Below are 41,970 nucleotides of genomic sequence, written 5' to 3'. Positions count from 1 at the left end.
GGTCCGCACCCCCATGCAGTGGACCCCGGACCGCAACGCCGGCTTCTCCTCCTCCGACCCCGGCCGCCTCTTCCTGCCGACGATCATGGACCCGGTCTACGGCTACCAGGTCACCAACGTGGAAGCCTCCATGGCCTCCCCGTCCAGTCTGCTGCACTGGACCCGCCGCATGATCGAGATCCGCAAGCAGAACAGCGCCTTCGGCCTGGGCACCTACACCGAGCTGCCCTCCTCCAACCCGGCCGTCCTCGCCTTCCTGCGCGAGTACGAGGACGACCTCGTCCTGTGCGTCAACAACTTCTCCCGTTTCGCACAGCCCACCGAGCTCGATCTGAGCGCCTTCGCGGGGCGGCACCCGGTCGAACTGTTCGGCGGGGTGCGCTTCCCCGCCGTCGGGGAACTGCCGTACCTGATGACCCTCGGGGGGCACGGCTTCTACTGGTTCCGGCTCCGCAAGGACGCCTCGTAGAACCGGGGCGGGGCGGTTTCCTCCGCCCCGCCCGGGGCACGCATCAGTAACACCCCGCCCACCGGCGGCGCCCCGAGCGCCCCGCCGACGAGGGGGAAAGGACGCGACGCCATGTCGGAAGCCGTCACCCGCACCGTCAGCGCACCGCCCGGCCTCCTTGCGTCACTCGATCCACTGCTGAGGGAATGGCTGCCCAGACAGCGCTGGTTCGCGGGCAAGGGGCGCCCCGTCACGGGCTTCACCCCGGTCTCGGTCACCGAGCTGCTGCCGCCCACCGCCACGCTGGGCCTGTACCACCTGCTGGTCCGTGCGCGGCAGCCGCTCGCCGCGGGCCACGGCGGGCAGGAGCAGCAGCCCGGTGACTGCTACCAGCTGTTCATAGGCGTGCGCGAGGCGCTGCCGCCCCGGCTGGCGCCCGCGCTGATCGGTCATGTCACCCGGGGCCCGCTGGCCGGACGGACGGTCTACGAGGCCCTGCACGACACCCGGCCCGCCGAACTGCTCCTGGAAGCCCTGCGCACCCAGGCTCGGATCGGCGGGCTCCGTTTCGAGCGGGACCCCCGTCGGGAGATCCGGTCCGGCCTGGTGCCGCGCCTGGTGACCGCCGAGCAGTCGAACTCCTCCGTCGTCTACGGGGACACCTACATCCTGAAGCTGCTGCGCCGGGTCGTGCCCGGCGTCAACCCCGACCTGGAGCTGCCGCTCGCGCTGGCGCGGGAGGGCGGCACCCGGGTGCCGCCGCCCACGGCCTGGCTGCTCGCCGACGCCGGGGCCGGGGCGCCCGGCCCGCCCGCGGCGGAGCCGTACGTGCTCGGCGTGCTCCAGCCGTACGTGCAGGGCGCGACGGACGGCTGGGAGCTGGCGCTGCGGGCGCTGGCCAAGGGCGAGGACTTCCTCGCCGACGCCCGTGCCCTCGGGCGCGCCACGGCCGAGGTGCACACCGCGCTGGCCCGTGCCCTGCCGACGGTGAGCCTGGGCCACCCCCAGCTGCGGTCCCTGGTCGACGGCATGACCGAGCGGCTGCACGCGGCGGTGCGGGCGGTGGCGGCGCTGCGGCCGTACGAGGCGGAGCTGCGGTCGGCGTACACGGCGCTGGAGGACCTGGCCTCCGAGGGGTACGAGTGGACCGCTCAGCGGGTGCACGGCGACCTGCACCTCGGGCAGTGCCTGCGGTCCCCGGCCGGGGAGTGGTCGCTGATCGACTTCGAGGGCGAGCCGGCCCGCCCGCTGGCCGAGCGGCGCATGCCCCAGCCCGCGGTGCGGGACGTGGCGGGCATGCTGCGGTCCTTCGACTACGCGGCCCGCTCCGTGGATCCGCCGCAGGCCGACTGGGCCGCGCGCTGCCGGGCGGCCTACTGCACGGGCTACGCGGAGACCGCCGGACGCGACCCGCGCACCGAACCGGTGCTGCTGCGTGCCTATGAGACCGACAAGGCGGTTTACGAGGTGCTGTACGAGGCGCGGCACCGCCCCGAGTGGCTGCCCGTGCCGATGGCCGCCGTGCGCCGGCTCGCCGGTTCCGGCGCCGCCGACCCGACCTGACCACCCCTTCGTCCAGGAGGCTCCGCCCGTGACCCCCCGCCCCGAGCCCAGCGCTCCGCAGCCCGACCAGCCGGACGGACGGCCGGACGGACGGCAGGCCGTGCCGCCGCCCGCCGTACCGCGGAAGAAGTCCGCGGCGAAGAAGCCCGACGGGACCGGCACCGCGGGGAAGAAGGCCGCCCGGAAGAGGGCCACGGCGGCCGGCCGGGAGGCGGCGGGGCCGGCGGACCGGGCGGCGCGGGAGACGACGGAGAAGGCCGGTGGCGCGCGGGCCGCGGAGACGGTGAAGGCGGCGGGGAAGAAGACCCCGGGGGCGTCGGCCGACGGCCCGGCGGAGAGGACGGCGGCCCGGAAGAAGGCGCAGAAGGCCGGATCGAAGAAGGCGGCGGCGAAGAGGACCGCGGTGAAGAAGGCTCCTGGCAAGAAGACCACGGCGAAAAGCCTCCCGGCGGAGGAGGGCGGCCCGCGGGAGGCCGTCGCGGCCGGCGGTCCGGCGGCGGACGCGGGGGCAGACGCGGGGGCGCGGCCCGGTGCCGGCGCGCCGCGGGAGCCGGCCGGGGACACGGACACCGCCACCCGTCAGCCCGTACCCCCCGACATGGAGATCGCCGTCTCCCCCGCCGTCGGCGACGAGGACCGGGAGCGGCTGCTGAACGGCGCGCATCACGCCCCGCACGACGTGCTCGGCGCCCACCCCGTGCCCGGCGGGGTCGTCTTCCGGGTGTTCAAGCCGTACGCCCACGCGGTGACGATCGTCTCCGGGGGCGTGCGGGTGGACCTGCACGACGACGGCGCGGGGTTCTTCTCCGGGCTGCTGCCGCTGCGGGAGGTCCCGGCGTACCACCTGCTGGTGCGCTACGCGGACACGGTCCACGAGACCGAGGACGCCTACCGGTTCCTGCCCACGCTCGGCGAGCTGGACCTGCACCTGATCGGTGAGGGCCGGCACGAGGAGCTGTGGACGGTGCTGGGCGCGCACCCGATGACACACGAGGGGGTGAGCGGTACCCGCTTCTCGGTGTGGGCGCCCAACGCGCGCGGGGTGCGGGTGGCCGGCACCTTCAACTTCTGGGACGCCACCGCCTTCCCCATGCGTTCCCTGGGGGCGACCGGGGTGTGGGAGCTGTTCGTGCCGGGGATCGGCGAGGGCGAGCTGTACAAGTTCGACATCACCCGGCCCGACGGCTCGCGCACGCTGCGCGCCGACCCGATGGCCCGCCGGACCGAGGTCCCCCCGGCCACCTCGTCCGTCGTCACCTCGTCCGCCTACACGTGGGGCGACGCCGAGTGGCTGGAGCGGCGGGCGCAGGCGCCGGCCCACGAGCAGCCGTTCTCGGTGTACGAGGTGCACCTGCCGTCCTGGCGGCCGGGACAGACCTACCGGCAGCTGGCCGAGCAGCTTCCCGCGTACGTCAAGGACCTGGGCTTCACCCACGTGGAACTGATGCCGGTCGCCGAGCACCCCTTCGGCGGATCCTGGGGCTACCAGGTCACCGGCTTCTACGCGCCGACGGCCCGGCTCGGCTCGCCCGACGACTTCAAGTACCTGGTGGACGCGCTGCACCGGGCCGGCATCGGGGTCCTGATGGACTGGGTGCCCGCCCACTTCCCGCGCGACGAGTGGGCGCTGGCCGAGTTCGACGGGCGCCCGCTGTACGAGCACGCCGATCCGCTGCGGGCCGCGCACCCCGACTGGGGCACCCTGGAGTTCGACTTCGGGCGGCGCGAGGTGCGCAACTTCCTGGTGGCCAACGCCCTGTACTGGTGCGAGGAGTTCCACATCGACGGGCTGCGGGTCGACGCGGTCGCCTCGATGCTCTACCTGGACTACTCGCGCGAGCCCGGCCAGTGGACGCCGAACGAGCACGGCGGGCGGGAGAACCTGGACGCGGTGGCGTTCCTGCAGGAGATGAACGCCACGGTGTACCGCAGGGTGCCGGGCGTGGTGACGATCGCCGAGGAGTCGACCGCCTGGGACGGCGTCACCCGGGCCACCCACCACCAGGGACCGAGCGGCTTCGGCGGCCTGGGCTTCGGGCTGAAGTGGAACATGGGCTGGATGCACGACTCGCTGGCCTACATGAGCCACGACCCGGTGCACCGCCGGCATCACCACCACGAGATGACGTTCTCGATGGTGTACGCCTACAGCGAGAACTACGTGCTGCCGATCTCGCACGACGAGGTGGTGCACGGCAAGCGGTCGCTGGTGTCGAAGATGCCCGGCGACTGGTGGCAGCAGCGCGCCAACCTGCGCGCCTACCTGGGCTTCATGTGGGCCCACCCGGGCAAGCAACTGCTGTTCATGGGGCAGGAGTTCGCCCAGGGCGCCGAGTGGTCGGAGGCGCACGGGCCGGACTGGTGGCTGCTCGACCCGCACTACGGGGCGGAGGCCGACCACCGCGGGGTGCGCGATCTGGTGCGGGAGCTGAACACCGTCTACCGGCACACCCCCGCGCTGTGGCGCCTCGACACCCGTCCCGAGGGCTTCCGCTGGGTGACGGGCGACGCCGCCGAGGACAACGTGCTCGCCTTCCTGCGCCACGACGCCGACGGCACCCCGCTGCTCGCCGTCAGCAACTTCGCCCCGGTCGTCCGTTCCGCGTACCGGCTCGGGGTGCCGGACGACGTGCCCGCCTGGCACGAGGCGGTGAACACCGACGCCGCCCGCTTCGGCGGGAGCGGCGTCGGCAACCCGGACCCGGTGAAGCCGGAGCCGCAGGGCCGGCACGGCCACCCGGCGAGCATCCGGCTGGTCCTGCCGCCCCTGGCGACGGTGTGGCTGCGCCCGGCGTGAACCGGGCGGGCGGCCCCGGGTCCCGCGTCAGGCGGGGTCCGGGGCGAGCGCCTCGGCCAGCGGCCGCGGCAGCGGTGCGGAGTGCAGGACGCCGAGCCGCTGGGTGGCCCGGGTGAGCGCCACGTAGAGGTCGCTGGTGCCGTAGCGGCCGGGCTCGACCACGAGCACCGAGTCGAACTCCAGCCCCTTGGCCTGGCGCGGGTCGAGCAGGACCACGGGGTGCGTCAGGTCCGGCTCGGCGCCGGCGGTGACCCCGTCGAGGCGCGCGGCCAGCGCACGGTGCAGGTCGCGGGGCGCGATGACGGCGAGGCGGCCCTCGGCGGGGGTGAGTTCCCCCACCGCCTTCGCGACGGCGCCGGGCAGGTCGTCACCGGCCCGGGCCCAGGGCCGCACCCCGGTGGAGCGGACCGAGCCGGGCGGTTCGAAGCCGGGGTGCTCGGCGCGGACCACGGCCGCCGCGACCTCCATGATCTCGGCCGGGGTGCGGTAGTTGACGCCGAGGCGGGTGTGTTCCCAGCGGTCCTCCACGTAGGGGGCGAGGATCTCCGACCAGGAGCCGACGCCGCCCGCCTCCGAGGTCTGCGCCGGGTCGCCGACCAGGGTCATCGAGCGGGTGGGGCTGCGCCGCATCAGCAGCCGCCAGGCCATGGGCGACAGCTCCTGCGCCTCGTCGACGATGATGTGCCCGAAGGCCCAGGTGCGGTCGGCGGCGGCGCGTTCGGCGGCGCTGCGGTGGTCCTCCTCCTCGTGGCGTTCGGCGAAGCGTTCCGCGTCGATGATGTCGTGCGCGGAGAGCACCTCGACGGAGTCGGGGTCGTCCTCCTCCTTGTCCTCGAACTCGTAGGTCCGGGAGGCGTAGGAGACGTCCAGGACGCCCTGGGCGTAGGCGACCTGCGCCCGCCGTTCGCGGTCGGCCCGCTCCCGGGCGAGACGGTCGTCCTCGCCGAGCAGTTCGGCGGCCTCGTCCAGGAGCGGCACGTCGGACACCGTCCAGTGCCGGGTCACCGGGCGGCGGACGGCGTCGGCGTCCTCGGCGGGCAGGAAGTCATCCGGGGCCGCGAGGAGGTCGGCGACCAGGCGCTGCGGGGTGAGCCGCGGCCACAGCAGGTCGATGGCGGACCAGACCTCGGGGTTCTGGGCGAGTTCGTCGCGGATCTGGGTGACGTCGCTGGGGTCGAGCAGGTTGGAGCCGTCGTAGGGGTCGGTGCCGATGCGTTCGGCGACCATGTCGGTGAGCGTGTTGAGGATGTGTCCCTCGAAGTGCTCCCGGGCCTCGTTGTGCGGCAGCCTGGCGGCCCGGGTGCGTTCCCGTGCCACGCGCACCAGGTCGTCGTCGAGCATCAGCACGTCGCGGTCGTGCTCGATGGTGACCACCGGGTCGGGCAGCGCCTGCCGGGCGCGGACCGCCTCGGCGAGGACACCGGCCATGTCCGCCCGGCCCTTGACGGCGGCGGCCTCCGGGGTGTCGGTCCGGGTCGTCCGCACGCCGGGGAACAGTTCGCCCACGGTCGCCAGCAGCACGCCGGTCTCGCCGAGGCTGGGCAGCACCTCCCCGATGTAGCCGAGGAACGCCGGGTTGGGGCCGACGATCAGGACGGCGCGACGGGCCAGCAGGTCGCGGTGCTCGTAGAGGAGGTAGGCGGCGCGGTGCAGGGCGACCGCGGTCTTGCCGGTGCCGGGGCCGCCCTCCACGACCATGACCCCGCGGTGCGGGGCGCGGATGATGCGGTCCTGGTCGGCCTGGATGGTGCGGACGATGTCGCCCATGCGGCCGGTGCGGGCGGAGTCGAGGGCGGCGAGCAGCACGGCGTCGCCGGTGGGGTCCTCGTGGCCGGTGCGGGTCTCGTCGCCCAGGTCGAGGATCTCGTCGTGCAGGGCGGTGACCTCACGGCCCTCGGTGGAGATGTGGCGGCGGCGCCGCAGTCCCATCGGGGTGTGGCCGGTGGCGAGGTAGAACGGGCGGGCGACGTCCGCGCGCCAGTCGATCAGGACGGGGGTGCGCTCGGTGTCGTCGGCGCGCAGCCCGATGCGGCCGATGTGGTGGCTGTCGCCCGAACCGAGGTCGATGCGGCCGAAGCAGAGGGAGCCGTCCACCGCGTCGAGCGCGGCGAGCAGGCCGGAGCGCTCGGCGACGAGGATGTCCCGTTCCAGCCGCGCCTGCATGGGCGTGTTCCCCTGGGCGAGGGCGTCCCTCACGGACTCCTCGGCGTCACCGCGGAGGGCGTCGACGCGTGCGTACAGTCCGTCGATGAATTCCTGTTCCTCTCGCAATTCATCGTCCGGAAATTCGGTGTTTGACAATGCAGCTCCCGCCCGGATATGATGCACTCATTGAGTTCCGACTTCGATTCTTCTCTTCGAAGTCGCGAATCATCGAATATACGCCGCGAAAACCCCCGGACGCAATTGCCGGGGGTTTTTTGATGCCCGGACAAGGGCCGGGCGGCCGAATCCGCGGGGGAGGCGGGACCCGGCCGCCCGGCTGGTGGAGGCCCGGTACGGGAGGGGCCTCCGGGGGACCCGGACGGCTGAGCGGCAGGAGGTGGGGGGAACCGCCCGGCCGCCCGGGAGGAGAGGGGGACGCGTGGTCCCGCCGGGGCCGCGGCTTCAGGCCTTGGCCAGTTCCTTCTCGCCGCCCGCCCCGGCCGGCTCCGCGGGCGCGGCGGCCGGGGCCGTGTCGTCGGCGGAGCCGGCGTGGTCGTCCAGCAGGGTCCGCTCGTCGAACGGCGCCCGGCCGGTCAGGACCTCCTGGACCCGTTCCTTGTCGATCTCCTTGGTCCAGGTGCCGATCAGCACCGTGGCGACCGCGTTGCCGGCGAAGTTGGTCAGGGCGCGGGCCTCGCTCATGAAGCGGTCGATGCCGACGATGAGGCCGATGCCGTCCACCAGGGCCGGCTTGTGCGACTGCAGACCGCCGGCCAGCGTCGCCAGGCCCGCGCCGGTCACGCCGGCCGCCCCCTTGGAGGCGACCAGCAGGAACAGCAGCAGCGGGATCTGCTCGCCGACCGACATCGGTGTGCCCATCGCGTCGGCGATGAACAGCGAGGCCATCGTCATGTAGATCATGGTGCCGTCGAGGTTGAAGGAGTAGCCGGTCGGGACGGTGATGCCGACCACCGGCTTGCTGACGCCCAGGTGCTCCATCTTGGCGATGAGCCGCGGCAGCGCCGACTCGGAGGACGAGGTCGACAGGATCAGCAGGAACTCGCGGCCCAGGTAGCGGAAGAGGGTCCAGATGTTCAGGCCCGCCACGATCCGGAGCATGGCGCCCAGCACCAGGAAGATGAACAGCACGCAGGTGACGTAGAAGCCGAGCATCAGCACGGCGAGGCTCTTGAGCGCGTCCAGGCCGGCGGACCCGGTGACCGCGGCCATGGCGCCGAAGGCGCCGACCGGGGCGGCCCACATGATCATGGCGAGCACCCGGAAGACCAGGCGCTGGATGTGCTCGATGCCGCGCAGCACCGGCCGGCCGGCGTCGCCCATGGCCTGCAGCGCGAAGCCGCAGAGCAGGGCGATGAGCAGGGTCTGCAGGACCTCGCCGGAGGTGAACGCGGACACGATGGTGCCCGGGATGATGCCGAGCAGGAACTCGGTGGTGTCCTTGGCCTCCGCGTCGATCTGGGCGTGGCCGGTCTCCTTGACCGCGTCGGTGATGGCGAGGCCGGTACCCGGGTCGAGGATGTTGCCGACAATCAGGCCGATGGCGAGGGCGACGACCGACATCACCATGAAGTAGCCGAGCGCGATGCCGCCGACGGCGCCGACCTTGGCGGCCTTCCGCACGGAACCGATGCCCAGCACGATGGTGCAGAAGATGATCGGGGAGATCATCATCTTGATCAGGTTCACGAAGCCGGTGCCGATCGGCTTCAGCCCGACCGCGAAGTCCGGTGCGAGCAGGCCCACCCCGATGCCGAGGGCGACCGCGATGATCACCGCGATGTAGAGATAGTGCGTGCGGTCCCGCTTGACCTCGGGTGCGGCTGGTGCCGTATCGGCTGTGCTGGTCACGGCGGCCCTCCTTGACGTCGTCGTCGGCCTCACCGGCGTGCGGCTCACGTCCGGGGGATGGAGTTCGGGGGAACGCCGTGACTATGTCCCGCCCTGTGAGCGCGGTCACCCTTCCGTTCATTTAGTTCATCGCGGGACCGGAAGGCACACTGACGGGATGCGTCTGCCCCTCCCCCGGCCCCGCAGCCTCGCGGGCCAGCTGTTCGCCATGCAGGCCGTGCTGATCGCGGTCCTGGTGGTGGGGTACGCGGTGTTCGGCTTCGTCAGCGACCGCAGCCAGGCCGAGGAGGCCGCGGGCGACCAGGCCACGGCGGTGGCCCTGTCGGTCGCCGACTCGCCCTCCGTCCGGGAGGCGATCCGCTCGGCCGACCCCTCCGCGGCGCTCCAGCCGTACGCGCTGGCGGTGGTGCGGGACACCGACATCGACTTCGTGACGATCATGAACCCGCGGGGCATCCGCTGGACCCACCCGGATCCCGGCGAGATCGGTCTGCCCTTCCGCGGCCACACCGCCCCCGCCCTGGAGGGCCGCACCTTCACCGAGACCTACACCGGTACGCTCGGCCCGTCCGTGCGGGCGGTCACCCCCGTCCGGGACGGGGACCGGATCATCGGCCTGGTCAGCGCGGGCATACGGGTGGAGGAGATCAGCCAGCGCGCCCGGGGGCAGCTCACGGCGCTGCTCGTGGTCGCGTCCGGCGCCCTCGGCCTCGGCGCGATCGGCACGTACGTCATCAACGCGCGGCTGCGCCGGCACACCCACGGCATGAACGCGACCGAGCTGAGCCGCATGCACGACTACCATCAGGCCGCGCTGCACGCCGTGCGCGAGGGCCTGCTGATGCTGGACGGGCAGCACCGTGTCGCGCTGATCAACGACGGCGGCCGGGTCCTGCTGGGCGTGGCCGACGAGGAGGACGTGGTGGGCCGACCGGTCGCGGAGCTGGGGCTGCCCGCTCCCCTGACGGGGGCGCTGCTCGCCTCGGAGCCGCGGGTGGACGAGGTGCACCTGACCGAGGAGCGGGTCCTGGTGGTGAACACCTCACCGGTCTCGGGCGGGGAGCGGCGCGGCACGGTGGTGACCCTGCGGGACGTCACCGAACTGCAGTCCCTGATGGGCGAGCTGGACTCGGAGCGGGGCTTCTCGCAGGCGCTGCGGTCCCAGGCGCACGAGGCGGCGAACCGGCTGCACACGGTCGTGTCGCTGATCGAACTGGGCCGGGCCGAGGAGGCGGTGGACTTCGCGACCGCCGAGCTGGAGCTGGCGCAGGCGCTCACCGACCAGGTGGTGGCGGCGGTCGGCGAGCCGGTGCTGGCGGCGCTGCTGCTGGGCAAGACGGCCCAGGCCAACGAGCGGGGCGTGGAGCTGGTGGTGTCCGGCGACAGCCGGCTGGACGACGGGCTGCTGCCGGACTCGCTGCCCGCCCGGGACCTGGTCACCATCCTCGGCAACCTGATCGACAACGCCGTCGACGCGGCCCAGGGCGGCACGCCGCCCCGGGTGACGGTCACGGCGCTGACCCGGCCGGACGCGGAGCCGAACCGGGAGCACGCGGAGCCGGCCCGGCCGGCGGAGGAGCCGCCCCGGCCGGACGCGGAGCTGGTGCTCAGCGTCCGGGACACCGGGCCGGGCGTCGATCCGGAGCACGCCGAGACGCTGTTCCAGCGCGGCTTCAGCACCAAGCCCGCGGGGCCGGGCGGGCGCGGGCTGGGGCTCGCGCTGGTCCGGCAGGCGGTGGCGCGCCACGGCGGATCGCTGGCGGTGACCTCGCCGGACGACGGCGGCGCGGTGTTCGAGGTACGGCTCCCGCTGCGGGCCGCGCCGGCCGCCCGGTCCGGGCGCTCCGGGCGGGGGACGGCCGTGGACGGTGCGGCGCCGGTCGGTGCGGGAGGCGGCGCATGAGCGGCCGGCCCATCCGGGTGCTCGTGGTGGAGGACGATCCGGTCGCCGCCGACGCCCATGTGATGTACGTCGGCCGGGTGCCCGGGTTCACGGCCGTCGGCAAGGTGCACACCGGCGGGGAGGCCCGCCGCGCGCTGGAACGCACCGCCGTCGACCTGCTGCTGCTCGATCTGCACCTGCCGGACGTGCACGGACTCCAGCTGGCCCGCTCGCTGCGGGCGGCCGGGCACCAGGCCGACGTCATCGCGGTGACCTCGGCGCGGGACCTGGCCGTGGTGCGCGAGGGCGTGTCGCTGGGGGTGGTGCAGTACGTGCTGAAACCGTTCACCTTCGCCACCCTGCGGGACCGGCTGGTCCGCTACGCCGAGTTCCACGCGGCGGCGGGCGAGGCCAGCGGACAGGACGAGGTCGACCGCGCCCTGGCCGTCCTACGCGCCCCCGGCCCCGCCGCGCTCCCCAAGGGGTTGAGCGCTCCGACCCTGGAGCGGGTCACGGTGGCGCTGCGCGACGCCGGGGAGGGCATGACCGCGGCGGGCGTCGCGGAGGCGGTGGGCATCTCCCGGATCACCGCCCGCCGGTACCTGGAGCACCTGGTGGAGGCGGGACACGCGGCCCGGCGCCCGCAGTACGGCACCGTGGGCAGGCCGGAGCTCCAGTACCGGTGGGTGAGGCGGCGGCCCTAGGGGCTTCCGACGGATCTCCGCGGCGGCCCCCGGTGTGTCGTTCCGGGACGGGGTGACGCGCCGGCCGTGGAACGGCGGGGTGGGCGCCGGTCGTGAGGCGGGGCCCGGACGGCGCGGTCCTCGCGTCACCCCCGGGGCGCGCGCCGGTTCGCGGGAGGCGCGCACGCCGTCGGCCGCGCGCCGGGTCCGGTTTGCGCCGCCGGGCGGACGCCGTCCCGGAGGTGGGTGGGGGCCGCGGGGCGCACGGGGGTACGAGCCGCGCGACGGCGACCGTACAGCCGCTCGAACCGCCGTGGGAGCCCCGGCGACGCCGAAGACCGCGCATATGCCCGATGAGCTTGCGGTTCTCCTCGGACGGGCTCGGCCCACGGGACCCGCGGCCGGCCGGCGCGGGCGTCCGCCGCACGGGGCGACCCGCCGGTAGTCGTAGCTTCGCACCATGAGTGATCCTGGCCGAACCGACCGTAGTCACCGCCGCCCGCCGGGCCTAGCTTGTGGGCCGTGCCCCGACCTACCGCCCGACCGCACCGCCTCCCGCCCTCCGGCCCCCGGCAGGCCCCGCCGTTCAACGCCGCCGCCGCCCGCCGCCTGCGTTCCGCCCTCGGCATGGACGCGGCCCAGATCGCCCACACCCTGCGTGTCTCCTACGGGCTCCCGCACGTCACGCCGGACCTCGTCCTCGGCTGGGAGCGCGGGCTCGCCGCGCCGTCCGCCACCGAACTCACCGCCCTGGCAGGGGTGTTGTGGTGTTCGCCGGGTGAGCTGATCGGCCGTCCGCGCACCCTGCGCGAGCACCGCATCGCGCGGGGCCTGGCCCCCGAGGACGTGGCCCGTGCCGTCGGGCAGGAGATCCACGCGTACCTGCGGATGGAGGAGACGGGGCAGTGGCGCGGCTCCGAACGGCAGGCCACCGCGCTCGCCGCGGTGCTCTCGCTGTCCCTGGCCGACCACATCGCGGTCACCGGGCGGGAGGCGAGACTCGCCGAGCTGCTGCGGAACGCGGCCACGACCCGCTGGCAGGCGTACGTGCGGCCGGTGGCGCGGATCGTGCCGCTGGAGCGGCGGCTGCTGGAGCGCGTGCTCCAGCGCCTGCACCAGGACTACCAGGGCCACATGGCCGCCACCCTCAGCTGGGGCGGCGGCAGCGGCGACGCGGGCGAGGAGGGCCGCGCGTTCCTGGACCGGATCGTCGAGCACTTCTGGACGGCGGCCGGGTACGGCTGACCGGCGCACGCCTCCCGGCGCTCCCGGCCTCCACGGTGCGACGCCCACCGGGACGGCGAACCCCCGCGCAGCAGCCCCTGCGGGGCCGGCCGTCCGGGGCCGTCCCTCCGGGTCCGCCCCGGGCGGACGTCCGGCCCGTGCTGTCGGGGGGCCCGTCCAGAAGCCCCTAGAAGACCGACTCGGCCTCGTCCATGCGGTCCGTCGGCACCGTCTTCAGCTCGGTGACCGCCTCGGCCAGCGGGACCATCACGATGTCCGTGCCGCGCAGCGCGGTCATCCGCCCGAAGTCGCCCCGGTGCGCGGCCTCCACCGCGTGCCAGCCGAAGCGGGTCGCGAGCACCCGGTCGTACGCCGTCGGCACACCGCCGCGCTGGACGTGACCGAGGATGACCGGCTTGGCCTCCTTGCCCAGGCGCCGCTCCAGCTCGCGGGCCAGGGCCGTGCCGATGCCCTGGAAGCGCTCGTGGCCGAACTGGTCGATCTCGCCCTTGCCGTAGTCCATGGTGCCGTCGGCGGGGTGGGCGCCCTCGGCGACGCAGATGACCGCGAACTTCTTGCCCCGGGCGAAGCGCTCCTCGACCATCTTGACGATCTGCCCGGGGTCGAAGGCCCGCTCGGGCAGGCAGATGCCGTGGGCGCCGGCGGCCATGCCGGACTCCAGGGCGATCCAGCCCGCGTGCCGGCCCATCACCTCGACGACCATCACGCGCTGGTGGGACTCGGCGGTGGTCTTCAGACGGTCCATCGCCTCGGTGGCGACGCCGACGGCGGTGTCGAAGCCGAAGGTGCGGTCCGTGGAGGAGATGTCGTTGTCGATGGTCTTGGGCACGCCGACCACCGGCAGGCCCGCGTCCGACAGCATGCGCGCCGCGGTGAGGGTGCCCTCGCCGCCGATCGGGATCAGGGCGTCGATGCCGAAGTCGCGGATCATGTCCGAGGCGTTCTCGCACGCCTCGCGGAGCCGGTCCCGCTGCAGGCGGGACGAGCCGAGGATGGTGCCGCCGCGGGCCAGGATGCCGCTGACCGCGTTGAGGTCGAGGGTGCGGTAGCGGCCGTCGAGGAGACCGGCGTAGCCGTCCTCGAAGCCGATGACCTCGTCGCCGTAGTTGTCGACGGCCCGGTGCACGACGGACCGGATCACTGCGTTCAGCCCCGGGCAGTCGCCGCCTGCGGTGAGAACTCCGATGCGCATCGTGCTGTGTCTCCTGGTCGCTGTCGATACCGGTGAGCCAACCCCGATTGTTTCATGCCGCGCGGCGGACCGGTCCTCCCCGGGCCGGACGCCCCTCCCGGCCGGGCCGGACGGAGGGGCGTCCGGCCGGGCGGCGAGGGTACGGTCAGGAGGGCTGTCCCGTTCGCCGCCCGGCTGGTTCCGGGCGCTCCGGGGCGGCCCCGGAACCACCGCCGACACCCGACGGAACGGAGAGCGCGCGTGACCCGCAGCGTGTACGTGACCGGCATCGACCGCGGCGACGGCCGCCAGGTCGTCGAACTGGGAGTGATGGAGCTCCTGACCCGGCAGGTCGACCGCGTCGGCGTCTTCCGTCCCCTGGTGCACGACGGTCCGGACCGCCTGTTCGAGCTGCTGCGGGCCCGCTACCGGCTCACCCAGGACCCGGCCACCGTCTACGGCATGGACTACCACGAGGCGTCGACGCTCCAGGCCGAGCGGGGCACCGACGAGCTGGTGTCGACGCTCGTCGACCGCTTCCACCGGGTCGCCCGGGACTACGACGTCGTCCTGGTCCTCGGCACCGACTACGCCGACACCCAGTTCCCGGACGAGCTGTCCCTCAACGCCCGGCTCGCCAACGAGTTCGGCGCCTCGGTGATCCCGGTCGTCGGCGGGCGGCGGCAGACCGCCGAGTCGGTGCGCGCCGAGACCCGCAACGCCTACCGCGCCTACGACACCCTCGGCTGCGACGTGCTCGCCGTGGTGGTCAACCGGGTGGCCCCCGAGGACCGCGACGAGATCGCCGAACGGCTCACCACCCGGCTGCCGGTGCCCTGTTACGTCGTCCCGGACGACCCCGCGCTGGCCGCGCCCACCGTCTCCCAGATCGCGCAGACGCTGGGCGCCCAGGTGGTCCTCGGCGACGACTCCGGGCTGTCCCGGGACGCCCTGCACTTCGTCTTCGGCGGCGCGATGCTGCCCAACCTGCTCGCCGCGCTGCAGCCCGGCAGCCTGGTCATCACCCCCGGCGACCGCGCCGACCTGGTGGTGGGGGCGCTCGCCGCGCACAGCGCCGGGACGCCGCCGATAGCGGGCGTGCTGCTCACCCTCGACGAGGTGCCCGGCGAGGCGATCCTCACCCTCGCCGCCCGCCTCGCGCCCGGCACCCCGGTGCTGTCGGTGCCCGGCAACAGCTTCCCCACCGCCGAGCAGCTGTTCTCCCTGGAGGGCAAGCTCAACGCGGCCACCCCGCGCAAGGCGGAGACCGCGCTCGGCCTGTTCGAGCGGTACGCCGACACCGGGGAGCTGAGCCGCCGCGTCTCCGCGCCCAGCAGCGACCGGGTCACCCCGATGATGTTCGAGCACTCGCTGCTGGAACAGGCCCGCTCCGACCGGCGGCGGGTGGTGCTGCCGGAGGGCACCGAGGAACGGGTGCTGCACGCGGCCGAGGTGCTGATGCGCCGCGGGGTGTGCGACCTGACGCTGCTCGGGCCGGTGGACGGCATCCGCAAGAAGGCCGCCGACCTGGGCATCGACCTCGGTGACGCGCAGCTGATCGACCCGGCCGTCTCCGAGCTGCGGGAGGCGTTCGCCGCCCGGTACGCGGGGCTGCGGGCGCACCGGGGCGTCACCGAGGAGCTGGCGTACGACGTGGTCTCCGACGTGAACTACTTCGGCACCCTGATGGTCCAGGAGGGCCTGGCCGACGGCATGGTGTCCGGGTCGGTGCACTCGACGGCGGCGACCATCCGGCCCGCCTTCGAGATCATCAAGACCCGGCCGGACGCCTCGATCGTCTCCTCGGTCTTCTTCATGTGCCTGGCCGACAAGGTGCTGGTCTACGGCGACTGCGCGGTCAACCCGGACCCGGACGCGGAGCAGCTCGCCGACATCGCCGTGCAGTCGGCGGTCACGGCGGCCCGGTTCGGGGTGGAGCCGCGGATCGCGATGCTGTCGTACTCGACGGGCACGTCCGGCTCCGGCGCGGACGTCGACAAGGTGCGCCGGGCGACCGAGCTGGTGCGCGCCCGCCGGCCCGACCTGAGGATCGAGGGGCCGATCCAGTACGACGCGGCCGTGGAGCCGTCGGTGGCCGCGACCAAGCTGCCGGACTCGGAGGTCGCCGGGCAGGCGAGCGTGCTGATCTTCCCCGACCTGAACACCGGCAACAACACCTACAAGGCGGTGCAGCGCTCGGCCGGGGCGATCGCCGTCGGCCCGGTGCTCCAGGGCCTGCGCAAGCCGGTCAACGACCTGTCCCGGGGGGCCCTGGTGCAGGACATCGTCAACACCGTCGCCATCACGGCGATCCAGGCCCAGTCCCCGTCCGAGAGCCCGTCCGAGAGCCCGGCGAAGCACGCGTCCGACGACGCGTCCGACAACGAAGAGGCGTCCCACCCGTGAGTCCGTCCCGTCCCTCCTCCTCCGTCCCGTCCGGCGGGAGCCGCCCGGCCGGTCCGGCCCGTGTGCTCGTCCTCAACTCCGGCTCGTCGTCGGTGAAGTACCAACTCCTCGACATGGGCGACGGCGCCCGGCTGGCCACCGGTCTGGTCGAGCGCATCGGCGAGCGCACCTCGCTGGTCCGGCACGTGCCGCTGGCGACGGGCGGCGCTCCCCGGGAGCGCACCGGCCGGATCCCCGACCACGAGGCCGCGCTGAAGGCGATGGCCGAGGAGATGGCCGAGGACGGGCTGGGGCTGGACTCACCCGACCTGGCCGCCATCGGGCACCGGGTGGTGCACGGCGGGCTGCGCTTCACCGAGCCGACCCTGATCGACGACGCCGTGTGCGCCGAGATCGAACGGCTCATACCGGTGGCCCCGCTGCACAACCCCGCCAACCTCACCGGCATCCGGACCGCGCGCGCCCTGCGCCCCGACCTGCCGCAGGTGGCCGTCTTCGACACCGCGTTCCACACCACGATGCCGGAGGCGGCGGCCCGCTACGCGATCGACGTGAAGACCGCCGACGAGCACCGGGTGCGCCGCTACGGCTTCCACGGCACCTCGCACGCCTACGTCTCGCGGGAGACGGCGCGGCTGCTCGGGAAGGCGCCCGAGGAGGTGAACGTGATCGTGCTGCACCTGGGCAACGGGGCGTCCGCCTCGGCGGTGCGGGGCGGGAGGTGCGTCGACACCTCCATGGGGCTGACGCCGCTGGAGGGCCTGGTGATGGGTACGCGGTCCGGGGACATGGACCCGGCCGTCATCTTCCACCTGATGCGGGTGGGCGGCATGTCCGCCGACGAGATCGACACGCTCCTGAACAAGCGGAGCGGTCTGGTCGGGCTGTGCGGGGACAACGACATGCGGGAGATCCGGCGCCGGGTCGACGAGGGCGACGAAGAGGCGAAGCTCGCCTTCGACCTCTACATTCACCGACTGAAGAAATACATAGGTGCCTATTGCGCCGTCCTCGGACGGGTGGACGCGGTGGCCTTCACCGCCGGCGTGGGCGAGAACTCGGCCCCGGTGCGGGAGGCTGCCGTTCAGGGCCTGGAAGGGCTCGGCCTGGCGGTCGACGGCGCGCGGAACGCGGCGCGCGGTGACGGGGCGCGGCTGATCTCGCCCGAGGGTGCGCGGGTCGCGGTCGCCGTGGTACCGACGGACGAGGAAAGGGAGATTGCCACGCAGACCTACGCCCTGGTCGGAAAGAACAATTGAGCGTCGCCTTTCTCATTTGTATTTTCCGCCAGACGGAATATTCCGGAGCGAAACAAACGGATAGGATCGCCCCATGCGCCGTTCGAAAATCGTCTGTACCCTCGGCCCCGCGGTCGACTCCCACGAGCAGCTCGTCGCCCTGATCGAAGCCGGCATGAACGTGGCCCGCTTCAACTTCAGCCACGGCACCCACACCGAGCACCAGGGCCGGTACGACCGTGTCCGGGCCGCCGCCAAGGAGACCGGCCGGGCCATCGGTGTGCTCGCCGACCTCCAGGGCCCCAAGATCCGTCTGGAGACCTTCGCGGAGGGTCCCGTCGAGCTGGTGCGCGGTGACGAGTTCACCATCACCACCGAGGACGTCGCGGGCGACCGGACGATCTGCGGAACCACCTACAAGGGCCTGCCGGGCGACGTGAACCGCGGCGACCAGGTACTGATCAACGACGGCAACGTCGAGCTGAAGGTGCTGGACGTCGAGGGCCCCCGGGTGCGGACGATCGTCATCGAGGGCGGTGTCATCTCCGACCACAAGGGCATCAACCTGCCCGGCGCGGCTGTGAACGTGCCGGCGCTGAGCGAGAAGGACATCGAGGACCTGCGGTTCGCGCTGCGGATGGGCTGCGACCTGGTCGCGCTGTCCTTCGTCCGGGACGCCAAGGACGTCGCCGACGTGCACCGCGTCATGGACGAGGAGGGCCGCCGGGTCCCCGTCATCGCCAAGGTCGAGAAGCCGCAGGCGGTGGAGAACATGGAGGACGTCGTGATGGCGTTCGACGGCGTCATGGTCGCCCGTGGCGACCTGGCCGTCGAGTACCCGCTCGAGAAGGTCCCCATGGTGCAGAAGCGCCTGATCGAGCTCTGCCGGCGCAACGCCAAGCCGGTGATCGTGGCGACCCAGATGATGGAGTCGATGATCACCAACTCCCGCCCGACCCGCGCCGAGGCGTCGGACGTGGCCAACGCGATCCTGGACGGCGCGGACGCGGTCATGCTGTCGGCCGAGTCGAGTGTCGGCGCCTACCCGATCGAGACCGTGCGGACCATGTCGAAGATCGTCCAGGCGGCCGAGCAGGAGCTGCTGTCCAAGGGCCTGCAGCCGCTGGTGCCGGGCAAGAAGCCGCGCACCCAGGGCGGTTCGGTGGCCCGCGCGGCCTGCGAGATCGCGGACTTCCTGGGCGGCAAGGGCCTGGTGGCCTTCACCCAGTCCGGCGACACGGCCCGCCGCCTGTGCCGCTACCGGGTCGCGCAGCCGATCCTGGCGTTCACCACCGACGAGTCCACCCGCAACCAGCTCGCGCTCAGCTGGGGCGTGGAGCCGCACGTGGTGCCGTTCGTGAACAGCACCGACGAGATGGTCGACCTGGTGGACCAGGAACTGGTCAAGCTCAACCGCTTCGGCGAGGGCGACGTCGTGATCATCACGGCCGGCTCGCCCCCCGGTGTCCCCGGCACCACCAACATGGTGCGGGTGCACCACCTCGGCGAGGCGACCTCCTGAGCGTGACGCGGCCGTACGACGCCGACGGCGCCCCCGGTGATCGGGGGCGCCGTCGGCGCGTGTGCGGGGTCCGCGGCAGGGGTCGGCGGGCCTGGAAGGGCACGGCCCCGGACACCGTCGTCGGGTGTCCGTCCGCCGCGCGGCGCCCGGCACGCGCTCTCGCCGCACGGCCCGCCCTCCGGGCGGACGACGGGAGGGTGACGGCCGGCCGTCAGTCCACGAACTGGTGCAGCCCGGGGATGTGCAGGGTCCCGCCGAACTGGCCGGCCTGCTGCACCGTGACGTCGGTGAAGTAGATCAGCGGGATGTTCAGCGGCGGCGGGTGCTCCGGGTCGAAGGTGATGGGGATCAGCCCGAGCAGCTTCCCGGAGATGCTCTCCGTGTACATGATGGTGTCGCCGTCGCGGATCGTGGACGTCGAGCCCTTCGCCGCCTGCACGTGGTAGGTCTTGCCGGACTGCTTGTCCTCGACCGTCTGGTGCAGGTCACCGATGTCGGTGCCGCCGGAGACCACGTACTTCAGCACCTTCTTGGTGCTGCCGTCGGCCGTGCGCACCTGGACGATGCCCTTGTAGTCGGCGCCCTTCAGCAGCAGCGAACTGGCGTTGAGGAACCAGGGATCGTCGGGCAGCGGCACCGTGTTGTCGACACCGCCCTCGGCGTCCGTGGCGACCGGGCAGTCCTCCAGGTCCGTGCCGGACGACTCGGACGGGCTCGGCGACGGGGTGGCCTCGGCCTCCGGGGTCCCGGTGGCCTCCTCCTCCGGCTCGCCGGACTCCTCGGCCGCACCGCCGGCGCCCTGGTCCGCCCCGGCCGGATCGCCGGCGGCCTCCTCGGACGCGCCCGGCTTCCCGGCGGACGGGTCCGCCGTCCTCGCGGCGGACTCCTTCGCGGCACCGGCCGGGTCCTCGGCCGGGTCGCCGCTCGCGGACGGGGCCGGACTCTCCTCGGCCTCCTCGTCCTTGTCCTTGGGGGTGAAGGCGTCCTTGAGGGCGTCGCCGATCTTCTCCAGGACGTTGCGGTCGGTCTCCGACGGGGAGGGCTCCGGCTCGGCCGGCGCCCCGGTCTCCTCGGCGTTCGCGGACGGGGCGGGAGCGGGCTCGGCCTTGTCGTCGGAACCTGAATCCGGCGAAGAGGCACCGCCCTTCCGCGCGCCCGTCTCGGCGCCCTTCCCGTCCCCGACGGCGGACGCGGCGGGCTCGCCGGTGTCCTCCGCGGGCGCGTCGGTGGCGCTCGCCGAGGGGGACGGCGTGGGCGAGGCGGAGGCGTCGTCGCCGTCCTTCTCGTCCTGGTCGCCCTCCTTCTCGGCCTCCTCCAGGGCCGCCAGACAGTCCTTGAACTCGTCGGCGGTCAGGCTCCGGGAGGTCGGCTGGTCGTCCGCCTGCGCGAGCGTCGGAGTGAACCCCATGCCCATCAGGACGGCGGTCGGCATCGCCGCGATGGCTATCGCCTTGCCCGCCGGCATGTGGAAGCGGGTGAACAGCGGCTTCCTGGGTGCCGCGTGCCGCGGCCCGGTTCTCGCGCGGGACTTCTCCGCGTCGGACCCGCGGGTCGCCTCGTCAGCCGGCACTGTGCCTCCCGTTCGCCCCGTTCCCCGGGCTCGTTCCTGACAGATCGTTCGGCTCGCCCACCGCCGCGGGGCCCTCGGCCGGCGGCAGGGCCGTGGTCTCGTCCGCCGCGGCCTCCGGGGCGGACTCCGTGACCCCGCGGTCCGCCGGCGGCTGCTCCGCGGGCGGCACGCCGGGCGCCCAGGCCACGGCCATCGCTCCGCCGATCAGGGCGAGCAGGAAGCCGATGAGGAAGCCGCCGAAGTTGGACACGGGGATGGACACGAGCCCGAGGAGGATCGCCGCGACTCCCGCGAAGACCCGGACGTGCTTCTGGAACCAGAGGCTGACGCCGAGGACGACGAGCAGCACGCCGATGATCAGCGACCCGGCGCCCGCCGTGGTCGCCATGGCGAGCGTCAGGTGTCCGATCTGGAGGTTGGCGTACGGGAAGTAGGCGATGGGGAGTCCGGCGAGCAGGACGAACAACCCGGCCCAGAACGGCCGTTCGCCCCGCCAGGCGCGGAACTGCAGCCTTCGGCGGGTGAACTGGCCGGTGGCGGCAGGAGTCTCGGCGCTCATGGAAAACAGCTCCCTGGTACGGCATTGCTGTGGTGGTGATGTGCGCCGCGCGTGACCACGCGCGGCGGGAAGGTGGACGGGCGGGGGCGCCACCGGCTCCCCCGCCCGTCAAGGAGTGCTTAGTAGCACTCCTTGACACCCGTCGAGAGCGACATCTTCAGGCCGCTGAGCTTGAAGGTTCCGGCGGTGGTCGCCCACGCCGTCTGCTTCACGTCCTTCAGGACGGCCTTGTCGGCCTGCTGGGCGAACCCGTACGGGTTGGCCTGCTCGCTGCCGCCCTTCATGCCCGGACCCTTGTTGGCGTCCTTGGCGGCCACACCGATGTCGATGTTCGTGAACGTGGCATCGGCGTTGAGGTCGGCGACGTCGATGTACAGGTTCTCGGCCTCGACCGGCTGAGCACCGTCACCGGCGCGCAGGATCAGGCTGACGTTCCCGAGCACCGGGATGTTCGGGGTGACGACCGACTGGCACAGGCTCTTGATGGTCGCCGACTTGAACGCCGAGACCGCGACGGGGTGGACCGTCTTCTTGCCGGTGAGGGTGTACCCCTCGTCAAGGGCGCCGTACTGCGAGAAGCCCGTACCGACGAGCTCCTTCGTGGTGACCTTGAACGACTGGCCGGACACGCTGAACGAAGCGGCGAGAGCACCCTGCGCGAGGGCGACACCTATCGCTGCCGTGGCGGCCACGCTGGGCACCATGACCACAGCGAACCGCTTCCATCTGGTCCCGCCACGCACCTGGGACTCCATATTTCCTCCTTCTCGGACGTACATCTCCTGTCCTGACGCGCCGCCAGTGGGCGGACGGCCGGACAGGGATGGGAGAAGTGCTACGTCCTCGGAAGGGGAGCGCCCGCACTCGGCGGCGCACTTGGCGCCCGAATCACCGGCGATCACCCCCGAGCGACAACCACTGGTCGCGCCTGACACGTATCACGCACAACCTGCTGGACAGGCTTCGCCGGCTGGACGAAGACCCCCCTGTCCAAGAGCCGGTGGCGACGGCCGCCGGCCCTGCTCGGTGGGGACCCAGGATCTCCCTGACCCGACCGGCTGCCGGGGGGAGGGAAGGGACCGAGCGTCGCCGATCGTGGTGCATTCTCGCCGCCCGCACAAGGGGGTTCGTTACTCGCTAGTAACGGCCGGATAACCGCGGGACGACCCAGCGGCCCCGTCCGGCGACGCTGGGTGTCCTGGCGGGGGCGCACAAAACTATTGATCGATGGACAGAAACCGACAGACCGGAGCCCGCGACTTACTCGCAGTAACAGCCGGCACGATTGCCAAGTTTTGGCAAAACGAGGTCGCACGGACACCCGTCGGCCAGTCTTCCCCTCGGGCACCACGGGCCCGGAACCGGACAATTCATCCGTCCGGCCCGGGTGCCCGGTCGATCGGCCCGCCGGGCCCGCTCGGCCCGCCGGGTCCGACCAGTGCGATCAGTCCGATCGAAGCGATCAGTGCGACCGGTCCCGCCGGTCCGACCCGTGCGCTCAGTACCGCACGACCCGATCAGCACGACCCGATCAGCCCCGCTCGACCGATCCGTCCGCTCGTCGCCGCTCAGAACAGGGCGCGGGCCAGCGCCCTGCGGGCCGCGGTCACCCGCGGATCCTCCGCGCCGACGACCTCGAACAGCTCCAGCAGGCGCACGCGCGCCGCCTCCCGCTCGTCGCCCGCCGTCCGGCCGACCGTCTCGATGAGGCGGCCGAAGGCGTCCTCCACGTGACCGCCCACCAGGTCCAGGTCGGCGGCGGTGATCTGCGCCCGGGCGTCGCCCGGCTTCTCGGCCGCCTCGGCGCGCACCTTCTGCGGGTCCAGGCCCTGCACACGCTGGAGCAACTCGGCCTGCGCCAGGCCCAGCTTGGCCTCCGGGTGACCGGGGTCCTCGGCGAGCACGTTCCGGTACGCCTGGACGGCACCGCCCAGGTCACCGGAGTCCAGCGCCTGCACGGCCGCCTCCAGGAGGGCGTCGTACGGCCCCGCCGGCACCTCGGCCGCGGCCGGACCGGAGGCACCGCCCGGCTCGGCCTCGGGGTCGACGGTGAGGCCGGTCAGGCCGAAGCGCTGCTCGGCGACCTGCACCAGCTGGTCGAGGGTCTGACGGATCTGCGCCTCGCCGGCGGCGCCCTGGAAGAGTGGCAGGGCCTGCCCGGCCACCACCGCGAAGACCGCGGGGATGCCCTGGATGCCGAACTGCTGCATCAGCATCTGGTTGGCGTCGACGTCGATCTTGGCGAGGAGGAAACGGCCGTCGTACTCGACGGCGAGCCGCTCCAGGACGGGGCTGAGCTGCTTGCAGGGCTCGCACCACTCGGCCCAGAAGTCGATGACGACCGGGACCTCGGTGGAGCGCTGCAGGACGTCGCGTTCGAACCCGGCCTCGTCGACGTCGATGACGAGGTCGGCCGGGGAGACGGCACCCCCGCCACCCTGCCGGGCCGCTTCGGCGCGCGCCTGCTCCGCCTTCGCCTTGGCCTCCTGGGCCGCCTTCACCGCGGCGAGGTCGACGACCCCGCTCATGGACATGTTCCGTGGCTGCATGGGTCTATCCTCCCCCGTACCGCGCGTGCGTGTGAAAAGCGCCCGGAAAGCCAGGCGTACGTGTGCTGTTGGGCGCCGGGTCCCCACCCCGCGCCCGGTGGGCCCCTCGGGGCCCCGGGTGGTCGTCGCTCGGGCGCGCCGGTCTGCGCGCGCTTTCGCTACGGGTCGTAGCGTAACGGTACGGGGGCGGCGCGGAGTAGCCCCGCGCGGTGATCTCTCTCACGGACGCACGGAACCGGCCGGTGGCTAAGGTCGTGCCATGCAGAGCCGCACCCCCGCCGCCCGCACCGGGCGTCCGCGCAGCGCCGACGCGGACGCCGCGATCCTGGCCGCCACGCGTGCGGCCCTGGTCGAGCTCGGCTGGTCGCGGCTCACCCTGGGGAACGTCGCGGCCCGTGCGGGGGTCGCCAAGACCACCCTCTACCGCCGCTGGGCGGGCAAGAACGAACTGGTCGTGGACGCGGTCGCGGAACTCTTCGACGAGCTGTGCCTGCCCGACCGCGGTTCGCTGGCCGCCGACATCGAGGGCGTGGTGCACCAGTTCGCCGCCATCCTGGCCCGCCCGGAGGCCCGCAGCGGGCTGATGGCGGTGGTCGCCGAGGCCACCCGGGACGAGGCGCTGCGCGAGCGGATCCGCTCCTCGATCGTCGAGCGGCAGAAACGACTGGTGCGCACCGGGCGGGCGCGGGCGCAGGCCCGGGGCGAGCTGCCGCCCGAGACGGACCCGGAGCAGTCCGCCCGCACGGTGGACCTGATCTTCGACATGGTGGCCGGTGCCGTGGTGCACCGGACCCTGGTGAGCGCGGCGCCGGCCGACGGGGAGTGGGTGCGGTCCTTCACCCGGGTCATGCTGTCGGGCCTGGCCGCCGCCCCGGCCGCGTAGGCGGAGCCGACGGACCCCGCGTCCCGCCGGGAGCCGGACGGCGCGGGCGGAGCCGGCGGCGCCCGCCCCGGCCCGTGTCAGGAGGGCTCAGTGGAGACTCCTAGAAACCCGCCGGCTCGGTGTAGACGCCCCACTCGTCCCGCAGCACCCCGCAGATCTCGCCCAGGGTGGCCTCGGCCCGTACCGCGTCCAGCATCGGTTCGATCATGCCTGCACCGGAACGCGCCGCCGCGACCATCGCGTCCAGGGCCGAGCGGACCGCCGCGTCGTCCCGCGCCGCCCGGCGCTCGCCGAGGGCGCGCACCTGCTCGCGCTCCACCTCGTGGCTGACCCGCAGGATCTCCAGGTCCCCGGTGACCGACCCGGTGTGGACGTTGACACCGACGACCCGCTTGTCGCCCTTCTCCAGCGCCTGCTGGTAGCGGAAGGCGGACTCGGCGATCTCGCCGGTGAACCAGCCGTCCTCGATGCCGCGCAGGATGCCGGAGGTGACCGGCCCGACCGGGTGCCGCCCGTCCGGGTGGGCCCGCAGGCCACGCTCCTTGATCTGCTCGAAGATCTTCTCCGCGTCGGCCTCGATGCGGTCGGTGAGCTGCTCGACGTACCAGGAGCCCCCCAGCGGGTCGGCGACGTTGACGACGCCGGTCTCCTCCATGAGCACCTGCTGGGTGCGCAGGGCGATCTCGGCGGCCTGCTCGCTGGGCAGGGCGAGGGTCTCGTCGAGGGCGTTGGTGTGCAGCGAGTTGGTCCCGCCGAGCACGGCGGCCAGCGCCTCCACGGCCGTGCGCACGACGTTGTTGTACGGCTGCTGGGCGGTCAGCGAGACGCCGGCGGTCTGGGTGTGGAACCGCAGCCACTGCGCCTTCTCGCTGCGCGCGCCGTACACGTCCCGCATCCAGCGCGCCCAGATGCGCCGGGCGGCACGGAACTTGGCGATCTCCTCGAAGAAGTCGACGTGCGCGTCGAAGAAGAAGGACAGCCCGGGCGCGAAGACGTCGACGTCCAGCCCGCGGCTGAGCCCCAGCTCCACGTATCCGAAACCGTCGGCGAGCGTGTAGGCGAGCTCCTGCGCGGCCGTCGCCCCGGCCTCGCGGATGTGGTAACCGGAGACGGACAGCGGCTTGTAGGCGGGGATGCCGGCCGCGCAGTACTCCATCAGGTCGCCGATCAGGCGCAGGTGCGGCTCCGGCGGGAACAGCCACTCCTTCTGCGCGATGTACTCCTTGAAGATGTCCGTCTGGAGCGTGCCGTTGAGCACGGCGGGGTCGACGCCCTGCCGCTCGGCGGCGACCAGGTACATGCAGAAGACGGGCACCGCGGGCCCGCTGATGGTCATCGACGTCGTCACGTCACCGAGGGGGATGTCCCGGAACAGGACCTCCATGTCGGCCGCGGAGTCGACCGCCACCCCGCAGTGCCCGACCTCGCCGAGGGACCGCGGGTCGTCGGAGTCGCGGCCCATCAGGGTCGGCATGTCGAAGGCGACGGACAGTCCGCCCCCGCCGTTGCGCAGGATCGTCCGGTACCGCTCGTTGGTCTGCTCGGCGTTGCCGAACCCCGCGAACTGCCGGATGGTCCACGTCCGCCCCCGGTAGCCGGTCGGGTACAGCCCCCGGGTGAAGGGGAACTCCCCGGGCCACCCGATCCGCTCGAACCCCTCGTAGGTGTCGCCCGGCCGGGGCCCGTAGACCGGCTCCACCGGATCCCCGGACAGGGTGGTGAAGTCGGCCTCCCGCTTCCGCGCGCTGTCGTACCGGGCCTGCCAGCGCCGGCGGCCCTCTTCGATGGCGTGAGCGTCCATACCGTCGAATTTACTAGGACGTCCTACTAAAGGACAGCGGTGCACGCCAGGACGGGTGTACGGAGGCCGACACCGCACCGGCTACCCTCGGGGCCATGAAGAAGAGCGTCCTGACCCGCTACCGGGTGATGGCCCACGTCACCGCCGTCCTTCTGGTCCTGCTGACCGTGGGCGTGATCGGCAAGCGCCTGCTGGGCATGAGCAGCTTCGACGGCTTCGTCACCGTGGTCGGGATCGCTCACGGCTGGCTGTACGTGCTGTACCTGATCTTCGCCTTCGACCTCGGCAGCAAGATGAAGATGCCGGTCGGACGCCAGCTGTGGGTGCTGCTCGCCGGCACCGTCCCCACGGCGGCCTTCTTCGTCGAGCGGCGCGTGACCCGCGAGGCGGAGCCGCTGATCGCCAAGGACGCCGACGCCACTCCCGCGACGGCCTGACCTCCGCTTCGGCGACACCACCTCACTTGGTGATGTAGTGGCACTGCGTGGTCCGCAGCGTGCCGTTGATGTGGAGCTTCGCGCACGCCTTTCCGTACGAGGGCAGGGTCCGCGCTCCGGCCCGCCGCAGCGGCGCGCCGTCGCAGTCGGCGTGCGTCGCCCCGCGTGAGGTCCGGTACGTCCTGCCGTGGGTGTCGGCGTAGGCGAAGTCGATCCGCCAGTTGCAGAACCGGGAGAAGGTCGCCGCGACGCCGATGCAGTCGACGCCCGCGAGCTGGCTGGTGATCCGTTTCCCGGAGCCGGAGATGGCGTGGGTCAGGAAGCAGCCGACGGGCACCGTCACCGTGGCCCCCCGCACCTGGTACGAGAACGTGCCGATCGCACTGGACCCGGTGGCGCCCGCATGAGCCGCACCCGCCGTGCCCAGGGTCGCCAGGCCGCAGAGTGCGAGCACGGTGACGGAGGCGGACAGACGACGGACGATACGGCGAACACGCATGCGAGGGCTCCCTGACGATCGGCGTGGAGGCCGGCCTTCCGCTTGAAGGCCGGTTGCCAGGATCCCAGCGCGGGAGAAGTGCCCGAGCGTTTCTGCGGCTCGTGAGCGCCGGAGCCCACCGTCAAGGAGTAGGCGGCACCCCTGGTTGACGTGACGTCAATCCCCCTCGAAGTCCCCCGCCGCCAGTCGCAGGGGGCGCAGGATGGCGAAGAGTTCGGTGCACTCCTCGGCGTCGTAGGCGCTCAGGCCGAAGTCCATGGCCATCAGGTCGCGGGTGGCGGACTCGACGACCTCGCGCCCCTTGTCCGTGATGGCCGCCAGGGTGCCGCGGCCGTCGTTGGGGTTGGGACGCTTGGCGACCAGGCCCGAGCGGACCAGGCGGTCCACCGTGTTCGTCACGGACGTGGGATGCACCATCAGCCGCTCGCCGATCTTGGACATCGGCAGTTCGCCCGACTTGGAGAAGGTGAGCAGCACCAGCGCCTCGTAGCGCGCGAAGGTGAGCCCGTAGGGCTTGACCACCGCGTCGACCTCGGCCAGCAGGATCTGGTGCGCGCGCATGATCGACGTGATCGCGGCCATGGAGGGCACGTTTCCCCAGCGCTGCTTCCAGAGTTCGTCGGCGCGGGCGATGGGATCGAACGAGAGACTGAGCGGCTTCGGCACGGTGCCGACCCTATCGGCCGGTCATATGGCGGTCAGCTCCGTCTCGCGCTTCGGTCGCCCTCGCCTCGCCCCCGGCGTGGAGCGAGCGCCCGGCGACGGCCCGACGGACGCGGCCCCGCCGCTCCGGCGCACGTGGGTGTCCCGGTGGCCGCGCGCGAGGACCTCGGCCCGGTGGTCCAGCGGGTGCTTGCCCGGCACCGTCCGCGACGGGTGGGGCGCCCCAGGGCGCGGGGCGGGGTGTCGGAACGGGCGTCACCCGCTCGTGGGCCGGCCCGTGACCGCGCCCCCGGCGGCCCCGGGCCGGGCCATGTCGGGTCGGGCGGGCCGCCCCGCGGGCCGGGTCAGGCCCGGTCGGCTCCGCCGGGGGCGGTCAGGTGCCGCTCCACGGTCTCGACCTTGGAGGTCAGCCCGTCGCTCACCCCGGGCCGGATGTCCGCCTTGAGGACCAGGGAGACCCGGGGCGCCCGCGCCTCGACGGCGGCCACCGCGCGCCGCACCACGTCCATCACCTCGTCCCACTCGCCCTCGACGGAGGTGAACATCGCGTCGGTGCGGTTCGGCAGCCCGGACTCGCGGACCACCCGCACGGCGTCGGCGACGTACTCCCCCACGTCCTCGCCGACCCCGAGCGGGGTCACGGAGAAGGCGACGATCACGCGCTCACGACTCCCTCGGTGCGGGCGCGGGAGGCGATGACGGCGTCCTCGGCCTCGCGCTTGAGCCGGCGCTCGGCGAAGAAGCCGCCGGTGGGCAGGACCATCATCAGGAAGTAGAAGACGGCCGTCTTCAGCGACCACTTGGCGCGGTTCCAGGCGTCGGCCCAGAAGATCAGGTAGAGCACGACCAGGAGGCCGTGGATCGCGCCCATGACCGGGACCGCGTTGAAGTCGGTGGTCCGCTTCAGGACCGAGCAGACGAGCAGGACGAGGAAGGAGATCGCCTCGGGGCCCGAGACCAGGCGGAGTCGGCGGAGGGCGGCGGCGGTCTTGAGGTCCACGGGTCACCTTCGATGGGAGAGACGTCGGCGTCGACGGTCTGACGATTTGTGAACGCACGCACAAGCGTGCCCCCATTCTGGCAAACGTCCTCCGCGATCGACGGACGGGGTCCACCGGGAGCACACGGACCTGTCCGGAAGGGGAGAAGTCCGGCTACGGTCACCGACGTGGCGATGTTCCGACTTCAGAGCAGCAAGGTGCTCGCCGTCGACATGACCGGGGATGCCGTGAAGGCGAAGAACGGCTCGATGGTCGCGTACGACGGCGAGATGACGTTCAAGAAGCTCACCGGGGGCGGCGAGGGCATCCGGGGCATGGTGACCCGGCGGCTGACCGGTGAGCAGATGACGGTGATGGAGGTGAAGGGCAACGGGACCTGCTGGTTCGCCGACCGGGCCGCCGAGATCACGCTCGTCGGGCTCCAGGGCGACACGCTCCACGTCGAGTCGAGCAACCTGCTCGCGACGGACACCGGGCTGCGCACCGGGACCACCTTCACCGGGCTGCGCGGAGCCTCGCAGGGCAACGGGCTGTTCACCACGACGGTCGAGGGGCACGGCCAGGTGGCGGTCATGTCGGACGGGCCGGCGGTCCTGCTGCAGGTCAGCCCCCAGTACCCGCTGACGGTCGACCCCGGCGCGTACGTGGCGCACCGGGGGAACCTGCGGCAGTCGCTGCAGTCCGGTGTGACCTTCCGCACGCTGCTGGGCGAGGGCGGCGGCGAGGCGTTCCAGATCCGCTTCGAGGGCGACGGTCTGGTCTACGTGCAGCCCAGCGAGCGGAACACGATCGCGGGAGACGTGTGACATGGGTTTCGAGGAGATCAACTCCAAGATGATCCGGGCGACGGTGACGCCCGGCCGGAGACTGTTCAGCCAGCGCGGCGCGATGCTCGCCTACCAGGGGGACGTCTCCTTCACCCCCAACCTGACCGGCGGCCAGGGCGGGGTGCGGTCGATGATCGGACGGCGGGTCACGGGCGAGGCGACGCCGCTGATGACCGTCGAGGGCAGCGGCACCGTGCTGTTCGGGCACGGCGGCCACCACATCCAGGTGATCAACCTCTCCGGCGACACCCTCTACGTCGAGGCGGACCGCCTGCTGGCCTTCGAGGGCACGCTGGAACAGGGCACCGTCTTCCTCGGCTCGCAGGGCGGCGTGATGGGCGTGGTGCGGGGCCAGGTCTCCGGGCAGGGGCTGTTCACCACCACCCTGCGCGGCCACGGCGCCGTCGCCGTCATGGCCCACGGCGGGGTCATCGAGGTCCCGATCACCCCGCAGCGGCCCGTGCACGTGGACCCGCAGGCGTACGTCGCCCACCACGGTGACGTACGCAACAGGCTGTCGACCGCCCTCGGCTGGCGGGACATGATGGGCCGCGGCTCGGGCGAGGCGTTCCAGCTGGAGCTGAGCGGCAGCGGTGCGGTCTACGTCCAGGCCTCGGAGGAGAAGCTGTGAGCACCCACCCCACCCCGGGCGCCGGTCCGACGGTGTTCGACCCGACGACCCTGCCGTCCGACGACAACGTCGACCCCTACACGTTCTGCGTGGAGCTCACCGGGAGCCAGTGGTTCCTGCAGAAGGGGAAGATGATCGCCTACTACGGGTCGATCGATTTCAACGGCATCGGGCACGGCCGGCTCGACCGACTTGTCCGCACCTCGTTCCATTCGCCACTGCACGCGAGCGACTGGGTCGTGGCGGAGGGCTCGGGCAAGATGCTGCTCGCCGACCGGGCCTTCGACGTCAATTCGTACGACCTGGAAGACGGCAACCTGACCATTCGCTCCGGCAACTTGCTCGCTTTTCAGCCAAGTCTGTCGCTGAAGCAATCGATCGTGCCGGGTTTCCTGACCCTGATCGGAACCGGAAAGTTCGTGGCCGCGTCCAACGGTCCGGTGGTGTTCATGGAACCGCCGGTCCGGGTGGACCCGCAGGCGCTGGTCGGCTGGGCCGACTGCCCGTCTCCGTGCCACCACTACGACCACGGCTACCTGACGGGCGTGATGGGCGGTCTACGTGCGATGACGGGCCTCGGCGGAGCGTCCGGCGAGGAGCACCAGTTCGAGTTCGTGGGGGCCGGGACGGTGCTGCTGCAGTCCTCGGAGACCCTGATGCCCGAGCAGGCCACGGGGGCGCCGCCGGCGCAGCCGGGGGTGCCCGGAGGCGGTGGTTCCGGCGGGGCCGGACCCGCGTCGGGCGGACCGCGCCTTCCCGGACAGCTCGGAGACCTCCAGCGTCGCTTCGGACTGTGAGCGGTAGTCTGCGGAGTGTGACATCGAACGCGTGCACGCAGTCACACGGAACCCCTCACTAGTTCGTCTTTCAACTTCTTAGGTAGACTGCATACATGGAGACCGAGACGGCCACGCGCTGGCTGAGCGATGCGGAGCAGTGTGCCTGGCGCACTCATCTGGAAGTCAACAAACTGTTGACCTACCAGCTGGAGAAGGACCTGCAGCCGTTCGGCCTGACGATGAACGACTACGAAATCCTGGTGAACCTCTCCGAGTCGGAGGACCGCCGGATGCGGATGAGCGACCTCGCCTCCGCCACCCTGCAGTCCAAGAGCCGGCTCTCGCACCAGATCACCCGCATGGAGAACGCGAACCTGGTCCGCCGCGAGAACTGCGAGTCGGACCGCCGGGGCCTGTACGCCGTGCTGACCGAGCACGGCATGGAGACCATGCAGAAGGTCGCGCCGCACCACGTGGCGTCCGTGCGGCGGCACTTCATCGACCTGCTCGCCCCCGAATCCCTGACCGAACTCGACAAGGCGCTCAAGCCCATCGCGGAGCACCTGCGCGGGCAGCGCGGGCGCCCCTGACCAGGGTCCTCGGGCAGCGCGGGCGCCCCTGACCAGGGTCCTCGGGCAGCGCGGACGCCCCTGACCAGGGTCCTCGGGCAGCGCGGACGCCCCTGACCAGGGCCCTCGGGCAGCGCGGACGCCCCTGACCAGGGCCCTCGGGCAGCGCGGGCGCCCCTGACCTGGGCCACCCCCGGCCGCTCCCGGACACCCCGGCAGCCGCCGCACGCCGCGCCCCGGCCGGCGGCCCGGCCAGGGCCTGAGGCCCTGGCCGCCCCTTCCCGTCGACCGCCCGCCCGCACGGCAGGCGCGAAGGTGACGCCGGGCCTCAGGCCCCGGCCAACGGCAGGCGGAGCTCGAACAGGGCTCCGCCCGTCGGCGCCTCCCCGACCGTGAGCGTTCCGCCGTGCCGTGCGGCGACGTCCCGGGCGATGGCGAGGCCCAGACCGGCACCGCCGTCGTCGCGGCTGCGGGCGGCGTCCAGGCGGACGAACCGTTCGAAGATCCGCTCACGGTCCGCCTCGGGCACGCCCTCGCCGTCGTCCGCGACGGCCAGCACCGCCCAGCCGTCCTCCCGCCGCACCGTGACGGTCACCGTCTCGCGGGCGTGCCGGCGTCCGTTGTCCAGCAGGTTGGTGAGCACCCGGGCGAGCTGCCCCTGCGAGCCGGCCACCTCGGCGGGCTCCGTCCGCGGCACCACCACACCGGTCCGTCCCGCCGCCTCCTCCCGCACCAGGGCGGCCAGATCGACCCGGGTGTCCGAGGGCCGCTCCCCCGCGTCCAGCCGGGCCAGCAGCAGCAGGTCGGCGGCCAGGTGCTGCAGCCGCACGGTGTCCTCCACCGCGCCGTCCAGATCGAGCAGCTCGGGGTGGGCGGCGGCCACCTCCAGCTGGGTGCGCAGGGACGCGATCGGGCTGCGCAGCTCGTGCGACGCGTCCGCGACGAACCGGCGCTGGCGCTCGACGGCGGCCTCCAGGGCGGCGAGCGTCTCGTTGGTGGTGCGGGCGAGCCGGGCGATCTCGTCGTGCGTGTCCGGCTCCGGCACCCGGCGGGTGAGGTCCTCCGACGCGGTGATCGCGGCCATCTCCCGGCGGATCCCGGCGACCGGCCGCAGCGCCCGCCCGGTGACCAGCCACGTCACCACGGCGACCAGCCCGGACAGCAGCGGGACACCGATCAGCAGCGCCGTGCGCGCCGTCCGCACGGCGCTGTGCTCGGCGGCCAGCGGACCGCCCGCGTGGACGGTGAGGCGCTCCCCCCGCGGGGTCATCACGTCGACGGCCGCGTACCGGTAGTCCTCCGTGTCCCCGTCGATCGTCGCGGAGCCGTTGGTGAAGGTGACCTCCTGGCCGGTCTCGCCGGGCTCCAGGGACTCCGCGGAGTCGCGCCCGCCGTCCGAGTCGTCATCGTCGTCATCGTCATCGTCGTCGTCATCGTCGCCGTCGCCGTCGCCGGGGACGGACTCGGCGGGCCGTGGACGCACCTCGGAGGTCGTCGTGCCGCTGATGCGCTCCAGGTCCTGGGTCCCGGCGACGAGCCGCCCGTCCTCGTCCACGACCTGCACGGGACGGTCGTCGCCGTCCAGCCCCGACAGACCGTCGTACGGCGTCCCGGCGGCCAGCTCGGCCGCCACCGCGCGGGCGGAACGCTCCGCCTGGGTGCCCGCCTCCCCGATCAGGTTGGAGCGCAGCGACAGGACCAGGGCCACGCCGGCGGCGGCGAGGGCCACGGCGACCACCAGGGTGGCGCCGAGCGTCGCCCGGCCCCGGACCGAGCCGAACAGCAGGTTCATGACGAGGTCTCCAGCCGGTACCCGGCCCCGCGCACGGTCCTGATCAGGCCCGGGCGCAGCTTGCGGCGCAGGGCGCTGACGTAGACCTCGACGATGTTCGGGTCGCCCTCGTAGGCGAAGTCCCAGACGTGCTCCAGGATGTCCGCCTTGGACACCACCTCCCCGGCCCGCAGCACCAGCTGCTCCAGCACCGAGAACTCCTTGGCGGTGAGCGTCACCTCGTCCTCGCCCAGGAAGACCCGGCGGGCGGCGGTGTCCACCTTCAGGTCCCCGTGCACGTGCACCGGGGAGGCCCCGGCGGCCTGCCCGCGGCGGCGCAGCAGCGCCTTCACGCGGGCGACGAGGACGACGTAGGAGAACGGCTTGGTCAGATAGTCGTCCGCACCCGTGTCCAGCCCCTCGGCCTCGTCGTACTCGCCGTCCTTGGCCGTGAGCATCAGGATCGGCACGTCGTGGCCGGCGGCGCGCAGCGCGGCGCAGACCCGGTAGCCGTTCAGGCCGGGCAGCATGATGTCGAGGATCACCAGGTCGTGGATGCCCTCGGAGGCCCGGTGCAGCCCCTCGTTGCCGTCGTGGACGACGTCCACCGCGTAGCCCTCGGCCATCAGGCCCCGGGCGAGGGACAGGGCGAGACGCTTCTCGTCCTCCACGATCAGCAGTCGGGTGGGACGGCGCGGAACGCCTCCGGCGAGGGGGTGAGGGACGGCGGGCGGGACGGGTGGGCGCATGCGTACGAGGGTCGCAGAGCGAAGCTGAAGAGATCTTCAGGGGGCTTCAGGTTCCTCTCAGCGTCGATGGGCGACATTGAGGACGTCGAACAGCGCCAAAGCGAGCGACTCGACGTCAAGCATGACCACTGGGGAGGAACCAGCATGAAGCGCAACATCGTGATCGCCGTCGTCACGGCCGCGGCCCTCGTCGGGGGAGGCACCGCGACGGCCATCGCGGTCGCGGGGGACGACGCGCCGGCCACGCGGCAGGCGGACACCCGCGACGACGACCGCACGGACGACCGGGACGACCGCGACGACCGGGACGACGACCGCGACGAGGTCCGGGCGGCCTCCGGGAAGGTGACCGCGGCCGACGCCATCGCCGCCGCCCTGAAGCACCGCCCCGGCACCGCGGTCTCCGCCGAGCTGGACGACGAGGACGGCCGGAACGCGGACCGCCGGACGGTCTGGGAGGTCGACGTGCTGACCGGCTCCGACGCCTGGTACAGCGTGCGGATCGACCCGGCCACCGGCAAGGTGCTGGGCTCGGAGCGGGACGACGACGACTCCGACGACACCGCCGAGGTGCGGGCCGCGCTGAAGGGCGCCTCGGTCTCCGCGCAGGACGCCGCCCGGGCCGCCGCCGCCCAGGGCACGGTGACCTCGGTGGACCTGGAGGACGACGACGAGCGGGGCTGGGAGGTCGAGACCACGAACGCCCGCGGCGCCGAGAAGGACTGGCACGTGGACCGGAAGAACGGCAAGGTCACCGCCGACCGGGACGACGCCTCCGACCGCTCGGACGATGACGACGACGACGCCGACGACTGAACCGGGCCCGACGCGACGACTGAACCGGCCGGACGCACCCTTCCGGACGGACGCACCCTCCGGACGGACGCACCCTCCCGGCCGGACGCGCCACGACCACGTGACTCAGTGATCACGTGGCCCGGTGCCCGCGTGACCGCGTGACCGCGTGGCCCGGTGCCCGTCCGGCCCGGTGACCACGTGACAGGGGCGGTGGCGGGGAGAACCCCGCCACCGCCCCTCACGTGTTCCGTGACCGGCGTCCGCTCAGCCCTCGGTCAGGCCGGCCACCAGCTCGTCCGCCGCGCGGTACGGGTCCAGCTCGCCGGCCGTGATGCGGTCCGCCAGGGCGCCCAGACGGCGGTCGCCGTGCAGGTCGCCGATGCGCTCCCGCAGGGCCGTGACCGCGATGGTCTCGACCTCGCGGGAGGCCCGGGCCCGCCGGCGTTCGGCCAGCACGCCCCGCTCCTCCATCCAGGCGCGGTGCTTCTCCAGGGCCTCGACGACCTCGTCGACGCCCTCCGACCGCGAGGCGACCGTCTTGACGATCGGCGGGCGCCAGTCGCCGGGCTTGCGGGCCTCGCCGAGGCCCAGCATGTGGTTCAGCTCCCGGGCGGTGGCGTCCGCGCCGTCCCGGTCGGCCTTGTTGACCACGTAGACGTCGCCGATCTCCAGGATCCCGGCCTTGGCCGCCTGGATGCCGTCGCCCATGCCCGGTGCCAGCAGCACCACCGAGGTGTCGGCCTGGGAGGCGATCTCCACCTCCGACTGGCCGACGCCCACCGTCTCCACCAGCACCACGTCGCAGCCCGCCGCGTCCAGCACCCGGATGGCCTGCGGCGCGGCCCAGGCGAGGCCGCCCAGGTGGCCGCGGGTGGCCATGGAGCGGATGTAGACGCCCGGGTCGGAGGCGTGCTCCGACATCCGGACCCGGTCACCGAGCAGCGCGCCCCCGGAGAACGGCGAGGAGGGGTCGACGGCCAGGACACCGACCCGCCGGCCCTGCCTGCGGTACGCGCTCACCAGTGCCGACGTGGAGGTCGACTTGCCGACCCCGGGCGAGCCGGTGAGGCCGACGACGTAGGCGTTGCCGGTCAGCGGCGCCAGGGCCGCCATGACCTCCCTCAGCTGCGGGGACGCCCCCTCCACCAGGGAGATCAGCCGGGCCACGGCCCGCGGCCTGCCCTCCCTGGCCTGGGCCACCAGAGTGGAGACGTCCTGCATCACAGCTCCGTTCACGAAAGACGACCTGCCCGACACTTTCCCGGCTCAGGCCCTGGGGACCCGCACGATCAGCGCGTCGCCCTGGCCGCCGCCGCCGCACAGCGCCGCCGCGCCGACACCGCCGCCGCGCCGCTTCAGCTCCAGCGCCAGGTGCAGCACCAGCCGCGCCCCGGACATCCCGATCGGGTGACCGAGAGCAATGGCACCACCGTTGACGTTCACCTTTTCCGTGGACACGCCGAGGTCCTTCATGGACTGCACGGCGACCGCGGCGAACGCCTCGTTGATCTCGATCAGGTCGAGGTCGGAGACCTCCAGGCCCTCCTTCTCCAGCGCGTGGCGGATCGCGTTGGACGGCTGCGACTGCAGCGAGTTGTCCGGGCCGGCCACGTTGCCGTGGGCGCCGATCTCGGCGATCCACTCCAGGCCCAGCTCCTGGGCCTTGGCCTTGCTCATGACGACCACGGCGGCGGCGCCGTCGGAGATCTGCGAGGAGGAGCCGGCGGTGATGGTGCCGTCCTTGGCGAAGGCGGGCCGCAGCTTGCCGAGGGACTCGGCGGTGGTGTCGCCCCGGATGCCCTCGTCCTTGCTGAAGAGGACCGGGTCGCCCTTGCGCTGCGGGATCTCCACCGGGGTGATCTCGGCGTCGAAGACACCGTTCTTCTGGGCGGCGGCGGCACGCTGGTGGGACAGGGCGGCGATCTCGTCCTGCTCGGGGCGGGCGATGCCCAGGCGGGTGTTGTGCTTCTCCGTGGACTCGCCCATGGCGATGTTCTCGAAGGAGTCGGTGAGGCCGTCGTGGGCCATGGCGTCGATCATCTGCACCGCGCCGTACTTGTAGCCCTCGCGGGACTTCGGCAGCAGGTGCGGGGCGTTGGTCATGGACTCCTGGCCGCCGGCGACGACCACGTCGAACTCGCCGGCGCGGATCAGCTGGTCGGCCAGGGCGATGGCGTCGAGGCCGGAGAGGCACACCTTGTTGATGGTGAGCGCGGGGACGTTCATCGGGATGCCGGCCTTCACGGCCGCCTGGCGCGCCGGGATCTGCCCCGCCCCGGCCTGGAGCACCTGGCCCATGATCACGTACTGGACCTGGTCGCCGCCGATCCCCGCACGGTCGAGGGCGGCCTTGATCGCGAAGCCGCCGAGGTCGGCTCCGGAGAACGACTTCAGCGAGCCGAGCAGCCGCCCCATGGGGGTGCGGGCGCCCGCGACGATGACGGACGTCGTGCCGTTCGGTGCGGAAGATGCGGAAGACATGAGCGGCGATCCCCTTACCGGCCTGCACAGCCGAGGAGTGAACGAGGGTTTACTTCGAATGTACTGAGGCGCGGCCGACCGCGTCATCGGGCTTACGGTGTGATCGCGCGCACGTTGCGTAACCACGCGCGGGGCGCTCCACTGAATCCATGCTGACGCGAATCGACCACATCGGGATCGCCTGCTTCGACCTGGACCGGACCGTCGAGTTCTACCGGGCCACCTACGGCTTCGAGGTGTTCCACTCGGAGGTCAACGAGGAGCAGGGCGTGCGCGAGGCCATGCTCAAGATCAACGACACTTCGGACGGCGGCGCCTCCTACCTGCAGCTGCTGGAGCCGACCCGGGAGGACTCCACCGTCGCGAAGTGGCTCGCGAAGAACGGCGAGGGCGTCCACCACATCGCTTTCGGTACGGCGGATGTGGACGCGGACGCGGCCGGCATCAGGGACAAGGGCGTACGCGTTCTGTACGAAGAGCCCCGGCGCGGCTCCATGGGGTCACGCATCACCTTCCTGCACCCCAAGGACTGCCATGGCGTACTGACAGAACTGGTCACTTCGGCGCCAGTTGAGTCACCTGAGCACTGACCCACGTACAGAGGGGCCGGTAGGGTTGGGTGCGGTCGCCGCTCGATACAGGGTGACCAGGTCCTGCCGTCGAGCACGTCAGGACCACCGGGGTCCGGGTTTCGGGGGGCGAGCGCCGGGGCAGCAGCCCATGCTCCCCCAGTGATCTGACACCATTCCCCGGGGGCCCCGTTCGGCGGATGGGCGGGGCTCGGCCAGACTTGCGACCAGGGGACGGATGGGACCGCGCAGTGCGGGGCTACGAGAGCCAGGAGCGAGAGCCGGCGGCTGACGTCGACCACCTCTCTCGGTTCGAAGCCGAGATGAAACGGCTCAAGACCGAGCGGGAAAAGGCGATCCAGCACGCCGATGACCTCGGCTACCAGGTCGAGGTGCTGCGCGCCAAGCTGCACGAGGCGCGGCGCACCATCATGTCCCGCCCCTCCTACGACGGCGGTGACCTCGGGTACCAGGCGGAGCAGCTGCTGCGGAACGCGCAGCTGCAGGCCGACCAGCTGCGGGCGGACGCCGAGCGGGAGCTGAGCCAGGCCCGCGCGCAGACCCAGCGCATCCTCCAGGAGCACGCCGAGCAGGCGGCCCGTCTCCAGGCGGAGCTGCACCAGGAGGCCGTCACCCGGCGCCAGCAGCTCGACCAGGAGCTGGCGGAACGCCGGCAGACCGTCGAGTCGCACGTCAACGAGAACGTGGCGTGGGCGGAGCAGCTGCGCGCCCGCACCGAGCAGCAGGCCCGGCGCCTGCTGGAGGAGTCCCGTGCCGAGGCCGAGCAGGCGATGGCCGCCGCCCGCGCGGAGGCCGAGCGGCTGACCGACGAGGCGCGCCAGCGCCTGCAGAGCGAGGCCGAGGCGGCCCGCGCGGAGGCCGAGCAGTTGCTGCGCCGTGCCCGCGCGGACGCCGAGCGGCTGCTGAACGCCGCCTCCACCCAGGCCCAGGAGGCCACCGACCACGCGGAGCAGCTGCGCACGTCGACGGCGTCGGAGTCGGAGACGGCGCGCCGCAAGGCCCAGGAGATGGCCAGGGCCGCGGAGGCGCGGATGGCCGAGGCCGAGGCGGCGCTGCGCGAGGCGCGGGCCGAGGCCGAGAAGCTGCTCGACGAGGCCAAGGAGTCGGCCGCCAAGGCGCTCAGCTCCGCGGAGTCGGCCAACGAGACCCGCACGCGCACCGCCAAGGAGCAGGTCGCGCGGCTGGTCGGCGAGGCGACCAAGGAGGCGGAGGCCGCCCGGGCCGAGGCCGAGCAGCTGCGCGCGGACGCCCGTGCCGAGGCCGAGAAGATCGTCGCCGAGGCGGCCGAGAAGGCGCGCACGCTCACCGCGGAGGAGTCGGCGACCCAGCTGTCCAAGGCGGCCAGGACCGCGGAGGAGGTCCTGGACAAGGCGTCCGAGGAGGCCAAGCGGACCACCCGGGCCGCCGCCGAGGAGGCCGAGCGGATCCGCAAGGAGGCCGAGGCCGAGGCGGACCGGCTGCGCGCCGAGGCGCAGGACATCTCCGAGCAGCTCAGGGGCGCGGCCAAGGACGACACCAAGGAGTACCGCGCCAAGACGGTCGAGCTGCAGGAGGAGGCCCGCCGGCTGCGCGGTGAGGCCGAGCAGCTGCGCGCCGACGCGGTCGCGGAGGGCGAGAAGATCCGCGCGGAGGCCCGCAAGGAGGCCGTGGCGCAGATCGAGGAGGCGGCGAAGTCCGCCGAGGAGCTGCTGGCCAAGGCGAAGGCCGACGCCGACGAGCTGCGCTCGACCGCGCAGACGGACAGCGAGAAGGTCCGCACCGAGGCCATCGAGCGCGCCACCACGCTGCGCCGGCAGGCCGAGGAGACGCTGGAGCGCACCCGCAAGGAGGCCGAGCGGCACCGCGCGGAGGCCGTCGAGCAGGCCGAGGCGCTCACGGCGGACGCCGAGCGTGCCGCCCGGGAGCTGCGCGAGGAGGCCGACCGCGCGGTCGCCGCCCGGCACGCGGAGGCCGCCGAGGACCTGAAGCGGCTGCGCTCGGAGGCCGAGGAGAGGTTGGCCGCCGCCGAGGAGGCGCTGAGCGAGGCCCGCGAGGAGGCCGCCCGGATCCGCCGGGAGGCGGCCGAGGAGGGCGAGCGGCTGCGCGCGGAGGCCGCCGAACGGATCCGCTCGCTGCAGCAGCAGGCGGAGGCCGAGGCCGAGCGGCTGCGTGACGAGGCCGCTTCCGACGCGTCGGCGTCCCGCGCGGAGGGCGAGGCGGTCGCGGTGCGGCTGCGCTCGGAGGCCGCGTCCGAGGCGGAGCGGCTGAAGTCGGAGGCGCAGGAGAGCGCGGACCGGATGCGGGCCGAGGCGCAGGCCGCGGCCGAGCGGCTGGGCACGGAGGCGTCGGAGACGCTGGCCGCCGCGCAGGAGGAGGCGGCCCGCCGTCGCCGCGAGGCCGAGGAACTGCTCGGCGCGGCCCGGGAGGAGGCCGGCCGGGAGCGCGAGCGGGCGCGTGAGCAGAGCGAGGAGCTGCTGGCGTCGGCGCGCAAGCGCGTCGAGGAGGCGCAGGCCGAGGCGGTGCGCCTGGTCCAGGAGGCGGACCGGCGCGCCACGGAGATGGTGTCGGCGGCCGAGCAGCACGCCCAGCAGGTGCGGGACTCCGTGGCGGGGCTGCAGGAGCAGGCGCAGGAGGAGATCGCCGGGCTGCGCAGCGCCGCCGAGCACGCGGCGGAGCGCACGCGGCGCGAAGCCGAGGAGGAGGCGGACCGGGTCCGCGCCGACGCCTACGCGGAGCGGGAGCGGGCGAGCGAGGACGCCGGGCGGCTGCGCCGGGAGGCGCGGGAGGAGACCGAGGCCGCCAAGTCCCTCGCCGAGCGGACGGTGTCCGAGGCGATCACGGAGGCGGACCGTCTCCGCGCCGAGGTCGCCGAGCACGCCCAGCGGGTGCGCACGGAGGCCTCGGACACCATCGCGGAGGCGGAGCAGAGCGCCTCGCGCACCCGGGCGGAGGCCCGGGAGGACGCCAACCGCATCCGCTCGGAGGCGGCGGCGCAGGCGGACACCCTCGTCACCGAGGCGAGCAACGAGGCGGAGCGGCTCACCGCCGACACCATCACGGAGACCGACCGGCTGCGCGCGGAGACGGCCGCCGAGGCCGAGCGGGTGCGGGCGGAGTCGGTCGCCAAGGCGGAGAAGCTCATCGCGGACGCCACCGGCGACGCGGAGCGACTGCGGGCGGAGGCGGCCGAGACGGTCGGTTCGGCGCAGCAGCACGCGGAGCGGGTGCGGGCCGAGGCGGAGCGCCTGCGGGCGGACTCCGAGGCGGCTGCCGAACGGCTCGTGGCGTCCGCGCGCGAGGAGGCCGAGCGGACGCTGGACGAGGCGCGCAAGGAGGCCAACCGGAAGCGCTCGGAGGCCGCCGAGCAGGTCGACACGCTCATCACCGAGACCACCGCGGAGGCCGACAAGCTGCTGACGGAGGCTCAGCAGCAGGCGCAGAAGACCACGGCGGAGGCGGAGGAGCAGGCCGACACCATGGTCGGTGCCGCTCGCAGCGAGGCCGAACGGCTGGTGGCCGAGGCCACCGTCGAGGGCAACTCGCTGGTGGAGAAGGCCCGTACGGACGCCGACGAGCTGCTGGCCGGCACGCGCCGGGACGCGACGCAGATCAGGGAGCGGGCCGAGGAGCTGCGTGTGCGGATCACCGGCGAGATAGAGGAGCTGCACGAGCGGGCCCGCCGTGAGGCGGCCGAGACGATGAAGTCGACGGGCGACCGCTGCGACGCGCTCATCAAGGCCGCCGAGGAGCAGTTGGCCAAGGCGGAGGCGAAGGCCAAGGAGATCGTCTCGGAGGCCAACTCGGAGGCCGGCAAGGTCCGCATCGCCGCCGTGAAGAAGGCCGAGGGCCTGCTGAAGGAGGCGGA

34 protein-coding genes (1 of these 34 only partly in view) are annotated in these 41,970 nt (G+C 73.0%); 18 read left to right on the top strand and 16 right to left on the bottom strand.

The features are described 5' to 3' along the window. The 3 genes from AC02VZ_RS21905 to glgB form a co-directional block, all read left to right on the top strand. Window positions 1–469 (top strand): alpha-glucosidase C-terminal domain-containing protein (locus AC02VZ_RS21905; RefSeq protein WP_476476188.1); only part of this gene is annotated, 469 nt, incomplete at its 5' end. Window positions 470–580: 111 nt separating this feature from the next. Then, window positions 581–2,011, top strand: a complete 1,431-nt coding sequence (locus AC02VZ_RS21900; RefSeq protein ID WP_476476187.1) for a maltokinase N-terminal cap-like domain-containing protein — start codon at window positions 581–583, stop codon at window positions 2,009–2,011. A 28-nt stretch (window positions 2,012–2,039) separates the two neighbouring features. Beyond that, the gene (glgB, locus tag AC02VZ_RS21895) at window positions 2,040–4,808 is read left to right on the top strand and encodes a 1,4-alpha-glucan branching enzyme (RefSeq protein WP_476476186.1); all 2,769 of its coding nucleotides are present in this window, start codon (window positions 2,040–2,042) and stop codon (window positions 4,806–4,808) included. A gap of 27 nt (window positions 4,809–4,835) precedes the next feature. Here glgB and AC02VZ_RS21890 read toward each other — a convergent pair whose 3' ends face one another. Beyond that, on the bottom strand, window positions 4,836–7,079 hold the full coding sequence (locus AC02VZ_RS21890) for a HelD family protein (protein ID WP_476476185.1): 2,244 nt from the start codon (window positions 7,077–7,079) through the stop codon (window positions 4,836–4,838). Between the two features lie 336 nt (window positions 7,080–7,415). After that, window positions 7,416–8,822 (bottom strand): cation:dicarboxylate symporter family transporter, encoded by a 1,407-nt coding sequence (locus AC02VZ_RS21885; protein WP_432058457.1) that lies wholly within the window; start codon window positions 8,820–8,822, stop codon window positions 7,416–7,418. A gap of 157 nt (window positions 8,823–8,979) precedes the next feature. Here AC02VZ_RS21885 and AC02VZ_RS21880 point away from each other — a divergent pair, with 157 nt between their 5' ends. From AC02VZ_RS21880 to AC02VZ_RS21870, 3 genes are all read left to right on the top strand, one after another. Continuing rightward, complete coding sequence (locus AC02VZ_RS21880; RefSeq protein ID WP_476476184.1) at window positions 8,980–10,725, top strand: sensor histidine kinase; 1,746 nt, start codon at window positions 8,980–8,982, stop codon at window positions 10,723–10,725. Further along, entirely contained in the window at window positions 10,722–11,408 is a 687-nt protein-coding gene (locus tag AC02VZ_RS21875) for a response regulator (protein WP_476476183.1), read from the top strand. Before AC02VZ_RS21880 ends, AC02VZ_RS21875 begins: the two co-directional genes overlap by 4 nt. Window positions 11,409–11,909: 501 nt before the next feature. Beyond that, complete coding sequence (locus AC02VZ_RS21870; protein WP_432058460.1) at window positions 11,910–12,632, top strand: helix-turn-helix domain-containing protein; 723 nt, start codon at window positions 11,910–11,912, stop codon at window positions 12,630–12,632. Between the two features lie 166 nt (window positions 12,633–12,798). Here the strand turns inward: AC02VZ_RS21870 and AC02VZ_RS21865 are convergent, their stop codons facing one another. Next, window positions 12,799–13,824 (bottom strand): ATP-dependent 6-phosphofructokinase, encoded by a 1,026-nt coding sequence (locus AC02VZ_RS21865; RefSeq protein ID WP_432058461.1) that lies wholly within the window; start codon window positions 13,822–13,824, stop codon window positions 12,799–12,801. 240 nt (window positions 13,825–14,064) lie between these two features. Here AC02VZ_RS21865 and pta point away from each other — a divergent pair, with 240 nt between their 5' ends. The 3 genes from pta (at window position 14,065) to pyk (ending at window position 18,969) form a co-directional block, all read left to right on the top strand. Then, complete coding sequence (gene pta / locus AC02VZ_RS21860; protein ID WP_476476182.1) at window positions 14,065–16,209, top strand: phosphate acetyltransferase; 2,145 nt, start codon at window positions 14,065–14,067, stop codon at window positions 16,207–16,209. A 62-nt stretch (window positions 16,210–16,271) separates the two neighbouring features. After that, window positions 16,272–17,468, top strand: a complete 1,197-nt coding sequence (locus tag AC02VZ_RS21855) for an acetate kinase (protein ID WP_476476191.1) — start codon at window positions 16,272–16,274, stop codon at window positions 17,466–17,468. A gap of 73 nt (window positions 17,469–17,541) precedes the next feature. Beyond that, window positions 17,542–18,969 (top strand): pyruvate kinase, encoded by a 1,428-nt coding sequence (gene pyk / locus AC02VZ_RS21850; RefSeq protein WP_476476181.1) that lies wholly within the window; start codon window positions 17,542–17,544, stop codon window positions 18,967–18,969. Between the two features lie 211 nt (window positions 18,970–19,180). Here pyk and AC02VZ_RS21845 read toward each other — a convergent pair whose 3' ends face one another. The 4 genes from AC02VZ_RS21845 to AC02VZ_RS21830 all read right to left on the bottom strand — a co-directional run bounded on the left by AC02VZ_RS21845 (window position 19,181) and on the right by AC02VZ_RS21830 (window position 23,647). Beyond that, entirely contained in the window at window positions 19,181–20,539 is a 1,359-nt protein-coding gene (locus AC02VZ_RS21845; RefSeq protein ID WP_476476180.1) for a hypothetical protein, read from the bottom strand. Beyond that, window positions 20,529–21,098 (bottom strand): DUF6114 domain-containing protein, encoded by a 570-nt coding sequence (locus tag AC02VZ_RS21840; protein WP_476476179.1) that lies wholly within the window; start codon window positions 21,096–21,098, stop codon window positions 20,529–20,531. The genes AC02VZ_RS21845 and AC02VZ_RS21840 overlap by 11 nt, the downstream gene beginning before the upstream one ends. 119 nt (window positions 21,099–21,217) lie before the next feature. Continuing rightward, a complete protein-coding gene (locus AC02VZ_RS21835; RefSeq protein WP_432058465.1) occupies window positions 21,218–21,853 on the bottom strand; it encodes a DUF6230 family protein in 636 nt (211 codons plus the stop codon). Between the two features lie 813 nt (window positions 21,854–22,666). Then, window positions 22,667–23,647: a tetratricopeptide repeat protein gene (locus AC02VZ_RS21830; RefSeq protein WP_476476178.1), complete on the bottom strand. Its 981-nt coding sequence runs from the start codon at window positions 23,645–23,647 to the stop codon at window positions 22,667–22,669. Window positions 23,648–23,906: 259 nt separating this feature from the next. Between AC02VZ_RS21830 and AC02VZ_RS21825 the strand changes: the two genes are divergently transcribed. Further along, window positions 23,907–24,530 carry a TetR/AcrR family transcriptional regulator gene (locus tag AC02VZ_RS21825; protein WP_432058467.1) on the top strand — a complete coding sequence of 208 codons (624 nt, stop codon included), beginning with the start codon at window positions 23,907–23,909 and terminating at the stop codon, window positions 24,528–24,530. A gap of 100 nt (window positions 24,531–24,630) precedes the next feature. Here the strand turns inward: AC02VZ_RS21825 and AC02VZ_RS21820 are convergent, their stop codons facing one another. Next, window positions 24,631–26,331 carry an acyl-CoA mutase large subunit family protein gene (locus AC02VZ_RS21820; RefSeq protein ID WP_432058468.1) on the bottom strand — a complete coding sequence of 567 codons (1,701 nt, stop codon included), beginning with the start codon at window positions 26,329–26,331 and terminating at the stop codon, window positions 24,631–24,633. Between the two features lie 95 nt (window positions 26,332–26,426). On the opposite strand from AC02VZ_RS21820, the gene AC02VZ_RS21815 reads away from it, so the two are divergent. Beyond that, entirely contained in the window at window positions 26,427–26,768 is a 342-nt protein-coding gene (locus tag AC02VZ_RS21815; RefSeq protein WP_432058469.1) for a DUF3817 domain-containing protein, read from the top strand. Between the two features lie 22 nt (window positions 26,769–26,790). On the opposite strand, the gene AC02VZ_RS21810 is transcribed toward AC02VZ_RS21815, so the two are convergent. The 4 genes from AC02VZ_RS21810 to AC02VZ_RS21795 form a co-directional block, all read right to left on the bottom strand. Further along, window positions 26,791–27,267: a hypothetical protein gene (locus AC02VZ_RS21810; protein ID WP_476476177.1), complete on the bottom strand. Its 477-nt coding sequence runs from the start codon at window positions 27,265–27,267 to the stop codon at window positions 26,791–26,793. Between the two features lie 156 nt (window positions 27,268–27,423). After that, entirely contained in the window at window positions 27,424–27,933 is a 510-nt protein-coding gene (locus AC02VZ_RS21805; RefSeq protein WP_403641917.1) for a MarR family winged helix-turn-helix transcriptional regulator, read from the bottom strand. Between the two features lie 341 nt (window positions 27,934–28,274). Continuing rightward, on the bottom strand, window positions 28,275–28,589 hold the full coding sequence (locus AC02VZ_RS21800) for an MTH1187 family thiamine-binding protein (RefSeq protein ID WP_432058471.1): 315 nt from the start codon (window positions 28,587–28,589) through the stop codon (window positions 28,275–28,277). Further along, a complete protein-coding gene (locus tag AC02VZ_RS21795; RefSeq protein ID WP_432058472.1) occupies window positions 28,586–28,930 on the bottom strand; it encodes a DUF3817 domain-containing protein in 345 nt (114 codons plus the stop codon). Before AC02VZ_RS21795 ends, AC02VZ_RS21800 begins: the two co-directional genes overlap by 4 nt. 174 nt (window positions 28,931–29,104) lie before the next feature. Here AC02VZ_RS21795 and AC02VZ_RS21790 point away from each other — a divergent pair, with 174 nt between their 5' ends. The 4 genes from AC02VZ_RS21790 to AC02VZ_RS21775 all read left to right on the top strand — a co-directional run bounded on the left by AC02VZ_RS21790 (window position 29,105) and on the right by AC02VZ_RS21775 (window position 31,758). Then, a complete protein-coding gene (locus AC02VZ_RS21790) occupies window positions 29,105–29,737 on the top strand; it encodes an AIM24 family protein (protein ID WP_476476176.1) in 633 nt (210 codons plus the stop codon). 1 nt (window position 29,738) lies between these two features. Continuing rightward, the gene (locus tag AC02VZ_RS21785) at window positions 29,739–30,389 is read left to right on the top strand and encodes an AIM24 family protein (RefSeq protein WP_476476175.1); all 651 of its coding nucleotides are present in this window, start codon (window positions 29,739–29,741) and stop codon (window positions 30,387–30,389) included. Continuing rightward, window positions 30,386–31,186, top strand: coding sequence for an AIM24 family protein (locus AC02VZ_RS21780; RefSeq protein WP_476476174.1), 801 nt, complete (start codon window positions 30,386–30,388; stop codon window positions 31,184–31,186). Before AC02VZ_RS21785 ends, AC02VZ_RS21780 begins: the two co-directional genes overlap by 4 nt. A gap of 95 nt (window positions 31,187–31,281) precedes the next feature. Then, window positions 31,282–31,758, top strand: coding sequence for a MarR family winged helix-turn-helix transcriptional regulator (locus AC02VZ_RS21775; protein ID WP_432058475.1), 477 nt, complete (start codon window positions 31,282–31,284; stop codon window positions 31,756–31,758). Window positions 31,759–32,065: 307 nt separating this feature from the next. Here AC02VZ_RS21775 and AC02VZ_RS21770 read toward each other — a convergent pair whose 3' ends face one another. Further along, window positions 32,066–33,529, bottom strand: a complete 1,464-nt coding sequence (locus tag AC02VZ_RS21770; RefSeq protein ID WP_476476173.1) for a sensor histidine kinase — start codon at window positions 33,527–33,529, stop codon at window positions 32,066–32,068. After that, on the bottom strand, window positions 33,526–34,257 hold the full coding sequence (locus AC02VZ_RS21765) for a response regulator transcription factor (protein ID WP_432058477.1): 732 nt from the start codon (window positions 34,255–34,257) through the stop codon (window positions 33,526–33,528). Before AC02VZ_RS21765 ends, AC02VZ_RS21770 begins: the two co-directional genes overlap by 4 nt. A 144-nt stretch (window positions 34,258–34,401) precedes the next feature. On the opposite strand from AC02VZ_RS21765, the gene AC02VZ_RS21760 reads away from it, so the two are divergent. Continuing rightward, window positions 34,402–35,073, top strand: a complete 672-nt coding sequence (locus tag AC02VZ_RS21760; RefSeq protein WP_476476190.1) for a PepSY domain-containing protein — start codon at window positions 34,402–34,404, stop codon at window positions 35,071–35,073. A 246-nt stretch (window positions 35,074–35,319) separates the two neighbouring features. On the opposite strand, the gene meaB is transcribed toward AC02VZ_RS21760, so the two are convergent. Further along, window positions 35,320–36,276, bottom strand: coding sequence for a methylmalonyl Co-A mutase-associated GTPase MeaB (meaB, locus tag AC02VZ_RS21755; RefSeq protein ID WP_476476189.1), 957 nt, complete (start codon window positions 36,274–36,276; stop codon window positions 35,320–35,322). Window positions 36,277–36,321: 45 nt separating this feature from the next. Continuing rightward, on the bottom strand, window positions 36,322–37,536 hold the full coding sequence (locus AC02VZ_RS21750; RefSeq protein ID WP_432054274.1) for an acetyl-CoA C-acetyltransferase: 1,215 nt from the start codon (window positions 37,534–37,536) through the stop codon (window positions 36,322–36,324). A 149-nt stretch (window positions 37,537–37,685) separates the two neighbouring features. Between AC02VZ_RS21750 and mce the strand changes: the two genes are divergently transcribed. Together mce and scy are read left to right on the top strand one after the other, a co-directional pair. Next, window positions 37,686–38,126, top strand: coding sequence for a methylmalonyl-CoA epimerase (gene mce / locus AC02VZ_RS21745; protein WP_432054273.1), 441 nt, complete (start codon window positions 37,686–37,688; stop codon window positions 38,124–38,126). Window positions 38,127–38,356: 230 nt separating this feature from the next. Further along, window positions 38,357–41,970: the 5' portion of a polarized growth protein Scy gene (gene scy, locus AC02VZ_RS21740; protein ID WP_476476172.1), read on the top strand. The gene runs 259 nt beyond the window's last position; the window shows 3,614 of its 3,873 coding nt (coding positions 1–3,614); its start codon is at window positions 38,357–38,359; its stop codon lies beyond the right edge, outside the window.

This window comes from Streptomyces sp. 3-6 (genome assembly GCF_056323165.1).
This window is presented reverse-complemented; position numbering and strand designations above follow the sequence as displayed.

Coding starts and splice junctions, on each gene's coding strand:
- AC02VZ_RS21785 (WP_476476175.1), top strand. CDS start 29,739: ATGGGTTTCGAGGAGATCAACTCCAAGATGATCCGGGCGACGGTGACG.
- AC02VZ_RS21875 (WP_476476183.1), top strand. CDS start 10,722: ATGAGCGGCCGGCCCATCCGGGTGCTCGTGGTGGAGGACGATCCGGTC.
- meaB (WP_476476189.1), bottom strand. CDS start 36,276: ATGCAGGACGTCTCCACTCTGGTGGCCCAGGCCAGGGAGGGCAGGCCG.
- AC02VZ_RS21760 (WP_476476190.1), top strand. CDS start 34,402: ATGAAGCGCAACATCGTGATCGCCGTCGTCACGGCCGCGGCCCTCGTC.
- mce (WP_432054273.1), top strand. CDS start 37,686: ATGCTGACGCGAATCGACCACATCGGGATCGCCTGCTTCGACCTGGAC.
- AC02VZ_RS21835 (WP_432058465.1), bottom strand. CDS start 21,853: ATGGAGTCCCAGGTGCGTGGCGGGACCAGATGGAAGCGGTTCGCTGTG.
- AC02VZ_RS21815 (WP_432058469.1), top strand. CDS start 26,427: ATGAAGAAGAGCGTCCTGACCCGCTACCGGGTGATGGCCCACGTCACC.
- AC02VZ_RS21770 (WP_476476173.1), bottom strand. CDS start 33,529: ATGAACCTGCTGTTCGGCTCGGTCCGGGGCCGGGCGACGCTCGGCGCC.
- pyk (WP_476476181.1), top strand. CDS start 17,542: ATGCGCCGTTCGAAAATCGTCTGTACCCTCGGCCCCGCGGTCGACTCC.
- AC02VZ_RS21825 (WP_432058467.1), top strand. CDS start 23,907: ATGCAGAGCCGCACCCCCGCCGCCCGCACCGGGCGTCCGCGCAGCGCC.
- AC02VZ_RS21810 (WP_476476177.1), bottom strand. CDS start 27,267: ATGCGTGTTCGCCGTATCGTCCGTCGTCTGTCCGCCTCCGTCACCGTG.
- AC02VZ_RS21820 (WP_432058468.1), bottom strand. CDS start 26,331: ATGGACGCTCACGCCATCGAAGAGGGCCGCCGGCGCTGGCAGGCCCGG.
- AC02VZ_RS21765 (WP_432058477.1), bottom strand. CDS start 34,257: ATGCGCCCACCCGTCCCGCCCGCCGTCCCTCACCCCCTCGCCGGAGGC.
- AC02VZ_RS21830 (WP_476476178.1), bottom strand. CDS start 23,647: ATGCAGCCACGGAACATGTCCATGAGCGGGGTCGTCGACCTCGCCGCG.
- AC02VZ_RS21865 (WP_432058461.1), bottom strand. CDS start 13,824: ATGCGCATCGGAGTTCTCACCGCAGGCGGCGACTGCCCGGGGCTGAAC.
- AC02VZ_RS21900 (WP_476476187.1), top strand. CDS start 581: ATGTCGGAAGCCGTCACCCGCACCGTCAGCGCACCGCCCGGCCTCCTT.
- AC02VZ_RS21840 (WP_476476179.1), bottom strand. CDS start 21,098: ATGAGCGCCGAGACTCCTGCCGCCACCGGCCAGTTCACCCGCCGAAGG.
- AC02VZ_RS21750 (WP_432054274.1), bottom strand. CDS start 37,536: ATGTCTTCCGCATCTTCCGCACCGAACGGCACGACGTCCGTCATCGTC.
- AC02VZ_RS21775 (WP_432058475.1), top strand. CDS start 31,282: ATGGAGACCGAGACGGCCACGCGCTGGCTGAGCGATGCGGAGCAGTGT.
- AC02VZ_RS21790 (WP_476476176.1), top strand. CDS start 29,105: ATGTTCCGACTTCAGAGCAGCAAGGTGCTCGCCGTCGACATGACCGGG.
- AC02VZ_RS21880 (WP_476476184.1), top strand. CDS start 8,980: ATGCGTCTGCCCCTCCCCCGGCCCCGCAGCCTCGCGGGCCAGCTGTTC.